This window comes from Paraburkholderia sp. CNPSo 3281 (assembly GCF_024206515.1).
GTDB classification, from domain to species: Bacteria; Pseudomonadota; Gammaproteobacteria; order Burkholderiales; family Burkholderiaceae; genus Paraburkholderia; species Paraburkholderia nodosa.
Genome location: NZ_JAMBPS010000053.1, coordinates 1 through 54,339, shown reverse-complemented (window position 1 = coordinate 54,339; position 54,339 = coordinate 1). Strand labels below are relative to the sequence as shown.

53 protein-coding genes and 1 tRNA gene are annotated in these 54,339 nt (G+C 63.8%); 37 read left to right on the top strand and 17 right to left on the bottom strand.

The genetic code is table 11. The annotated features are described in order from the left end of the window. Nucleotides 1-253: 253 nt before the first annotated feature. The 4 genes from M3I56_RS33090 to M3I56_RS33075 all read right to left on the bottom strand — a co-directional run bounded on the left by M3I56_RS33090 (nt 254) and on the right by M3I56_RS33075 (nt 2,771). Entirely contained in the window at nt 254-838 is a 585-nt protein-coding gene (locus M3I56_RS33090) for an RDD family protein (RefSeq protein ID WP_302057099.1), read from the bottom strand. Nucleotides 839-928: 90 nt separating this feature from the next. Further along, on the bottom strand, nt 929-1,756 hold the full coding sequence (locus M3I56_RS33085) for a DUF3106 domain-containing protein (RefSeq protein ID WP_254357580.1): 828 nt from the start codon (nt 1,754-1,756) through the stop codon (nt 929-931). A gap of 26 nt (nt 1,757-1,782) precedes the next feature. Beyond that, nucleotides 1,783-2,211, bottom strand: a complete 429-nt coding sequence (locus M3I56_RS33080; protein ID WP_254357579.1) for a DUF3619 family protein — start codon at nt 2,209-2,211, stop codon at nt 1,783-1,785. Continuing rightward, nucleotides 2,208-2,771 (bottom strand): RNA polymerase sigma factor, encoded by a 564-nt coding sequence (locus tag M3I56_RS33075; protein ID WP_254357578.1) that lies wholly within the window; start codon nt 2,769-2,771, stop codon nt 2,208-2,210. The genes M3I56_RS33080 and M3I56_RS33075 overlap by 4 nt, the downstream gene beginning before the upstream one ends. A gap of 398 nt (nt 2,772-3,169) precedes the next feature. Between M3I56_RS33075 and M3I56_RS33070 the strand changes: the two genes are divergently transcribed. The 6 genes from M3I56_RS33070 (at nt 3,170) to M3I56_RS33045 (ending at nt 10,243) form a co-directional block, all read left to right on the top strand. Beyond that, nucleotides 3,170-4,945, top strand: a complete 1,776-nt coding sequence (locus M3I56_RS33070; RefSeq protein ID WP_254357583.1) for an acetolactate synthase 3 catalytic subunit — start codon at nt 3,170-3,172, stop codon at nt 4,943-4,945. Between the two features lie 115 nt (nt 4,946-5,060). Continuing rightward, nucleotides 5,061-5,552: an acetolactate synthase small subunit gene (gene ilvN / locus M3I56_RS33065; RefSeq protein ID WP_028205690.1), complete on the top strand. Its 492-nt coding sequence runs from the start codon at nt 5,061-5,063 to the stop codon at nt 5,550-5,552. Between the two features lie 118 nt (nt 5,553-5,670). Next, nucleotides 5,671-6,687, top strand: a complete 1,017-nt coding sequence (ilvC, locus tag M3I56_RS33060) for a ketol-acid reductoisomerase (protein WP_028205689.1) — start codon at nt 5,671-5,673, stop codon at nt 6,685-6,687. Between the two features lie 148 nt (nt 6,688-6,835). Continuing rightward, a complete protein-coding gene (locus tag M3I56_RS33055; protein WP_028205688.1) occupies nt 6,836-7,489 on the top strand; it encodes a phosphatidylserine decarboxylase in 654 nt (217 codons plus the stop codon). A 12-nt stretch (nt 7,490-7,501) separates the two neighbouring features. Beyond that, entirely contained in the window at nt 7,502-8,377 is an 876-nt protein-coding gene (gene pssA, locus M3I56_RS33050) for a CDP-diacylglycerol--serine O-phosphatidyltransferase (RefSeq protein ID WP_028205687.1), read from the top strand. 312 nt (nt 8,378-8,689) lie between these two features. After that, the gene (locus M3I56_RS33045; protein WP_254343186.1) at nt 8,690-10,243 is read left to right on the top strand and encodes a 2-isopropylmalate synthase; all 1,554 of its coding nucleotides are present in this window, start codon (nt 8,690-8,692) and stop codon (nt 10,241-10,243) included. A gap of 111 nt (nt 10,244-10,354) precedes the next feature. On the opposite strand, the gene M3I56_RS33040 is transcribed toward M3I56_RS33045, so the two are convergent. Beyond that, a complete protein-coding gene (locus M3I56_RS33040) occupies nt 10,355-10,906 on the bottom strand; it encodes a hypothetical protein (RefSeq protein WP_254357577.1) in 552 nt (183 codons plus the stop codon). Nucleotides 10,907-11,101: 195 nt separating this feature from the next. On the opposite strand from M3I56_RS33040, the gene M3I56_RS33035 reads away from it, so the two are divergent. The 28 genes from M3I56_RS33035 to M3I56_RS32900 all read left to right on the top strand — a co-directional run bounded on the left by M3I56_RS33035 (nt 11,102) and on the right by M3I56_RS32900 (nt 38,426). After that, the gene (locus M3I56_RS33035) at nt 11,102-12,394 is read left to right on the top strand and encodes a branched-chain amino acid ABC transporter substrate-binding protein (RefSeq protein ID WP_254357576.1); all 1,293 of its coding nucleotides are present in this window, start codon (nt 11,102-11,104) and stop codon (nt 12,392-12,394) included. A gap of 154 nt (nt 12,395-12,548) precedes the next feature. Then, nucleotides 12,549-12,818, top strand: coding sequence for a 30S ribosomal protein S15 (gene rpsO, locus M3I56_RS33030; RefSeq protein ID WP_042271770.1), 270 nt, complete (start codon nt 12,549-12,551; stop codon nt 12,816-12,818). Nucleotides 12,819-13,183: 365 nt separating this feature from the next. Beyond that, entirely contained in the window at nt 13,184-15,331 is a 2,148-nt protein-coding gene (gene pnp / locus M3I56_RS33025) for a polyribonucleotide nucleotidyltransferase (RefSeq protein WP_254357575.1), read from the top strand. A 145-nt stretch (nt 15,332-15,476) separates the two neighbouring features. After that, nucleotides 15,477-16,493, top strand: a complete 1,017-nt coding sequence (locus M3I56_RS33020; RefSeq protein ID WP_254357574.1) for an NAD(P)H-quinone oxidoreductase — start codon at nt 15,477-15,479, stop codon at nt 16,491-16,493. Between the two features lie 152 nt (nt 16,494-16,645). After that, nucleotides 16,646-17,428, top strand: a complete 783-nt coding sequence (tpiA, locus tag M3I56_RS33015; RefSeq protein ID WP_254357573.1) for a triose-phosphate isomerase — start codon at nt 16,646-16,648, stop codon at nt 17,426-17,428. Nucleotides 17,429-17,529: 101 nt separating this feature from the next. Next, entirely contained in the window at nt 17,530-17,934 is a 405-nt protein-coding gene (secG, locus tag M3I56_RS33010) for a preprotein translocase subunit SecG (protein WP_028205679.1), read from the top strand. 110 nt (nt 17,935-18,044) lie between these two features. Continuing rightward, nucleotides 18,045-18,129 (top strand) — tRNA-Leu (locus M3I56_RS33005). A gap of 164 nt (nt 18,130-18,293) precedes the next feature. Then, nucleotides 18,294-18,653, top strand: a complete 360-nt coding sequence (locus M3I56_RS33000) for an NADH-quinone oxidoreductase subunit A (protein ID WP_028205678.1) — start codon at nt 18,294-18,296, stop codon at nt 18,651-18,653. A 72-nt stretch (nt 18,654-18,725) separates the two neighbouring features. Then, nucleotides 18,726-19,205 (top strand): NADH-quinone oxidoreductase subunit B family protein, encoded by a 480-nt coding sequence (locus M3I56_RS32995; RefSeq protein ID WP_027819582.1) that lies wholly within the window; start codon nt 18,726-18,728, stop codon nt 19,203-19,205. Between the two features lie 22 nt (nt 19,206-19,227). Further along, nucleotides 19,228-19,833 (top strand): NADH-quinone oxidoreductase subunit C, encoded by a 606-nt coding sequence (locus M3I56_RS32990; RefSeq protein ID WP_254357572.1) that lies wholly within the window; start codon nt 19,228-19,230, stop codon nt 19,831-19,833. A 9-nt stretch (nt 19,834-19,842) separates the two neighbouring features. Next, nucleotides 19,843-21,096, top strand: a complete 1,254-nt coding sequence (locus tag M3I56_RS32985) for an NADH-quinone oxidoreductase subunit D (protein WP_028205676.1) — start codon at nt 19,843-19,845, stop codon at nt 21,094-21,096. Between the two features lie 129 nt (nt 21,097-21,225). Continuing rightward, nucleotides 21,226-21,711, top strand: a complete 486-nt coding sequence (nuoE, locus tag M3I56_RS32980; protein WP_028205675.1) for an NADH-quinone oxidoreductase subunit NuoE — start codon at nt 21,226-21,228, stop codon at nt 21,709-21,711. Further along, nucleotides 21,708-23,036 (top strand): NADH-quinone oxidoreductase subunit NuoF, encoded by a 1,329-nt coding sequence (nuoF, locus tag M3I56_RS32975; RefSeq protein ID WP_254357571.1) that lies wholly within the window; start codon nt 21,708-21,710, stop codon nt 23,034-23,036. The genes nuoE and nuoF overlap by 4 nt, the downstream gene beginning before the upstream one ends. A gap of 128 nt (nt 23,037-23,164) precedes the next feature. Beyond that, nucleotides 23,165-25,498 (top strand): NADH-quinone oxidoreductase subunit NuoG, encoded by a 2,334-nt coding sequence (nuoG, locus tag M3I56_RS32970; protein WP_254357570.1) that lies wholly within the window; start codon nt 23,165-23,167, stop codon nt 25,496-25,498. Then, nucleotides 25,499-26,563 (top strand): NADH-quinone oxidoreductase subunit NuoH, encoded by a 1,065-nt coding sequence (gene nuoH / locus M3I56_RS32965; RefSeq protein ID WP_042271744.1) that lies wholly within the window; start codon nt 25,499-25,501, stop codon nt 26,561-26,563. It abuts the gene before it with no gap. A 15-nt stretch (nt 26,564-26,578) separates the two neighbouring features. Further along, on the top strand, nt 26,579-27,067 hold the full coding sequence (gene nuoI / locus M3I56_RS32960; RefSeq protein ID WP_254357569.1) for an NADH-quinone oxidoreductase subunit NuoI: 489 nt from the start codon (nt 26,579-26,581) through the stop codon (nt 27,065-27,067). 175 nt (nt 27,068-27,242) lie between these two features. Continuing rightward, on the top strand, nt 27,243-27,938 hold the full coding sequence (locus M3I56_RS32955) for an NADH-quinone oxidoreductase subunit J (protein ID WP_254357568.1): 696 nt from the start codon (nt 27,243-27,245) through the stop codon (nt 27,936-27,938). A 17-nt stretch (nt 27,939-27,955) separates the two neighbouring features. Then, complete coding sequence (nuoK, locus tag M3I56_RS32950; RefSeq protein WP_006052894.1) at nt 27,956-28,261, top strand: NADH-quinone oxidoreductase subunit NuoK; 306 nt, start codon at nt 27,956-27,958, stop codon at nt 28,259-28,261. A gap of 14 nt (nt 28,262-28,275) precedes the next feature. Further along, nucleotides 28,276-30,339, top strand: coding sequence for an NADH-quinone oxidoreductase subunit L (gene nuoL, locus M3I56_RS32945; protein ID WP_254357567.1), 2,064 nt, complete (start codon nt 28,276-28,278; stop codon nt 30,337-30,339). Nucleotides 30,340-30,362: 23 nt separating this feature from the next. After that, entirely contained in the window at nt 30,363-31,862 is a 1,500-nt protein-coding gene (locus M3I56_RS32940) for an NADH-quinone oxidoreductase subunit M (protein ID WP_254357566.1), read from the top strand. Between the two features lie 25 nt (nt 31,863-31,887). Continuing rightward, nucleotides 31,888-33,360 carry an NADH-quinone oxidoreductase subunit NuoN gene (gene nuoN, locus M3I56_RS32935; protein WP_254357565.1) on the top strand — a complete coding sequence of 491 codons (1,473 nt, stop codon included), beginning with the start codon at nt 31,888-31,890 and terminating at the stop codon, nt 33,358-33,360. After that, nucleotides 33,360-33,662 (top strand): DUF2818 family protein, encoded by a 303-nt coding sequence (locus M3I56_RS32930; protein WP_028205666.1) that lies wholly within the window; start codon nt 33,360-33,362, stop codon nt 33,660-33,662. The genes nuoN and M3I56_RS32930 overlap by 1 nt, the downstream gene beginning before the upstream one ends. 127 nt (nt 33,663-33,789) lie before the next feature. Beyond that, on the top strand, nt 33,790-34,380 hold the full coding sequence (locus M3I56_RS32925; protein ID WP_254357564.1) for an NUDIX domain-containing protein: 591 nt from the start codon (nt 33,790-33,792) through the stop codon (nt 34,378-34,380). 234 nt (nt 34,381-34,614) lie between these two features. Then, a complete protein-coding gene (locus M3I56_RS32920; RefSeq protein ID WP_028205664.1) occupies nt 34,615-35,049 on the top strand; it encodes a DUF1178 family protein in 435 nt (144 codons plus the stop codon). 68 nt (nt 35,050-35,117) lie between these two features. Further along, entirely contained in the window at nt 35,118-36,314 is a 1,197-nt protein-coding gene (locus M3I56_RS32915) for an acyl-CoA dehydrogenase family protein (protein WP_254357563.1), read from the top strand. Between the two features lie 11 nt (nt 36,315-36,325). Beyond that, nucleotides 36,326-37,462 (top strand): acyl-CoA dehydrogenase family protein, encoded by a 1,137-nt coding sequence (locus M3I56_RS32910; protein ID WP_254357562.1) that lies wholly within the window; start codon nt 36,326-36,328, stop codon nt 37,460-37,462. 38 nt (nt 37,463-37,500) lie between these two features. Then, nucleotides 37,501-37,959, top strand: a complete 459-nt coding sequence (locus M3I56_RS32905; protein ID WP_254357561.1) for a MaoC family dehydratase — start codon at nt 37,501-37,503, stop codon at nt 37,957-37,959. A gap of 14 nt (nt 37,960-37,973) precedes the next feature. After that, nucleotides 37,974-38,426: a MaoC family dehydratase gene (locus M3I56_RS32900; RefSeq protein WP_254357582.1), complete on the top strand. Its 453-nt coding sequence runs from the start codon at nt 37,974-37,976 to the stop codon at nt 38,424-38,426. 75 nt (nt 38,427-38,501) lie between these two features. Here the strand turns inward: M3I56_RS32900 and M3I56_RS32895 are convergent, their stop codons facing one another. The 6 genes from M3I56_RS32895 to M3I56_RS32870 all read right to left on the bottom strand — a co-directional run bounded on the left by M3I56_RS32895 (nt 38,502) and on the right by M3I56_RS32870 (nt 44,934). Then, entirely contained in the window at nt 38,502-39,203 is a 702-nt protein-coding gene (locus M3I56_RS32895) for a glutathione binding-like protein (protein WP_254357560.1), read from the bottom strand. Nucleotides 39,204-39,349: 146 nt separating this feature from the next. Continuing rightward, entirely contained in the window at nt 39,350-40,609 is a 1,260-nt protein-coding gene (locus M3I56_RS32890; protein WP_254343224.1) for an acyl-CoA dehydrogenase family protein, read from the bottom strand. Nucleotides 40,610-40,674: 65 nt separating this feature from the next. Beyond that, complete coding sequence (locus M3I56_RS32885) at nt 40,675-41,793, bottom strand: phosphotransferase (protein WP_254357559.1); 1,119 nt, start codon at nt 41,791-41,793, stop codon at nt 40,675-40,677. Between the two features lie 42 nt (nt 41,794-41,835). Continuing rightward, the gene (locus M3I56_RS32880; protein ID WP_254357558.1) at nt 41,836-42,555 is read right to left on the bottom strand and encodes a histidine phosphatase family protein; all 720 of its coding nucleotides are present in this window, start codon (nt 42,553-42,555) and stop codon (nt 41,836-41,838) included. Nucleotides 42,556-42,586: 31 nt separating this feature from the next. Further along, entirely contained in the window at nt 42,587-43,375 is a 789-nt protein-coding gene (locus tag M3I56_RS32875; RefSeq protein ID WP_254357557.1) for an oxepin-CoA hydrolase, alternative type, read from the bottom strand. Further along, nucleotides 43,372-44,934, bottom strand: a complete 1,563-nt coding sequence (locus M3I56_RS32870) for a 3-hydroxyacyl-CoA dehydrogenase (protein WP_254357556.1) — start codon at nt 44,932-44,934, stop codon at nt 43,372-43,374. The genes M3I56_RS32875 and M3I56_RS32870 overlap by 4 nt, the downstream gene beginning before the upstream one ends. A gap of 109 nt (nt 44,935-45,043) precedes the next feature. Here M3I56_RS32870 and M3I56_RS32865 point away from each other — a divergent pair, with 109 nt between their 5' ends. Further along, complete coding sequence (locus M3I56_RS32865) at nt 45,044-45,685, top strand: glutathione S-transferase (protein ID WP_254357555.1); 642 nt, start codon at nt 45,044-45,046, stop codon at nt 45,683-45,685. A gap of 81 nt (nt 45,686-45,766) precedes the next feature. Here M3I56_RS32865 and M3I56_RS32860 read toward each other — a convergent pair whose 3' ends face one another. Together M3I56_RS32860 and M3I56_RS32855 are read right to left on the bottom strand one after the other, a co-directional pair. Next, complete coding sequence (locus tag M3I56_RS32860) at nt 45,767-46,957, bottom strand: pyridoxal phosphate-dependent aminotransferase (protein WP_254357554.1); 1,191 nt, start codon at nt 46,955-46,957, stop codon at nt 45,767-45,769. A 115-nt stretch (nt 46,958-47,072) separates the two neighbouring features. Beyond that, the gene (locus M3I56_RS32855) at nt 47,073-47,588 is read right to left on the bottom strand and encodes a putative toxin-antitoxin system toxin component, PIN family (RefSeq protein ID WP_254357553.1); all 516 of its coding nucleotides are present in this window, start codon (nt 47,586-47,588) and stop codon (nt 47,073-47,075) included. Nucleotides 47,589-47,652: 64 nt separating this feature from the next. On the opposite strand from M3I56_RS32855, the gene yaaA reads away from it, so the two are divergent. Both yaaA and M3I56_RS32845 read left to right on the top strand, forming a co-directional pair. Beyond that, nucleotides 47,653-48,447, top strand: coding sequence for a peroxide stress protein YaaA (gene yaaA, locus M3I56_RS32850; RefSeq protein WP_028205650.1), 795 nt, complete (start codon nt 47,653-47,655; stop codon nt 48,445-48,447). Nucleotides 48,448-48,476: 29 nt separating this feature from the next. Beyond that, the gene (locus tag M3I56_RS32845; protein WP_254357552.1) at nt 48,477-49,640 is read left to right on the top strand and encodes a M14-type cytosolic carboxypeptidase; all 1,164 of its coding nucleotides are present in this window, start codon (nt 48,477-48,479) and stop codon (nt 49,638-49,640) included. Nucleotides 49,641-49,728: 88 nt separating this feature from the next. On the opposite strand, the gene M3I56_RS32840 is transcribed toward M3I56_RS32845, so the two are convergent. The 4 genes from M3I56_RS32840 to M3I56_RS32825 all read right to left on the bottom strand — a co-directional run bounded on the left by M3I56_RS32840 (nt 49,729) and on the right by M3I56_RS32825 (nt 53,638). Continuing rightward, nucleotides 49,729-50,400, bottom strand: coding sequence for a BspC domain-containing protein (locus tag M3I56_RS32840; RefSeq protein ID WP_254357551.1), 672 nt, complete (start codon nt 50,398-50,400; stop codon nt 49,729-49,731). Between the two features lie 206 nt (nt 50,401-50,606). Next, nucleotides 50,607-51,281, bottom strand: coding sequence for an energy-coupling factor ABC transporter permease (locus M3I56_RS32835; RefSeq protein WP_028205647.1), 675 nt, complete (start codon nt 51,279-51,281; stop codon nt 50,607-50,609). Between the two features lie 10 nt (nt 51,282-51,291). Further along, nucleotides 51,292-52,227, bottom strand: coding sequence for a response regulator transcription factor (locus M3I56_RS32830; protein ID WP_254357550.1), 936 nt, complete (start codon nt 52,225-52,227; stop codon nt 51,292-51,294). Between the two features lie 196 nt (nt 52,228-52,423). Beyond that, nucleotides 52,424-53,638 carry a DUF2863 family protein gene (locus M3I56_RS32825; RefSeq protein ID WP_254357549.1) on the bottom strand — a complete coding sequence of 405 codons (1,215 nt, stop codon included), beginning with the start codon at nt 53,636-53,638 and terminating at the stop codon, nt 52,424-52,426. Nucleotides 53,639-54,339 lie beyond the last annotated feature (701 nt).

Sequence of the window (54,339 nt, the reverse complement as noted above, 5' to 3'; positions counted from 1 at the left end):
GGGCGGGACGGGAAAGGTGGCTCCGCCGGGAGATGGGTGGAACGTGGCGGAGTCGGTGCCTCGTCCGGTGGTCTGCCGGAACAGGGTGGTCGCTGACGTCTTTTGGGCCATGGCGCGCGCGGCAGGTTGTAATACGCGCATTGCGCCATGCCGCCGTGACGGCAACATGACAGTCACGAGAAGGTCTCGTTACGCAGTCCCAGGTGGTACTGTGCAGCCGCTTTGCGGCCCGATGGGGGATGTCATGCGACTGCTACGCCTTCGCGCCCTGTCGCGCGATTGCGACGATGCGCGTGCCCGCAAGGCGGTCCTGAAGAAACTGGCGGTCGTGTGAGAGGCGGGCGCTCGCGGCCCAGATCACGAACCAGAAGGCAACGAGCGCAAGCGTGTGCGGAATCGAAAGATCGAGCAGCGGATGCAGCACGAGCGGCGGCAGGAACCAGAGCCACGCGGCGAGGTAGCGCAGCGTCGCTCGCGCGAGCGTGGGCGGCTCGCCGTCCGGGCCGACCACACGCAGGCGCCAGGTCTTCATCGGCAGCGTCTGTCCGCCCTTGTGCCAGAAGCCGACGAAGTACGCGCCGACCACGAAGATGATCCAGACCGCCATCGCGTTGTGATGCGTGTAGCCGTTGCGCTGCTGCAGGACGAGGCTGAACGCGAGCCCCGCGGCGAAGACTACGCCGAACAGCAGCACGCTTTCGTAGACGAACGCGGCGAGGCGGCGGCGAATCGAAACGGGCGCAGGTTCAACCGGGAAGACGACGGCGGACGGCAGGGCGGCGGCTTGGGCGCTTTCGGACACGATGGCGTCAGTTCGGGGACGGGACGTCCAGAGCATAACCTCGAACACGCGCGCGGCGATATGGCCGCAACGCCGCGGCGGGGTTAACGAGGGTGCGGAGGGCGCCGCGAGCGCCGGGTGGAGGCTTCAGGAGCCCTTGAACGCCGCGGGGGCTTCGGCGGGCGAGACCGGGATGGGCGTGGCCGGCACGAAGCTGCCGGCGGCAGGAATGCCCGCCGCAAACGACGAAGCCACTGCCGGCTCGCTCGGCGCGCCGGGCGCGGCGGGCGCGAGACCCGAGCCCGTGCTGCTCGCGCCAGCCGCGCCCGATGCCCCGGTGACGCCTGCGGGCGCATGCGCCAGCCCGCGGTGATCGCGCTCGTTGACGAGGCGCTGGATATCGCGAATTTCGCTCTTGTTGCCGCTGGGCGGGGCGCTCACGACGGTGGGCCGGCGCTTGTGCTCGCTCGCGGCAAGGCGTTCTTTTTGCTCTTCGGGGAGCTGCTGGTAAGCCTTCCAGGCGCGCTGGCGCGCCTGCGCCGGCAATTCCTTGGAAACCTGATAGTTTTCGCGCGCGACACGCCGTTGCTCCGGCGTCATGCCGACCCATTCCGCCATGCGCTCATGCAGGCGCTTCTGCGCTTCGGGCGACATTTTCGGGTAGCGTGCGGCGATCTTGAGCCATTTGCGCTTGCGCTCGTCGCCGAAACGGTCCCATTCGACGGCGAACGGCGCGAGCGCGGCGTGCTGCGCGTCGCTCAAATGTGCCCATGCGAGCGGATTGGACTGGCCGGGTAACGGCGCGAACGTGGTCGCGACCGAATTATCGACCGCGGGCGCTTTCGCCTGCGCGGGCGCGCCGGCGGTGTTTTCGCCGGTGGGCTCGGGATGAAAGCGCGGGTAGGTCGCCACATACGACACGACTGCCGCGACCACACATCCAATGACAACGGCCAGGCCGCGCTTGTAACTCACCCCGTCAGTCTCCTGCTCAGATTTCCTTAGTGCGCGCGCGTCAGATACGCGTTGAACCCGTGATCGAGGTAGGCCGTGAGCGGCAGGTCGTCGCTCAGCATGGCCGCGTCGATATCGGCGAGTTCAGCGGTGCGTTGCTGATCTTCGAAGTACGCGATGGCAAAGAGGCCCGCCACGAGTGCCGCGAGCGGCCAGGCGAGCGCGAAGCGCGCGAGCGCCGAACGGCGCCGCGCGGGCCGGTGCATGGGCGCGCCGGACAGACTGCCGACGCCGGCCGCGGCGAGTGCCGGGGCGCGCACGAGCACGACCTCGGCCTTTTTCTGGGCGAGTGCGCTCTTGCGTGCGGCGGCGAGTCGGGCGGTGGTAGCAGCGGGCAGGTTGGCGGCGCTCTCATCGAGCGCACGACGCATTTCCCGCACGAACGCCAGTTCTTTATTTTCGAGGGCGGAGCTCATAGGGTGATTCCTTTGGCCTTGAGCGCTTGAGCCAGCGTGTGGGTGGCCCGCGAGCAGTGCGTTTTCACGCTGCCTTCGGAGCAGCCCATTGCGGCGGCAGTCTCGGCGACATCCATATCCTCCCAGTAACGCATCAGAAACGCCTCCCGTTGACGTGCCGGTAATTTCTGGATCTCGTCGTCGATCATCTGGAGCACCTGGGCGCGCTCGATCTGCTGCTCGCTGCTCTCGGCGCCAGCCGTGCCCTGCTGCGCCTCGAAGGTTTCGAGGGGGTCGAACTCCTCGTCGTCGGCGTTGCCGAGCGACGAAAACAGGCTCACCCACGTATTGCGTACTTTCTGCCGACGAAAATAGTCGTGCATCGTATTTTGCAAAATACGCTGAAAGAGCAGGGGGAGTTCTGCGGCCGGGCGGTCTCCGTATTTTTCCGCGAGCTTGATCATCGCGTCCTGCACGATGTCGAGCGAGGCGTCGTCGTCCCTTACGGCGTAGACCGTCTGCTTGAACGCGCGTCTTTCGACGCCCGCCAGAAAGTCGGCGAGTTCCTTGTCTGATGCCATCCGGTGCAGGGCGCCGCCGCCAGCGTACGCGTAATCGTTCGAAGAATGTCGTAAAACTCGCGGATCCTAGCAAATTTTCGCGCCGACAGGGTAGCGGGAAGCCCGTGAGAATGTTTCGCATCATGGATGCGCCGGCCCTGGTGGCTTCCCGGCCGGCCCCTGGCCGGCGCCGCGAGGCGTGCGCGCTGCCGCAACGTTCGTGCCCGCCTTCTCAATAATTGCTTGACCGAAAGACATCGAGCCGCTATCTTCGACGGTTCGCAACATAAGTGACTTGTCTCAATTCGGATGTGGCCCAAGAAGCTCATCTGTCAACTGGACGCGCCGCTTGAACCCGAGCCACAAGCCCGGCAGAGAGCACCCGATCAATTTTTTGCCGAAAATTCGAAAGGTCAATGATGAACATGCCCAGCGCGGAATTCTCCACGTCGGTCCCCCCTTCGCAAGAATCTGACCCTCAAGCTCATACCTCCATCGGCGGAACCGTGCTGATGAAGGCGCTCGCGGACGAGCAGGTCGAATTCATCTGGGGCTATCCCGGCGGCTCGGTACTCTACATTTACGACGAGCTGTACAAGCAGGACAAGATTCAGCATGTTCTCGTGCGCCACGAACAGGCAGCCGTGCACGCGGCCGACGCCTATGCGCGTTCGACCGGCAACGTCGGCGTGTGTCTCGTGACCTCGGGGCCTGGCGTCACCAATGCGGTGACGGGCATCGCGACGGCCTACATGGATTCGATCCCGATGGTGATCATCAGCGGCCAGGTGCCTACCGCCGCGATTGGTCAAGACGCCTTCCAGGAGTGCGACACGGTCGGCATCACGCGTCCTTGCGTGAAGCACAACTTCCTCGTGAAGGACGTGCGCGACCTCGCCGCTACCGTCAAGAAAGCTTTTTTCATTGCGCGCACCGGCCGTCCCGGCCCCGTGCTGATCGACATTCCGAAGGACGTGTCGAAGACGCCGTGCACGTATGAACCGATCAAGAACGTTACGCTGCGTTCGTACAACCCGGTCACCAAGGGCCATTCGGGGCAGATCCGCAAGGCGGTGTCGCTGCTCCTCTCGGCCAGGCGTCCGTACATCTACACCGGCGGCGGCATCATCCTCGCGGATGCGTCGCGCGAGCTGAACCAGTTCGCGGATCTGCTCGGCTACCCGGTCACGAACACCCTGATGGGTCTGGGCGGCTACCGCGCGAGCGATCGCAAGTTCCTCGGCATGCTTGGCATGCACGGCACCTACGAAGCCAACATGGCGATGCAGCACTGCGACGTGCTGATCGCGATCGGTGCGCGCTTCGACGACCGTGTGATCGGCGACCCCGCGCACTTCGCCTCGCGTCCGCGCAAGATCATCCACATCGACATCGATCCGTCGTCGATCAGCAAGCGCGTGAAGGTCGATATCCCCATCGTCGGCGACGTGAAGGAAGTGCTCAAGGAGCTCATCGAGCAGCTTCAGCACGCCGAACACGGCCCGGATACGGCCGCGCTCGCCGACTGGTGGAAGGACATCGAAGGCTGGCGCGAGAAGAACTGCCTGAAGTTCGACCGTTCGAGCGAGATCATCAAGCCGCAGTACGTGGTGGAAAAGGCGTGGGAGCTCACGGGCGGCAACGCTTTCGTGTGCTCGGACGTGGGCCAGCACCAGATGTGGGCTGCGCAGTTCTACCGCTTCAACCAGCCGCGCCGCTGGATCAACTCCGGTGGCCTCGGCACCATGGGCTTCGGCCTGCCGGCGGCGATGGGCGTGAAGATGGCGCACCCCGACGACGACGTGCTGTGCATCACGGGCGAAGGCTCGATCCAGATGTGTATTCAGGAGCTGTCGACCTGCAAGCAGTACGACACGCCCGTGAAGATCATTTCGCTGAACAACCGCTACCTCGGCATGGTCCGCCAGTGGCAGCAGATCGAATACAGCAAGCGCTATTCGCATTCCTATATGGATGCGCTGCCCGACTTCGTGAAGCTCGCCGAAGCGTACGGCCACGTCGGCATGCGGATCGAAAAGACCGCGGACGTCGAGCCGGCGCTCAAGGAAGCGCTACGTTTGAAGGACCGCACGGTGTTCCTCGATTTCCAGACCGACCCTTCCGAAAACGTCTGGCCGATGGTACAGGCCGGCAAGGGCATCACCGAGATGCTGCTCGGCTCGGAAGACCTGTAACGGTATTTGCACGGCGCCGTTTCGACCTCGCGCGGCGCGCGTCCACACAACGGGCGCGCGGGTTCGCGGGGGAGGGCGGTAGCCTCGTCAAACTGGATAAATCGCGGATCACATCATGAGACACATTATTTCCGTTCTGCTGGAAAACGAGCCGGGCGCGCTCTCGCGCGTGGTCGGCCTCTTCTCGGCACGCGGCTACAACATTGAAACCTTGACGGTGGCGCCGACCGAAGACCGTTCGCTGTCGCGCATGACCATCGTTTCCATTGGCTCGGACGACGTGATCGAACAGATCACGAAGCATCTGAACCGCCTGATCGAGGTGGTGAAAGTGGTCGACCTTACCGAGGGCGCCCACATCGAGCGCGAGCTGATGCTGATCAAGGTAAGGGCGGTCGGCAAGGAACGTGAGGAGATGAAGCGGATGGCGGATATTTTCCGCGGCCGCATCATCGACGTCACCGAAAAGACCTACACGATCGAACTGACGGGCGCGAGCGAGAAGCTCGACGCGTTCATCGAAGCGATCGATGCGACCGCGATTCTCGAAACCGTCCGTACGGGCGGCTCGGGCATTGGGCGCGGAGAGCGCATTCTGAAGGTGTGACCCGACCACAGTCGATCTTGCACCGGAACCTGGCCGGATGCGCAAATAATGACGCATCCGGTGAAGCAAAAGCGAATAGCAGTACCGAAATTCACCAGACTCTCGCCAAGGAACCAACATGAAAGTTTTCTACGACAAGGACGCCGATCTCTCCCTCATCAAGGGCAAGCAGGTCACGATCATCGGTTACGGCTCGCAAGGCCACGCACACGCGTTGAACCTGAAGGACAGCGGCGTGAACGTCACGGTCGGTCTGCGCAAGAACGGCGCATCGTGGAGCAAGGCTGAGAACGCCGGCCTGCAGGTCAAGGAAGTGGCCGAAGCGGTGAAGAACGCCGACGTCGTCATGATGCTCCTGCCCGACGAGCAGATCGCCGATGTCTACGCGAAGGAAGTCCACGCGAACATCAAGAACGGCGCAGCGCTCGCGTTCGCGCACGGCTTCAACGTGCACTACGGCCAGGTGATCCCGCGCGCGGATCTGGACGTCATCATGATCGCCCCGAAGGCGCCGGGCCACACGGTTCGCGGCACCTACTCGCAAGGCGGCGGCGTGCCCCACCTGATCGCTGTCCACCAGGACAAGTCGGGCGCAGCGCGTGACATCGCCCTGTCGTACGCAGCGGCGAACGGCGGCGGCCGTGCCGGCATCATCGAAACGAACTTCCGCGAAGAAACCGAAACCGACCTGTTCGGCGAACAAGCCGTGCTGTGCGGCGGTACGGTCGACCTGATCAAGGCTGGCTTCGAAACGCTGGTCGAAGCCGGCTACGCGCCGGAAATGGCTTACTTCGAGTGCCTGCACGAACTGAAGCTGATCGTCGACCTGATCTATGAAGGCGGCATCGCCAACATGAACTACTCGATCTCGAACAACGCCGAGTACGGCGAGTACGTGACGGGCCCGCGCGTCATCACGGCCGAGACGAAGAAGGTCATGAAGGAAGTCCTGAAGGACATCCAGACCGGCGAATACGCCAAGAGCTTCATCCTGGAAAACAAGGCCGGCGCACCGACGCTGCAATCGCGCCGCCGTCTCGGCGCCGAGCACCAGATCGAAGTGGTCGGTGCGAAGCTGCGCGCGATGATGCCGTGGATCGCCGCAAACAAGCTCGTCGACCAGTCGAAGAACTAATCTGACGGTATCAATCTGATCGCGTGTACGGTTTTTTGCCGTCACTCATCAGTTTGACCTGAGCTAGACCTGAAAAAGCCGCCCAGGTGGGATGAACCCTGGGCGGCTTTTGCTATCCTACGGTTTTTAAAATAACAGCGAAGCCACCATGAATTACCCTCATCCGATCATCGCGCGCGAAGGCTGGCCGTTCATCGCCATTGCGGCCGTCGTGGCGCTCTTGATCCATGCGGTCGCAGGCTTCGGACTCGCATGGCCCTTCTGGCTGATCCTGATCTTCGTCGTCCAGTTTTTCCGCGATCCGCCGCGCCCGATCCCGAGCCAGGCCAACGCCGTGCTGTGCCCGGCGGACGGCCGCATCGTCGCCGTGGAAACCGCACACGACCCATATGCAAACCGTGAAGCGCTCAAGATCAGCGTGTTCATGAACGTCTTCAACGTCCACTCGCAACGTTCGCCCGTGGACGGCGCCGTCGCCAAGGTCGAGTACTTTCCGGGCGCGTACCTGAACGCCGCCATCGACAAGGCTTCGACCGAGAACGAGCGCAATGCCGTGGTCCTGACGATGGCCGACGGCACGACCGTCACCTCCGTGCAGATCGCGGGCCTTATCGCGCGCCGCATTCTCTGCTACGTGCGTGCCGGTGAGCCGCTGTCGCGCGGCCAGCGCTATGGCTTCATCCGCTTCGGCTCGCGCGTCGACGTCTACCTGCCCGTGGGCAGCCGCCCGCGTGTGTCGATTGGCGAGAAGGTGTCTGCCTCGTCGACGATCCTCGCCGAACTGCCGACCCAATCGGCATAAAGGAGGGCTGCGATGGCCGGATTCAAACAGCGTCGACCCCGTAACCCCGCCGGCGGCCCGCTGCCGCGGCCGTTCCGGCGCAACAAGGCCGTGCAGGAGCCCATGGGCGTCGCCGCGAACCGGCGCGCGGCGCGCCAGGAGTTCCTGAAGAAGCGCGGCATCTACCTGTTGCCGAACGCGTTCACCACGGCGGCGCTCTTCTGCGGGTTCTTCGCGGTCGTGCAGGCCATGAACGTGCGCTTCGAGGTGGCGGCTATCGCCATTTTCGTGGCGATGGTGCTCGACGGCATGGACGGGCGCGTGGCGCGCATGACGCACTCGCAAAGCGCGTTCGGCGAGCAGTTCGACAGCCTCTCGGACATGGTGTCGTTCGGCGTGGCGCCCGCGCTCGTAATGTACGAGTGGGTGCTCAAGGATCTCGGGCGCTGGGGCTGGCTCGCGGCATTCGTCTACTGTTCGGGCGCGGCGCTGCGTCTTGCGCGCTTCAACACGAACATCGGCGTGGTGGACAAGCGCTTCTTCCAGGGCCTGCCAAGCCCGGCTGCGGCCGCGCTCATTGCCGGCTTCGTCTGGCTCGCCACCGACAACCGTGTGCCCGTGAAGCTCTCGTGGCTGCCGTGGGTGGCCTTTGTGCTGACGATCTACGCGGGCGTGACGATGGTGTCCAACGCGCCGTTCTACAGTGGCAAGGCGCTCGACGTGCGCCATCGCGTGCCGTTCGCGGCCACGCTGCTCGTGGTGGTGGCGTTCGTGCTGGTGTCGTCCGATCCCCCGCTGATGCTGTTCGGCCTGTTCGTGCTCTACGGCCTTTCGGGCTATGTGTTCTGGGCGTACCAGGCCGTGCGCGGACGCTCGAATCCGGCGCGTTCGTCGCCGCGCGAGCGCTAGCCGCGGATGCAGGAATGCCGCAAAGAGGGCTGCGCGCGAGCGCGGCCCTTTTTCTTTTTGCGCGCGCCCGGGCTGGTCTCTTCCAATTGCGCTATCGGCGGAATCCGGCTATAGTCGGCGGCATGGACACCATCCAGTTCCCCCTCTTCTCCCTTCAAGCCGGCGCGCGACTAAGCACGCTAGCGCTAGCGCGCCTGCCGCGCTGATCTCGCTCGCCCTCCGTAAGCCTCGTTCATTGTCAGCGTCGCCATCGGTGGCGCGAACACTCAAAATCCGTTTTAGACACTGAACAAGTCCCCCTGGAGACCCGAAATGGCAGCAGACAAGCTCATCATCTTCGATACGACGTTGCGTGACGGCGAGCAGTCGCCCGGCGCGTCGATGACGAAGGAAGAGAAAATCCGCATCGCGAAGCAGCTCGAGCGCATGAAGGTGGACATCATCGAAGCGGGCTTCGCGGCCAGCTCGAACGGCGACTTCGACGCGATCCAGACGATCGCCGGCATGATCAAGGACAGCACGATCTGCTCGCTCGCCCGCGCGAACGACAAGGACATCCAGCGCGCCGCCGACGCGCTCAAGGTCGCCGACCACTTCCGCATCCACACGTTCATCGCCACCTCGGCGCTGCACATGGAGAAGAAGCTGCGCATGTCGCCCGAGCAGGTGCTCGAGCAGGCGAAGCTGGCGGTGCGCTTCGCGCGCAAGTTCACGAACGACGTGGAGTTCTCGCCCGAAGACGGCAGCCGCTCGGACATGGACTTCCTGTGCCGCGTGCTCGAAGCCGTCATCAACGAAGGCGCGACCACGATCAATATCGCCGATACGGTCGGCTACGGCATTCCCGAGCTGTACGGCAACCTCGTGAAGACGCTGCGCGAGCGCATTCCGAACTCGGACAAGGCCGTGTTCTCGGTGCACTGCCACAACGACCTCGGCATGGCCGTGGCGAACTCGCTGGCCGGCGTGCAGATCGGCGGCGCGCGCCAGGTGGAGTGCACGATCAACGGTCTCGGCGAGCGCGCGGGCAACACGTCGCTCGAAGAAATCGTGATGGCTGTGAAGACCCGCAAGGACTACTTCGGCCTCGATCTCGGCATCGACACCACGCAGATCGTGCCGGCTTCGAAGCTCGTTTCGCAGATCACCGGTTTCGTGGTGCAGCCGAACAAGGCCGTGGTCGGTGCCAACGCCTTCGCGCACGCCTCGGGCATTCACCAGGACGGCGTGCTCAAGGCGCGCGACACCTACGAAATCATGCGCGCGGAAGACGTGGGCTGGAGCGCGAACAAGATCGTGCTCGGCAAGCTCTCGGGCCGCAACGCGTTCAAGCAGCGCCTGCAGGAACTGGGCATTCAGCTCGACAGCGAAGCCGAACTGAACAACGCGTTCGCGCGCTTCAAGGAACTGGCGGATCGCAAGGCCGAAATCTTCGACGAAGACATCATCGCGATCGTCACGGAAGAGTCCGCGCAGGCGCAGGATCGGGAGCACTTCAAGTTCATCTCGCTCGCGCAGCACTCGGAGACGGGTGAGCGTCCGCACGCACGCGTCGTGTTCTCGGCCGACGGCAAGGAAGTGACCGGCGAAGCCGCGGGCAACGGCCCGGTCGACGCCACGCTCAACGCGATCGAAACCGAAGTGGGCAGCGGCTCGGAGCTTTTGCTGTACTCGGTGAACGCGATCACGACAGGCACCCAGGCGCAGGGCGAAGTGACCGTGCGCCTCTCGAAGGCCGGCCGTATCGTCAATGGCGTGGGCACGGATCCGGATATCGTTGCCGCATCGGCGAAGGCGTATATCTCCGCGCTCAACAAGCTCTACTCGGGCGACAAGGTCAATCCGCAGCGCTCCGAAGCGGTGTAAGCGGTGGCGAGGCGTCTTGCCTCGCTCACATCGCCAGGCAATCAGAAACCCCCGGCTCGCGAGAGCGCGGGGGTTTTGTTCGTTGCTGCGCCGGGGGCGCGATCAAAACAATCAGAACAGGCTGCGGCGATCCGGATCGTGCAGCGGATCGGGCGTCTTCTGCGTGAGCCGCAGAATGCCCTGGTCGTCGAAGTAGAAGCTGTAGAGCATGTACCAGACGTTGTCTTCGAGGTAACGGTAGGTCCACACTTCCTTCTTCATCAGCGGGAAGTAGGAGGTTTCGACCGGGCGGCCGAAGTTCACGAGCACGTCGGTGCGCGTCCATTTGCCGATTTCCGCGCGATAGAACTCGTTGGGCTGCAGCACCTGGCGCACGTTCACGACCCGGCCGCTGGCGTCGATGTCGGCGGCGGTGGTGGTTTCGCCCATCGGCTGGGTTGGCCACATCAGGCGCTTGCCGCCGTCGGGCAGGTCGTAGGTTTCAGCCGGCGGGCCGAAGCGGGCGATCACGGCCTGCGCGTCGTCGCCCGCATGGAATTGCTGCCACGGCTGTGCGCAGCCGGCGAGCGCGAGTGCGCCTACGCCCGCGAGGAGCCCGAGACGCAAGCGGCGCGAGGCGCGGCGCACAGGCGTTGCGAGCGAGGTTGATAGGCGCGTGAACATGATGTCCCCCGATGGCAAGGTTTCAATGACCGCCGTGAATGTGGAACCCTTATTTTGACACGGCGCGAGGCCCTCGCGGGGCAGGCCTGTCCGCGCACGCGGAGGATCGCGGCCTTGCCGTCGCCCCGCCTCGCGGCCTATGATCCGCGCTTCGAATGACAATCGGGCTGGCATCAAACAATGAGAAAAAAGCGCATGACGGCACGCATGGCGCGTGCGGCGGCGATCATGGTCGCCATGACGGCGCTGGCGGCAGGGCTCGCGTCCGCAACCGGCGCACGAGCGGATGAGGCGCCGACCGGCAAGCCGATCCAGCTCGCGCTCATCGAAGGCATGTCCGGCCCGTTCGCGGATGCGGGCGCGGCCGTCGAGCGCAACCTGCGCTTCGGCGTGGAGCGGGTCAATGCGAGCGGCGGCGTCGTGCTGCATGACGGGCGGCATGCGCTCGAACTTGTCACGCTCGACAGCAAGGGCAGCCCCGAGGCGGCGCTCGTGCAGCTGCGCATGGCGCAGGACCGCCACATCGGCTATGTGATGCAGGGCAACAGTTCGGCGGTGGCGGCGGCGCTCGAGTCGGCGGTCGATCGACAGGCCGCGCGCGATCCGGAGAACCGCGAAGTCTTCCTCAACTATTCCGCCGACGACCCCGCGCTCACCAACGCGAATTGCAGCTTCTGGCATTTCCGCTTCGACGCGCACGCGGGCATGCGCATGGACGCGCTCGCGGACGTGATCGCCGCGGACAAGTCGGTGGAGAAGGTATATCTGCTCAACCAGGACTACAGCTTCGGCCACGACGTGAGCACGCTCGCACGCGCGGCGCTGGCGAAGGACCGCCCGGACATCGCCATCGTCGGCGACGAGTTCCACCCCATTGGCCGCGTGAAGGACTTCGCGCCTTACGTCGCCAAGATTCGCGCCGCGGGCGCCGACGCCGTCATCACCGGAAACTGGGGCAACGACCTCACGCTGCTCGTGAAGGCCGCGCGTGAGCAGGGCCTCGACACCAAGTTCTACACCTTCTACGGCAACAGCCTGGGCGCACCGGCGGCGCTGGGCGACGCGGGCGTGAAGCGCGTGATCGCCGTGGCCGACTGGCACCCGAACGTAGGCGGCGCGGCCTCCGACGCGTGGTACAAGGCGTTCCGCGCCCGCTACCCGGCGGCTAAGGACGACTACCCGGTGCTGCGCATGTCGATGATGGTGGAGATGCTCGCGCAGGCCATGACGAAGGCGGGCACGGCCGACCCCGGCGCGGTCGCGAAGGCGCTCGAGGGCATGCGATTCGATAATGGCTTCCACGCCATGTGGATGCGCGCCGACGACCACCAGGTGATCCAGCCCCTTTACGTCATGGAGATGGACAAGCAGGGCACGCCCGGTGTGCGCTACGACAACGAGGGTTCCGGCTACGGCTTTCGCACCGTGCTGGCGCTGCCCGCGCAGCGCACCGTGCCCGCCACTGTCTGCCAGATGACACGGCCTTGACGGCGTCCCTTACAGGCGGTTTCGCGGCAAATCGGGGCTGTGCTACAATACGCCCCTTGTCGCGAACCTGCGGCAAGACAATTACGCAGTGAGAACCAAGCCACGGCACGGCCTTTCTTCCGTGACCGCTCGTTTGTTTTAAAGGAAAAGCAAAATGTCCGTAGCAGATATCAAGAAGTCCGACGTCGTCGCGCAATTCGCGCGCGGCACCAATGACACGGGTTCGCCCGAAGTTCAGGTTGCGCTCCTGACGTCGCGTATCAACGAACTGACCTCGCACTTCAAGTCGCACGCGAAGGATCACCACAGCCGCCGCGGTCTGCTGCGCATGGTGAGCCGCCGCCGCAAGCTGCTCGACTACCTGAAGGGCAAGGACGCTGACCGTTACCGCGCGCTGATCGAGAAGCTGGGTCTGCGTAAGTAATCGGAAGGTCTTCCGCAAAGATGCCTGTGTCAGTTCCACTGATGCAGGCATTTTGTTTTTGAACGGTGCGCTTCATGCTGCTTTTCAGGCCGCTTCGATGCGATGAACACCGGTCCGTAACACAAGGCAACACCACGTAGCACCAGCAGTACAAGCAGCAGGGCCGGGCCTCGGGGGCAGAGCTTTGTGTCATTCCAGCAGATCGTACGCGGCGATGCGTCACAGCCGCATTGCAACCGTTTTGCAACCTCGCGATCCGCTGGAATGGCATAACACTCCTCTTCCTGCGCGGTGTCGGAGCCTGTCTTGCCGCATCGTCCGCGTGTGCGGGCGGCGCATAACAAATGAGTAAGGAGTGAGTGACCATGACCATGTTCAATAAAGTCGTGAAGGAATTTAAATGGGGCCAGCACAACGTGCGCCTCGAAACGGGTGAGATCGCCCGTCAGGCGAGCGGTGCTGTCATTGTCGACGTCGAAGACACCGTCGTGCTCGCGACCGTCGTCGGCGCGAAGACCGCCAAGCCGGGTCAGGACTTCTTCCCGCTCACCGTCGACTACATCGAAAAGACCTATTCGGCCGGCAAGATCCCGGGCGGCTTCTTCCGCCGCGAAGGCCGTCCGTCGGAAGGCGAGACGCTCATCTCGCGCCTGATCGACCGTCCGCTGCGCCCGCTTTTCCCGGAAGGCTATTACAACGAAGTCCAGGTCGTGATCCACGTCCTGTCGATCAACCCGGAAGTCCCGGCTGACATCCCCGCGCTGATCGGCGCGTCGGCTGCGCTGGCGATCTCGGGTCTGCCGTTCAACGGCCCGGTGGGCGCCGCACGCGTCGCCTACATCAACAACGAGTACGTGCTCAACCCCACGCGCGCCCAGATCAAGGAATCGCGCCTCGACCTCGTCGTGGCCGGTACGGAGCGCGCCGTGCTGATGGTGGAGTCGGAAGCCGACCAGCTGCCGGAAGACGTGATGCTCGGCGCGGTCGTGTTCGGCCACGAGCAGATGCAAACGGCCATCGACGCGATCCACGAACTGGTGCGTGACGGCGGCAAGCCCGAATGGGACTGGACGCCGGCGCCGAAGGACGAAGCGCTCATCGCACGCGTCACGGCTATCGCCAACGACAACCTGCTCGCCGCGTATCAACTGCGCGACAAGCAGCAGCGTTCGACCAAGCTGAAGGAAGTCTACGCAGCGACGTCGGCCAAGCTCGAAGAAGAAGCGGCTGCGGCCGGCACGACGGCGGCCGACAAGGCCACGGTCGGCAACATCGTGTTCGACCTCGAAGCGAAGATCGTCCGTTCGCAGATCCTGAACGGCGAGCCGCGTATCGACGGCCGCGACACGCGCACGGTTCGCCCGATCGAGATCCGCACGGGCGTACTGCCGCGCACCCACGGTTCGGCGCTCTTCACGCGCGGCGAAACGCAGGCGCTGGTCGTCGCGACGCTCGGCACCAAGGGCGACGAGCAGATCATCGACGCGCTCGAAGGCGAGTACCGCGAACGCTTCATGCTCCACTACAACATGCCCCCGTTCGCGACCGGCGAAACGGGCCGTGTTGGCTCGCCCAAGCGCCGTGAAATCGGCCACGGCCGTCTCGCCAAGCGCGCGCTCGTCGCGTGCCTGCCGAGCGCCGAAGAATTCGGCTACTCGATCCGCGTGGTCTCGGAAATCACCGAGTCGAACGGTTCGTCGTCGATGGCATCGGTGTGCGGCGGCTGCCTCGCGCTGATGGACGCCGGCGTGCCGATGAAGGCGCACGTCGCCGGCATCGCGATGGGCCTGATCCTCGAAGGCAACAAGTTCGCGGTGCTGACCGACATCCTCGGCGACGAAGATCACCTCGGCGACATGGACTTCAAGGTGGCGGGTACGGAAGCTGGCGTGACCGCGCTGCAGATGGACATCAAGATCCAGGGCATCACCAAGGAAATCATGCAGGTCGCGCTCGCGCAAGCGAAGGAAGGCCGCATGCACATCCTCGGCAAGATGACCTCGGCTGTGTCGGGCGTGAACACCGAACTGTCGGCGTACGCTCCGCGCATGATCACCATCAAGATCAACCCGGAAAAGATCCGCGACGTGATCGGCAAGGGCGGTTCGGTGATCCGCGCGCTGACGGAAGAAACGGGCACGACCATCGACATTTCGGATGACGGCGTCGTGACCATCGCTTCGACGTCGAGCGAAGGCATGGCCGAAGCGAAGAAGCGCATCGAGAACATCACGGCCGAAATCGAAGTGGGCCAGGTGTACGAAGGCGCGGTCCTCAAGCTGCTGGACTTCGGCGCGATCGTAAACCTGCTGCCGGGCAAGGATGGTCTGCTGCACATCTCCGAGATCGCCAACGAGCGCATCAAGGACATCAACGACTATCTGAAGGAAGGCCAGGTTGTGAAGGTCAAGGTCATCCAGACGGACGAGAAGGGCCGGGTGCGCCTGTCCGCCAAGGCGCTGCTCAACGAGCAAGCCAATGGCGGCGCACCGCAAGGCGAGCCGCAGCAGTAAAGCGGTAAGCTCCAACGGCCGGCAGCGTGCAGAACGCGCCGGCCGTTTTTTATGACAATGAGGGTGAATGGCAGTGCGCATGCGTCAATCCTGTCGCGTGCGCAGCGCCATCCAGACGGGGCGCGAAGCGCTGAGGAGACGCGAGATGAAGGCAGTCGAGATTACGGAATTCGGTGCGCCGGACGTGCTCAAGCTGGCCGAACGGCCAACTCCCGAGCCGAAGGCTGGCGAAGTGCTGATCAAGGTGAGCGCCTCGGGCGTGAACCGTCCCGACGTGTTCCAGCGCAAGGGCTCGTATGCGCCGCCGCCGGGCATTTCCGATCTGCCGGGGCTCGAGGTGGCGGGCGAGATCGTCGGCGGCTCGATCGACGAGAAGAGCAATCCGTTCGGCCTGAAAATTGGCGATCGCGTGTGCGCGCTGATTGCGGGCGGTGGTTACGCCGAATACGCGGTCGCGCCGCTCGGGCAATGCCTGCCGGTGCCGAAGGGGCTCACGGATGTCGAGGCGGCCTCGCTGCCCGAAACGTTCTTCACGGTCTGGAGCAACGTCTTCCAGCGCGCCTACCTGGGCCAGGGCGAGGGCGGCGAGAACGAGACGCTGCTCGTGCAGGGCGGCTCGAGCGGCATCGGCGTGACGGCGATCCAGATCGCGCATGCCCTCGGCTTTCGCGTGTTCGCAACCGCGGGCTCGGACGACAAGTGCCGCGCCTGCGAGGCGCTCGGCGCCGACCGCGCCATCAACTACCGCACTAGCGATTTCGTGGAGGTCGTGAAGGCGCTCACGAACGACCGCGGCGTGGACGTGATTCTCGACATGGTGGCCGGCGGCTACGTGGCGCGCGAGCTTTCCGCACTGGCGACCGGTGGCCGCATCGTGCTTATCGCGACGCTCGGCGGCTCCAAGGCCGAACTCAACATGGGCGAGATCCTGCGCCGCCGGCTCACGGTGACCGGTTCGACGCTGCGTGCGCGTTCCGCGGAGTTCAAGGCCCAGATCGCGCAGGAACTCAAGGCGAAGGTCTGGCCCCTCATCGAAGAGGGCCGCATCAAACCCGTCGTGTTCCGCGTATTCCCTGCCGCGCAGGCCGCCGAGGCCCATGCGTTGATGGAAAGCAGCGAGCATATCGGCAAGATCATGCTCGACTGGAGTAGCGCGCCCTGACGGCGCATCGGCACAAGCGACCCGCTCGTGCTTGATTTTTCGGGATTTTTTTCGCGTATTTTTGTGCATCGCGGGCGGGCCGGTTTGACCCGTCTGGATTTCACGCAGTAAAATTATGTGTTTTGCGTCCGCTTTTAACAGCAACCGGAACAATGACGAAACAACGATCGAAGCTCGTAGTCGGTAACTGGAAGATGCATGGCCGCCTCGCGGCCAATGCGGCACTGCTAGAAGGCGTTGCGCGCGGCGCGCAGCCGCTGCCCCCGGACGTGCACGTTGGTGTGTGCGTGCCGTTCCCGTATCTCGCGCAGGCGCAGGCACTGCTCGGCGGCAGCCGGGTTCAGTGGGGCGCGCAGGACATTTCGGCGCACGAGCAGGGTGCCTATACGGGCGAAGTCGCGGCAGGCATGGTTGCCGACTTCGAAGCCACGTTTGCGATCGTTGGTCACTCGGAACGCCGCGCTTACCACGGCGAGAGTTCCGAATGCGTCGCTGTGAAGGCGCAGCGCGCGCTTGCGGCGGGCCTCACGCCTATCGTCTGCGTAGGCGAGACGCTCGAAGAACGCGAGTCGGGCGCGACCGAGCGCGTGGTCGGCGCACAGATCGATGCCGTGCTGGCCGTGCTGTCGGTCGAAGAGGCGGCGCGTATCGTCGTCGCTTACGAGCCGGTCTGGGCGATCGGCACGGGCAAGAGTGCGAGCTCGGAGCAGGCTCAGCAGGTGCATGCGTTCCTGCGCGCGCGCCTCGTGGCCAAGGGCGCGCAAGTGGCGGACGTGCCGCTGCTCTACGGCGGCAGCGTGAAGCCGGAAAATGCGGCGGAGCTCTTCCGTCAGGCCGACATCGACGGCGGCCTGATCGGCGGTGCGTCGCTGAAAGAGGGTGATTTCCTCGCGATCTGCGCGGCCGCTGCGGCGGGCGCCAGCGTCGCGAGCTAAAGGCTTGCGCACGAAGCATTCGAACCAAAACGCGTCGTGCGGGCTGCTTACGCGTCTGCTCCGATAGGGGCGGACGTTCAACCAGGACTCAGGTGAGTGTGATGCTGTATTTGAAAACGTTGATTATCGTCGTCCAGCTTCTGTCGGCGCTCGGGGTGATCGGCCTCGTCTTGCTGCAGCACGGCAAAGGCGCGGACATGGGCGCCGCATTCGGCAGCGGCGCGTCGGGCAGCCTGTTCGGCGCGAGCGGCTCCGCGAACTTCCTTTCGCGCACTACGGCAGTTCTCGCAACGGTGTTTTTCTGCTCCACCCTTGCGTTAACTTACCTGGGGTCGTATCATGCGAAGCCTTCGGCGGGCCTGCTTGGCGCTTCGGTTCCAGCCCCGGTCGTAGCCTCGGCGCCGGCTGCTTCGGCGCCGGTTGCATCTGCTCCTGGCGCATCCGCTCCGGCGGCGGCTTCGCCGGCTGCAGCAGCCTCGCAACCCGGCAGCGACGTTCCGAAATAAGTTTGAAAAACTTGTTTTGTGCGTTGAACAACGAACGGAAACAAGTTAGAATTTAAGTCTTGAAGCGATTCGCGGGTTGCAAGATTTTGTTGTCCCGGATTGCATGTAGTGCCGACGTGGTGAAATTGGTAGACACGCTATCTTGAGGGGGTAGTGGCGAAAGCTGTGCGAGTTCGAGTCTCGCCGTCGGCACCAATGTTATCTAAAAAATGCCAGCCGCTTGCTTCAGCTTCGGCTGGCATTTTTGCTTCTTACGTCGTGTTCGTCTTCTGTTCGCAGCGCGAAGTACGTGAAGTGATTCCCGCGGAGCGACGCAAGTTCCAGCGGAACCTCAGAACCAACCGATATAGAGGATAGCCTTGAACCTCGCTGCCTATTTCCCCGTCCTCCTGTTCCTCCTCGTGGGTGTTGGTCTGGGTATAGCGCTAGTGACAATCGGCAAGGTCCTCGGTCCCAACCGGCCGGACAGCGAAAAAAATTCGCCGTACGAGTGCGGCTTCGAAGCCTTCGAAGACGCCCGAATGAAGTTCGACGTACGCTACTACCTGGTCGCCATCCTTTTCATCATCTTCGACCTCGAAACGGCGTTCCTGTTTCCGTGGGGCGTGGCCCTGCGCGACATCGGCTGGCCGGGCTTCTTGTCGATGATGCTGTTCCTGCTCGAATTCCTGCTGGGCTTTGCCTACATCTGGAAGAAGGGTGGTCTCGACTGGGAATAATGGGTTAATCGCCGGATTGTATGGGCGGCACTGCGGGGAAACTGTGGGCTGTCCGTCTGGAGTGGAAAGCACATGAGTATCGAAGGGGTCTTGAAGGAAGGGTTTGTCACCACCACGGCTGACAAGCTGATCAACTGGACGCGCACTGGCTCGCTGTGGCCGATGACGTTCGGTCTGGCGTGTTGCGCGGTCGAGATGATGCACGCGGGCGCGGCCCGTTACGACCTTGACCGTTTCGGCGTGGTGTTCCGTCCGAGCCCGCGTCAGTCGGACGTCATGATCGTCGCCGGCACGCTCTGCAACAAGATGGCGCCCGCGCTGCGCAAGGTCTACGACCAGATGGCCGAGCCGCGCTGGGTCATTTCGATGGGGTCGTGCGCCAACGGTGGCGGCTACTACCACTATTCGTATTCGGTCGTGCGCGGTTGTGATCGCATCGTGCCGGTCGACGTCTATGTGCCGGGGTGCCCGCCGACAGCGGAAGCCCTGGTCTACGGGGTGATCCAGTTGCAGGCGAAGATTCGCCGCACCAGCACCATCGCCCGTCAATAAAGGCCGCGTGCCTCCCCACAATATGGCAAGCAAACTCGAGACCCTGAAAGCGAACCTCGAAGCGGCCCTCGGCGCGCGCATCGTCAGCCTTACCGAGGCGCTCGGCGAGCTGACGCTGGTCGTCAAGGCGGGCGAGTCCCTCGCGGTGGCCAAGGAGCTGCGCGACAATCCCTCGCTGCGCTTCGAGCAACTGGTCGACCTGTGCGGCGTCGACTATCAGACCTTCGGTGACGGCGCCTGGGAAGGCCCGCGCTTCGCCGCGGTGTCGCATCTGCTCTCGCTCGCGAACAACTGGCGCGTGCGTCTGCGCGTGTTCGCGCCGGACGACGAAGTGCCCATCGTGCCCTCGCTCGTCGAGATCTGGAATTCGGCCAACTGGTACGAGCGCGAGGCGTTCGACCTGTACGGCATCGTCTTCGAAGGCCACCCCGACCTGCGCCGCATCCTGACCGACTACGGTTTCATCGGCCATCCGTTCCGCAAGGATTTCCCGGTTTCGGGCTATGTCGAAATGCGTTACGACCCGGAGCAGAAGCGCGTGGTCTACCAGCCCGTCACGATCGAGCCGCGCGAGATCACGCCGCGTGTGATCCGCGAAGATCGCTACGGCGGTCTGAAGAAACACTAAGAGGGTCGCATGTCAGAGATCAAGAACTACACGCTCAACTTCGGCCCGCAGCACCCGGCAGCGCACGGTGTGCTGCGCCTCGTGCTCGAGCTCGACGGCGAAGTGATCCAGCGCGCCGATCCGCACATCGGCCTGCTGCATCGCGCGACAGAAAAGCTCGCCGAAAGCAAGACGTTCATCCAGTCGGTGCCGTACATGGATCGTCTCGACTACGTGTCGATGATGGTCAACGAGCACGGCTATGTGCTCGCCATCGAAAAGCTGCTCGGCATTGAAGTGCCGATCCGCGCGAAGTACATCCGCGTGCTGTTCGACGAAGTCACGCGCGTGCTGAACCACCTCATGTGGATCGGCTCGCACGCGCTCGACGTCGGCGCGATGGCGGTGTTCCTCTACGCGTTCCGCGAGCGCGAGGACCTGATGGACGTCTACGAGGCGGTCTCGGGTGCGCGCATGCACGCGGCTTACTACCGTCCGGGCGGCGTGTACCGCGATCTGCCTGACGCCATGCCGCAATACAAGGCGTCGAAGATCCACAACGAGAAGGCGCTCGCCCGCATGAACGAGGCGCGCCAGGGCTCGGTGCTGGACTTCATCGACGACTTCTTCACGCGCTTCCCCGGTTGCGTCGACGAGTACGAAACGCTCCTCACCGACAACCGTATCTGGAAGCAGCGTCTGGTCGGCATCGGCGTGGTGAGCCCCGAGCGCGCCATGCAGCTCGGCCTGACGGGCGCGATGCTGCGCGGTTCGGGCATCGAGTGGGACCTGCGCAAGAAGCAGCCGTACGAAGTCTACGACCAGATGGACTTCGACATTCCGGTGGGCGTGAACGGCGACTGCTACGACCGCTATCTCGTGCGCGTCGAAGAAATGCGTCAGTCCACCCGCATCGCGAAACAGTGCATTGAGTGGTTGCGCAAGAATCCCGGCCCTGTGATGGTCGACAATCACAAGGTTGCGCCGCCTTCGCGCGTGAACATGAAGTCGAACATGGAAGAGCTGATTCACCACTTCAAGCTCTTCACGGAAGGCTTCCACGTGCCCGAAGGCGAGGCATACGCTGCCGTCGAACATCCGAAGGGTGAATTCGGCATCTACCTGGTGTCAGATGGCGCGAACAAGCCGTATCGTCTGAAGATCCGTGCGCCGGGGTATGCCCACCTGTCCGCGCTCGATGAAATGGCGCGCGGCCACATGATTGCTGACGCGGTCACGATCATCGGCACGCAGGACATCGTGTTCGGTGAAATTGACCGCTAAGGCGGCGCGCAGTAAGGTGCGCCCGGTCCCGGGCGCGCGCAGCATGGAACGCCACGTCTGTCGCAGCGAATGTATGAGAACGCGCGGCAGGTTTTCGTTCGGTAGGAATTGAAAGAGTCGTGTCTGAAAATGATCTCAGCTGAAGGCCTGAAAGAAATCGATCGCGCGTTGACGAAGTACCCCGCCGATCAGCGACAGTCCGCCGTGATGGCGGCTTTGGCCGTTGCTCAGGAAGAGCATGGCTGGCTGTCTCCCGAAATCATGCAGTTCGTGGCCGACTACATCGGCATGCCGCCTGTCGCGGTCCAGGAAGTCGCCACCTTCTACACGATGTTCGAGACGAGGCCGGTCGGCAAGCACAAGATCACGCTCTGCACGAATCTGCCGTGCCAGCTCGGCCCGGAAGGCGGCTCGGAGAGCGCCGCCGAATACCTGAAGCAGAAGCTCGGTATCGACTTCGGCGAAACCACGCCCGACGGCAAGTTCACCTTGAAAGAAGGTGAGTGCATGGGCGCATGCGGCGATGCACCGGTGATGCTCGTGAACAATCACCGCATGTGCAGCTTCATGAGCCGCGAGAAGATCGACCAGCTGCTCGAGGAGCTTTCGAAATGACTTCGTTGCACGACCGTCACATCAAACCGCTGATTCTCGCGGGCCTCAACGGCGAGAACTGGCATCTCGAAGACTACGTCGCGCGCGGCGGCTACAAGCAGCTGCGCCGTATTCTCGAAGAAAAGATTCCGCCCGAGCAAGTGATCGCCGACGTGAAGGCGAGCGGTCTGCGCGGCCGCGGCGGCGCGGGCTTTCCGACCGGCCTGAAGTGGAGCTTCATGCCGCGTCAGTTCCCGGGGCAGAAGTATCTCGTCTGCAACTCGGATGAGGGGGAGCCTGGCACGTTCAAGGACCGCGACATCCTGCGCTGGAATCCGCATAGCGTGATCGAAGGCATGGCCATCGGCGCGTACGCGATGGGCATCACCGTGGGCTACAACTACATCCACGGCGAGATTTTCGAGGTGTATCGCCGCTTCGAGGCTGCGCTGGAAGAAGCGCGCCAGGCGGGCTATCTCGGCGACAACATTCTCGGCACGGACTTCTCGTTCCAGCTGCACGCGCACCATGGCTATGGCGCGTACATCTGCGGCGAGGAAACCGCGCTGCTCGAGTCGCTCGAAGGCAAGAAGGGCCAGCCGCGCTTCAAGCCGCCTTTCCCGGCGAGCTTCGGCGTGTACGGCAAGCCCACCACGATCAACAACACCGAGACGTTCGCAGCCGTCCCGTTCCTGCTGAGCGTGGGTCCGCAGACGTACATGGAACTCGGCAAGCCGAACAACGGCGGCACGAAGATCTTCTCGATCTCGGGCGACGTGGAGCGTCCGGGCAACTACGAGATCCCGCTCGGCACCCCGTTCGCGAAGCTCATGGAGCTGGCCGGCGGCATGCGCGGCGGCAAGAAGCTGAAGGCCGTGATTCCGGGCGGCTCGTCGGCGCCGGTCATTCCGGGCGACCTGATGATGCAGACGGACATGGACTATGACTCCATCGCCAAGCAGGGCTCGATGCTCGGCTCGGGCGCCGTCATCGTCATGGACGAAACGCGCTGCATGGTGCGCTCGCTGCTGCGTCTCTCGTACTTCTATTACGAAGAGTCGTGCGGCCAGTGCACGCCGTGCCGCGAAGGCACCGGCTGGCTGTATCGCGTGGTGAACCGCATCGAGCACGGCGAAGGCCGCCAGGAAGACCTGGACCTGCTGAACTCGGTGGCGGGCAACATCATGGGCCGCACGATCTGTGCGCTCGGTGACGCGGCGGCCATGCCGGTGCGCGGCATGCTCAAGCACTACTGGGACGAATTCGAATATCACGTGCACAACAAGCGTTGTCTCGTCGGCGGTCATGCCGGCTCGCACGCGGCCTCGCAGACTCTGGCTGCATAAGGGTGGCCGCCTGACGGCGAGTCAAGACAGCGCGTTGTGCCGGGTTGCGCACATCGCCGCGTAGCACGACGCAACAGGGAATGCCGCTGTGAAATTGAGCGGTAACAGGTTAGGGACGATTAACCATCATGGTTGAACTTGAAATAGACGGCAAGAAGGTGCAGGTGCCCGAGGGCAGCATGGTGATCCAGGCTGCTCAGCGCGTGGACACGTACATCCCGCACTTCTGCTATCACAAGAAGCTCTCCATCGCGGCCAACTGCCGGATGTGTCTCGTCGATGTCGAGAAGATGCCGAAGGCCGTGCCCGCGTGCGCGACGCCGGTGTCGCAAGGCATGGTCGTGCGCACCATGTCGGACAAGGCCGTGCAGGGTCAGCAAGCCGTGATGGAGTTCCTGCTGATCAACCACCCGCTCGACTGCCCGATCTGCGATCAGGGCGGCGAATGCCAGCTCCAGGATCTGGCCGTCGGTTACGGCAAGTCCGCGTCGCGCTACAGCGAAGAAAAGCGCGTGGTATTCCACAAGAACGTCGGTCCGCTCATCTCGATGGAAGAGATGTCGCGCTGCATCCACTGCACGCGCTGCGTGCGCTTCGGCGACGAAATCGCCGGCGTGATGGAGCTCGGCATGCTCGGCCGCGGCGAGCACTCGGAAATCACCTCGTTCGTCGGCAAGACGGTCGACTCGGAACTCTCGGGCAACATGATCGACCTGTGCCCGGTCGGCGCGCTCACGAGCAAGCCGTTCCGCTTCTCGGCGCGGACCTGGGAACTGTCGCGCCGCAAGTCGGTGAGCCCGCACGACGCAACGGGTGCGAACCTCGTCGTGCAGGTGAAGAACAATCGCGTGATGCGCGTGCTGCCGTTCGAGAACGAATCCATCAACGAATGCTGGATCTCGGACAAGGACCGTTTCTCCTACGAAGGACTGAACAGCGAAGACCGTCTCACGCGCCCGATGATCAAGCAGGGCGGCGAGTGGATCGAGACCGACTGGCAGACGGCGCTGGAATACGTCGTGAAGGGCATCAAGGGCATTTGCGACGAGCACGGCGAGAACCAGCTCGCGCTGCTCGCGAGCCCGCACGGCACGCTCGAAGAGCTCTATCTCGCGAAGCAGTTCGCGGACGCGATCGGCACGCCGAACGTCGACTTCCGCCTGCGCCAGAGCGACTTCTCGGCGCCGCTCGAAGGCGCGCCGTGGCTCGGCACGAAGATCGCGGAACTCTCGTATGCCGACTCGGCGTTCGTGATCGGTTCGTTCCTGCGCCGCGATCACGCGCTGTTCGCCGCGCGTCTGCGCCAGGCTGCGAAGGGCGGGGCACAGGTCAGTTTCCTGCAAGCCACCGCTGACGGCTCGCTGATCCCGAACGCGCAGCGCATCGTCGCCGCGCCCTCGGCATGGCTCGACGAACTCGCTTCGATCGCAGCGGCCGTTGCCGAGGCGAAGGGCGTTGCGATGCCGGAAGGCTTCGCGGGCGCACAGGTGACTGAAGCCGCGAAGCAGGTCGCCGCATCGCTTGCGAACGGCGAGCGACGCTACGTGCTGCTCGGCAACGCGGCGGTCCAGCATCCGGAATTCTCGCGCCTGCACGCAGCCGCGCAGTTCATCGCCGAAACGACGGGCGCGACGCTCGGCTTCCTCACGGAAGCGGCCAACACGGTCGGCGCGCATATCGCCGGCGCACTGCCGGGCCGCGACGGCCTGAACGCACGCGAAGCGTTCGAGCAGCCGCGCAAGGGCTATCTGCTCTTGAACGTCGAGCCGGAATTCGATACGGCCAACCCGGCCGCCGCGCGCGCTGCGCTCGCGCAGGCCGAAATGGTCGCCGTGTTCTCGCCGTACAAGACCGGCCTCGACTACGCGGACGTGCTGCTGCCCATCGCGCCGTACACGGAAACCTCGGGTACCTTCATCAACGCCGAAGGTACGGCTCAGACCTTCAACGGCGTCGTGCGCCCGCTCGGCGACGCGCGTCCGGCATGGAAGGTTCTGCGCGTGCTCGGCACGCTGCTGGGCGCCAAGGGCTTCGAATACGACACCGCCGAGGAAGTGCGCCGCAAGGCGCTCGGCGACGGCAGCTTCGAAGGCCGCCTGTCGAACAAGGTCGGCGCCACGGTGGCGCGCGGCAGTCTCGCGAAGGCGGCGGAAGGCCGCTTCGAGCGCATCGCCGACGTGCCGATCTACCACGCCGATCAAATCGTGCGCCGCGGCGAAGCGCTGCAGCTCACCATGGCTGCCCGCGTGGCGAACGCGATCGGCCTGCCGGCGGCATACTTCGACCAGCTCGGCCTGAAGGAAGGCGACGCCGTGCGCGTGCGCCAGGGCGATCTGTCGGTGACGGCGCCCGCAACGCGCGATGCGAATCTTGCGCCGACGGTGGTCCGCGTGTCGGCGGCGACGCCGGCCGGCGCGCAACTCGGCAGCCTGTTCGGTGAACTGCTGGTGGAGAAGGCGTAAATGAGCTTGTTCGATACGATCAATGCAGGCGGCAGCCAGCTGCTCGGCGTGGCATGGCCCACCGTCTGGGCGCTGGTGCGCATTCTCGTCGTCGCGGTGGTGATCCTGCTGTGCGTCGCGTACCTGATCCTCTGGGAGCGCAAGCTGATCGGCTGGATGCACGTGCGTCTCGGCCCGAACCGCGTGGGCCCGGCAGGTCTGTTGCAGCCGATCGCCGACGTGCTGAAGCTCCTGCTCAAGGAAGTGATTCAGCCCGCGCAGGCGAGCCGCTGGATCTACATGGTCGCGCCGATCATGGTGGTGGTGCCGGCCTTCGCGGTCTGGGCGGTGATTCCGTTCCAGGCGGGCGCGGTGCTCGGCGACATCAACGCGGGCCTGCTCTACGCGATGGCGATCTCGTCGATCGGCGTGTACGGCGTGATTCTGGCGGGCTGGGCGTCGAACTCGAAGTACGCGTTCCTCGGCGCCATGCGCGCCGCGGCGCAGATGGTTTCGTACGAAATTTCGATGGGCTTCGCGCTCGTCGTCGTGCTGATGGTGTCGGGCAGCCTGAATCTTTCGGTGATCGTCGAAGGCCAGATGCGCGGCATGTTCGCAAACTGGGGCATCACGTTCCTCTCGTGGAACTGGCTGCCGCTGCTGCCGATGTTCGTCGTCTACTTCATCTCGGGCATTGCCGAAACGAACCGTCACCCGTTCGACGTGGTGGAAGGGGAGTCGGAAATCGTCGCGGGTCACATGATCGATTACTCGGGTATGGCGTTCGCGCTGTTCTTCCTCGCCGAGTACATCAACATGATCGTGATCTCGGCGCTCGCCTCGGTGCTGTTCCTCGGCGGCTGGAGCGCCCCGTTCGCGTTCCTCGACTTCATCCCGGGCGTGTTCTGGCTGGTGCTGAAGGTCTTCTGCCTGCTGTCGGTCTTCATCTGGGCCCGCGCGACGTTCCCGCGTTATCGGTATGACCAGATCATGCGTCTCGGCTGGAAGGTGTTCATTCCGGTGTGCATCGTGTGGCTGATCGTGGTCGGCTTCTGGTACATGTCGCCGTTGAGCATCTGGAAATAAGGGGCGAACACAACCATGAACGCTATCCAAAACTTCTTCAAGACGTTTTTCCTGACCGAGCTGCTCAAGGGGCTCGCGCTGACGGGGCGTTACGCCTTCAAGCGCAAGTTCACCGTGCAGTTCCCGGAAGAAAAGACGCCTATGTCCCCGCGTTTTCGGGGTTTGCACGCGCTGCGCCGCTATGAAAATGGCGAAGAGCGCTGCATCGCGTGCAAGCTGTGCGAGGCCGTGTGCCCCGCGCTCGCGATCACGATCGAGTCGGAAGTGCGCGAGGACAACACGCGCCGCACGACGCGTTACGATATCGACCTGACCAAGTGCATCTTCTGCGGTTTCTGCGAAGAGAGCTGCCCGGTCGACTCCATCGTCGAAACGCACATTCTCGAGTATCACGGCGAGAAGCGCGGCGATCTGTATTTCACGAAGGATATGCTGCTGGCCGTTGGCGATCGCTATGAAGCGCAGATCGCGGCGAACAAGGCAGCGGATGCACCGTACCGTTGATCTTTCAGTTTGACGCTGCATCGGCCCGCGGTTCGGGCCGGCTGTGGGGAACGCGTGTGCCGAACGCCCGCGCGATACCGCAGCCTGACCGCCGCGGCGCGACGCTCCCTGGTTTGGCCGCCAGTCTGCGCCGCGCAATCCGCCTCACGAAGGCCTCAACGATGAACCAGTAATCATGGAATTCACGACCGTCCTGTTCTACATCTTCGCGCTGCTGCTCACGCTGTCAGGGCTGAAGGTGATCACTTCGCGCAATCCTGTCGCGTCTGCGCTCTTCCTCGTGCTCGCGTTCTTCAACGCGGCCGCGATCTGGATGCTGCTCGAGGCCGAATTCCTCGCGATCCTGCTGGTGCTCGTCTACGTGGGCGCGGTGATGGTGCTGTTCCTGTTCGTGGTGATGATGCTGGACATCAACATCGACGTGCTGAGCCGCGACTTCAAGCGCTTCATCCCGGTGGCGACCATCGTGGGCGCGATCATCGTGGTCGAAACCGCGCTGATCCTGTGGCACGGCTTCGGCGCGACGAGCACGCCGGTGCCCGACACCACGCCGGCCGCAGCCGCCGCGATCTCGAACGCGCACCTGATCGGCAAGATCATCTACACCGACTACATCTTCGCCTTCGAAGTCGCCGGCCTCGTGCTACTGGTGGCGATCGTCGCGGCCATCGCGCTCACGGTGCGCGAGCCGAAGGACTCGAAGCGCCAGGACGTGTCGAAGCAGGTCAAGGTGCGTCGCGAGGACCGCGTGCGCCTCGTGAAGATGCAGGCCGTCGTGGAAGTGCCGGAGCCGGCGGAACCGGCGCAAGCCGAGGCTGGGGCTGCGCCTGCGGCAGGTGCCGCGCCGGCCGCACCGGCAACGAAGAGCTAAGCGCGAAGGAGCGAACCATGCTGACACTGGCCCATTACCTCGTCCTCGGCGCGATCCTTTTTGCGATCTCGATCGTTGGCATTTTTCTCAATCGGCGCAACGTCATCATCATCCTGATGGCGATTGAGCTGATGTTGTTAGCGGTGAACACGAACTTTGTCGCGTTCTCGCATTACCTCGGTGACGTTCACGGACAGATTTTCGTGTTCTTCGTGCTTACAGTTGCGGCGGCGGAAGCTGCAATTGGTCTGGCTATTCTTGTGACCCTGTTCCGCAGCCTCGACACGATCAATGTCGAGGATCTCGATCAGCTCAAAGGCTAAGGCAGGCTGACTTTATGGCAACGACTCTCAACGAAACTCTTCTGCTGGCGATCCCGCTGGCTCCTCTCGCCGGTTCTCTGATTGCCGGTCTCTTTTGCAAAACGATCGGGCGCGCGGGCGCGCATACGGTGACCATTCTCGGCGTCGCGATTGCGTTCGTGCTTTCGCTCATCACGTTCTTTGACGTGATGGGCGGCGCGAGCTTCAACGCGACTGTCTACGAATGGATGTCGGTTGGCAGCCTGAAGTTCGAAGTTGGTTTCCTCATCGACTCGTTGACTGCGCTCATGATGGTCGTCGTGACCTTCGTGTCCCTGATGGTGCACATCTACACGATCGGCTACATGGCGGAAGAAGAGGGCTACGAGCGCTTCTTCTCGTACATCGCGCTCTTTACGTTCTCGATGCTGATGCTCGTGATGGCCAACAACTTCCTGCAGCTGTTCTTCGGCTGGGAAGCGGTGGGTCTCGTCTCGTACCTGCTGATCGGCTTCTACTTCAAGCGTGAAAGCGCCATCTACGCGAACATGAAGGCGTTCCTCGTGAACCGCGTCGGCGACTTCGGCTTCCTGCTCGGTATTGGCCTGTTGCTCGCGTTCGGCGGCTCGCTCAACTACAACGACATCTTCGCGAAGGGTCATGAAATCGCCGCGCTGACGTTCCCGGGCACCTCGTGGAACCTGCTCACCGTTGCGTGTATCTGCCTCTTCATCGGCGCAATGGGTAAGTCGGCGCAGTTCCCGCTGCACGTCTGGCTCCCGGACTCGATGGAAGGCCCGACGCCAATCTCCGCGCTGATTCACGCGGCAACCATGGTGACGGCCGGTATCTTCATGGTCGCGCGCATGTCGCCGCTGTTCGAACTTTCGGAAGCCGCGCTTTCGTTCATCGTCGTGATCGGCGCCATTACCGCGCTCTTCATGGGCTTCCTTGGCGTCGTGCAGAACGACATCAAGCGCGTGGTCGCGTACTCGACGCTTTCGCAACTCGGTTACATGACCGTGGCGCTCGGCGTCTCGGCTTACCCGGTCGCGATCTTCCATCTGATGACACACGCGTTCTTCAAGGCGCTGCTGTTCCTCGGCGCGGGTTCGGTCATCATCGGCATGCACCACGATCAGGACATGCGCAACATGGGCGGCCTGCGCAAGTACATGCCCATCACGTGGATCACCTCGCTCATCGGTTCGCTCGCGCTGATCGGCACGCCGTTCTTCTCGGGCTTCTACTCGAAGGATTCGATCATCGACGCCGTGAAGCTCTCGCACCTGCCGGGTTCGGGCTTCGCGTATTTCGCGGTGGTTGCGAGCGTGTTCGTCACGGCGCTGTACTCGTTCCGTATGTACTTCCTCGTGTTCCACGGTGAAGAGCGCTTCCGCGGTCCGAAGCACCCCGAGTCGCCGATGGCGATCGAAGCCGCGAATGCTGCCCACAGCGCTCACGGCGATCATGGCCACGGTCACGACGAACACCACGTGCACGTGCCGCACGAGTCGCCGTGGGTCATCTGGGTGCCGCTCGTTCTGCTCGCGATTCCCTCGGTGATCGCCGGTGCGTTCGCGATCCAGCCGCTGCTTTTCGGTGACTTCTTCTCGCATGGCGTGGCGTTCCAGAACGTCATCTTCGTTGGCGAGAACCACGAAGCGCTCGCGGAGATGGGCAAGGAATTCCAGGGCTGGGCCGCGATGGGCGCGCATGCGTTCTCGGGTCTGCCGGTGTGGCTCGCACTCGCGGGTGTGGTGGTGGCGTGGTTCTTCTACATGAAGCGCCCGGAACTGCCGGCCGTCGTGTCGCGCACTTTCTCGCCGGTCTACAAGCTGCTGGCAAACGCGTATTACCTCGACAAGATCAACGAAATCGTCTTCGCTCGCGGAGCAGTCGCGATCGGTCGCGGTCTGTGGAAGGAGGGCGATGTCGTCGTGATCGACGGCGTCGTAAACGGGAGCGCCAAGTTTATCGGCTGGTTTGCAAGTGTCATTCGTTTCCTGCAATCCGGCTATATCTACCACTACGCATTTGCCATGATCATTGGCATGCTTGGCCTCCTTACCCTGTTTGTAACGCTCGGCGGCAAATAAGGCAAAATAAGGCGAGGAAACGCATGCACGCAACTCCGATTCTCAGTATTGCGATATGGATGCCGATCGTATTCGGCGTCATCGTTCTTGTAGTGGGTTCCCGTCGGAACCCGAGTGCGGACCGCTGGCTCGCACTCATCGGTTCGGTGCTTAGTTTCCTCGTCACCCTTCCGCTCATCGCGGGCTTCGATACGACCACGGCTTCCCTGCAGTTCGAGGAGAAGGCGGTCTGGATCGAGCGGTTCAATATTGCGTATCACCTGGGCGTCGACGGCATCGCGATGTGGTTCGTCGTGCTGACGGCACTCATCACCGTGATCGTCGTGATCGCGGGCTGGCAGGTCATCACGAAGAACGTCGCGCAGTATTACGCGTCGTTCCTCATCCTGTCGGGCATCATGATCGGCGTTTTCTGCGCCGCCGACGGTCTGCTGTTCTACGTGTTCTTCGAAGCCACGCTCATTCCGATGTACATCATCATCGGTGTGTGGGGCGGCCCGAACCGCGTGTACGCAGCGTTCAAGTTCTTTCTCTACACGCTGGCCGGCTCGCTGCTCATGCTGGTCGCGTTGCTGTACCTGTACCGCATTACCGGGACCTTCGATCTCGCCTCCTGGCAGGCTGCGAAGATCGCCATGACGCCGCAAATCCTGCTGTTCATCGCGTTCTTCTTCGCGTTCGCGGTCAAGGTGCCGATGTGGCCGGTCCACACGTGGTTGCCGGACGCGCACGTCGAAGCGCCCACGGGCGGCTCGGTCGTGCTGGCCGCAATCATGCTCAAGCTTGGCGCGTACGGTTTCCTGCGTTTCTCGCTGCCGGTCACGCCGGACGCGAGTCACTACCTGGCGCCGGTCATCATCACGCTGTCCTTGATCGCCGTGATCTACATCGGCCTCGTGGCGATGGTGCAGGCGGACATGAAGAAGCTGGTCGCGTACTCGTCGATTGCCCACATGGGCTTCGTCACGCTCGGCTTCTTTATGTTCGGCGAATCGAGCCAGCTCGCGATGGAAGGCGGGATCATCCAGATGATCTCGCACGGTTTCGTCTCGGGCGCCATGTTCCTGTGCATCGGCGTGCTGTATGACCGCATGCACACACGCGATATCGCGGATTACGGCGGTGTGGTCAACACCATGCCTAAGTTCGCGGCGCTGGTCATGCTGTTCGCGATGGCCAACTGCGGTCTGCCGGGCACCTCGGGATTCGTCGGCGAATTCATGGTGATTCTGGCGGCTGTGAAGTACAACTTCTGGATCGCTTTCGGAGCGGCGTTCACGCTGATCCTGGGCGCGGCCTATACGTTGTGGATGTACAAGCGGGTGTACTTCGGCGCGATCGCGAACGACCACGTTCGCGAGTTGAAGGACATCGACGGTCGCGAATACTTCATTCTTGGGGTGCTCGCACTGTTTACGCTTTTCATGGGCGTCTACCCGAAGCCCTTTACCGATGTGATGCACGTTTCCGTGGAAAACCTCCTCTCCCACGTCGCAGTGTCGAAACTGCCGCTGTCACAGTAATACCCGAGCGGAGGAACAAAAGATCATGCCAAACGCCCCTATGTACGCTCTGCTGCCCGACGGCCTGGTGATGACCGGCCTCGTCGTCGCGTGGCTCAACGATACGTTCACCGGTCCTGAAAACCGGCGCACGACCTACTTCATCGCGCTGCTGACCACGGTCATAGCCGGTATCTGGTTCGCGGTGAACGCGTTCGATCCGCACGTGTACTACTACTTCACGCGCATGTACGTGGTCGATCCGTTCGCGAGCGCCATGAAGGCGGTGGTCACGCTCGGCTACGCCGTGTCGATCGTGTACTCGCGCAAGTATCTCGAAGACCGCGACATGTTCCGGGGCGAGTTCTTCCTGCTTGGCCTGTTCTCGCTGCTCGGCCAGCTCACGATGATCTCGGGCAACAACTTCCTCACGCTGTACCTCGGCCTCGAGCTGATGTCGCTCTCGCTCTACGCGGTCATCGCACTGCGTCGTGACGCGACGCAGTCGAACGAAGCGGCCATGAAGTACTACGTGCTGGGTGCGCTCGCTTCGGGCTTCCTGCTCTATGGCATCTCGATGCTGTACGGCGCGACCGGCTCGCTCGAGCTGAACGAAGTGTTCAAGGCCGTGGCTTCGGGCCACATCAACGATATCGTCCTGCTGTTCGGCGTGGTGTTCATCGTCGCCGGCGTGGCGTTCAAGATGGGGGCGGTGCCGTTCCACATGTGGGTGCCCGACGTCTATCAAGGCGCGCCTACGGCGATGACGCTGCTCACCGGCGGCGGCCCGAAGGTCGCGGCATTCGCGTGGGCCGTGCGCTTCCTCGTGATGGGCCTGCTGCCGCTGGCGGTGGACTGGCAGGAGATGCTGATCATCCTCGCGGCACTCTCGATGATCGTCGGCAACATTACGGGTATCGTCCAGCGCAACATCAAGCGCATGCTCGCGTACTCGGCCATTTCGAACATGGGCTTCGTGCTGCTCGGCCTGCTCGCCGGCATCGTCGACAACAAGGCGACGGGCGCGGCCAGCGCATACAGCTCGGCCATGTTCTACAGTATCGTCTACCTGATCACGACACTCGGCGCGTTTGGCGTGGTCATGCTGCTCTCCCGCCGCGATTTCGAAGCGGAAACGATCGACGACTTCAAGGGCTTGAACCAGCGCAACCCGGTGTTCGCGTTCGTCATGATGCTCATGATGTTCTCGCTCGCCGGCATTCCGCCGACGGTCGGCTTCTACGCGAAGCTCGCCGTGCTCGAAGCGACCATGAACGCGGGCCTCACGTGGCTTGCCGTGCTCGCCGTGATCACGTCGCTGTTCGGCGCGTTCTACTACCTGCGTATCGTCAAGCTGATGTACTTCGACGCACCGCAGGACGAAGCTCCGATCGAGAGCCACGCATGCAACCGCGCGCTGCTCACGCTCAACGGCGTGGCGGTGCTCGTGCTGGGCATCATTCCTGGCCCGCTGATGTCGATCTGCCTGCAGGCTGTCACGCATACGCTGCCGCTCTAATGTCGGCTGCGGGCTGGTTCATCGTGTTGTTGGCGCTCGCGGGCGCCAACCTGCCGTTCCTCAACCAGCGATTGTTCGGCGTCGTGCCGCTTCGCGCACCGAAGAAGAGTGCGTGGATTCGCATCGCTGAAATGATCGTGCTGTATTTTGTGGTCGGTACGTTCGGCTTCCTGCTGGAGGCGCGCGCCGGCAATCGTTTTGACCAGGGCTGGCAGTTCTACGCGATCACCTTCAGTCTTTTTGTCGTGTTCGCGTTCCCCGGCTTCACCTGGCAATATCTCGTCAAACGCCGCCCGGCGTGACGCGCGTGGCCGGCCCGCGGCCGGCACGCGCGGTGCGACCCGCAGTCCGGCCCGCAGTCCGGCCGATTTCAATGCATGCGGCGCGCCCGCGGCTTCCCGATTTTTCTGAGCACCCACGAGGCTGACTATGGCTGAACATCATCAACACGACCCGGCGCTCGCCGAGACGTGCGTGGAAAGCGCGACGCTCTACGCAGGCAATTTCCTTACCCTGAAGCGCGACACCGTTGCGTTGCCGGACGGCAAGCACGCCACGCGCGAGTTCGTTCAGCATCCTGGCGCGGTGATGGTCATCCCGCTGTTCGACGACGGCCGCGTGCTGATGGAGCGCCAGTACCGCTATCCGCTCTCGCGCGTGATGACCGAATTCCCGGCAGGCAAGCTCGATCCGCAGGAGGGCGCGCTCGCCTGCGCGATCCGCGAACTGAAGGAGGAGACGGGCTATACGGCGCGCGAGTATGTGTATCTCGCGCAGATCCATCCCGTGATCTCGTACTCGACCGAGTTCATCGACATTTACCTCGCACGCGGCTTGACCGCAGGCGCGGCGCAACTCGACGACGGCGAGTTTCTCGAAACCTTCACGGCGACGGTTCCCGAACTGCTCGAATGGGTGCGAACGGGCAAGATCACCGACGTGAAGACGATCGTCGGTACGTTCTGGCTCGAAAAGGCGCTGTCGGGCGCGTGGCCGCTCGCGAAGGCGGAGCAGGGCTGACACGCTACGCGGCGCAGCCAATTCCCGATCGACGGCGGCCCTTGTGGCCGCCGTTGTCGCTTCTACGCGCACCGCAAGCAGAATACGCCTCGAAGCACCTCCAGCGCGCCCGCCCGAGCGGCGCTACAATCGAACCCCCGGGAAAATCCCCGGTGGCTGGCCGCAGGAATTTTTTCGAACGGTCGTTCACAAATTTACGATTTGCGCTAAACTCATCGCAAGCCTCGATTCCCCATGAAGGTCCTCGATTTACAGTGTCCAGACGGCCATCGGTTTGAAGGCTGGTTCGCATCGGTTGACGACTTCGAGTCGCAACTGTCCCGCAAGCTGGTCGAATGTCCGATGTGCGGCGCCACCCACGTGACCCGCTTGCCGTCCGCGCCCCGGCTGAACCTGTCCGGCGCGAGCGAAACGCCGAAAGCGTCGCCGCACGAGCAGGCAGCGCAATGGCAGGCGCATGCGATGCGTGTAATCCGCGAGGTCCTCGAGAAGACGGAGAACGTAGGCGACCGTTTCGCCGAGGAGGCGCGGCGCATTCACTACAACGAAGCGCCGTCGCGCAACATCCGTGGAGTCGCTTCCGCGGACGATGCGCAAGCTCTCGTCGAAGAAGGCATCGATGTGATGCCGCTGCCGGTTCCGGCCGCGTTGAAGGGTCCGCTGCAATAACGCCATGCGGGTCTTCGCCGCGGCGCGGGGGAACGCTCCGCACCGGCCGCGGCCAGGAGACATTGCGCATGGATCTGGACTACACCCCGACTGACGACGCATTTCGCGCCGAAATCCGCGCCTGGCTCGAGGCCAATCTGCCTCAAGCGATGCGCGACAAGGTACTCAACCACAAACGCCTCTCGCGCGACGACATCGCCAACTGGCACACGCTGCTAGGCAAGCAGGGCTGGTCCGCGCCTGCGTGGCCGGCGGAGTGGGGCGGTCCAGGCTGGACCGAAACGCAACGCCACATCTGGGACGCCGAGTGCGGCCGCATCGGCGCGCCGCCGGTACTGCCGTTCGGCGTGTCGATGGTCGCGCCCGTGCTCATGAAGTACGGCAACGAGGCCCAGAAGCGCCGCTATCTCCCGCGCATCCTTTCCGGTGAAGACTGGTGGTGCCAGGGCTACTCCGAGCCGGGCTCGGGATCCGACCTCGCATCGTTGCGCACGCGCGCCGTGCGTGAAGGCGATCACTACGTCGTGAACGGCCAGAAGACCTGGACCACGCTCGGCCAGCACGCCGACATGATGTTCTGCCTCGTGCGCACCGATCCTGCGGCCAAGAAACAGGAAGGCATCTCGTTTCTCCTCATCGACATGAAAACGCCCGGCATCACGGTGCGTCCGATCATCACGCTCGATGAAGACCATGAGGTTAACGAAGTATTTTTCGAAGACGTGAAGGTGCCCGTCGAAAACCTCGTTGGGGACGAGAACCGCGGCTGGACCTACGCGAAGTATCTGCTCGGCCACGAGCGCACGGGCATCGCGCGCGTGGGCGCGTCGAACCGCGAACTCGCGTTCCTCAAGGGCGTCGCGCTCAGGCAGAAGAAGCATGGCAAGCCGCTGCTCGAAGATCCCGTGTTCGCGGCGCGCGTGGCCGCCGTCGAAATCGAGCTGATGGCGCTCGAAGTCACTGCCGAGCGCGTGATCGCGAGCGCGTCCAACGGGCGCGGCCCCGGTCCCGAAGCGTCGATGCTCAAGATCAAGGGCACGGAGATCCAGCAGGCGCTGACCGAGCTGATGGTCGACGCGGTCGGCCCGCTTGCGGCGCCGTTCGATCCGGCCTTCCTCGAAGGCGAGCACGAACACGCGGCCGGCGGTGACGACGACGCGGCCCCGCTCGCGGCGTACTACTTCAACTATCGCAAGACGTCGATTTACGGCGGGTCGAACGAAATTCAGAAGAACATCATCTCGCAGATGATTCTGGGGATTTGAGGAGCGGCGCAATGAACTTCAATTTCACCGAAGAACAACAGCAACTCGCCGACGCGCTGCGTCGCTATCTCGACAAGAACTACGGCTTCGAAGCGCGTCAGGCGATCGTGAAGACACCCGCTGGAGTCTCGGCTCAGCACTGGAACGCCTTCGTCGAACTCGGACTGACCGCGCTGCCAGTGCCGGCGGAGCAGGGCGGCTTCGACGGCGCGCCGTTCGACATGCTCGTCGTCATGCAGGAGCTGGGCCGCGCGCTCGTGGTCGAGCCGTACTGGGCAACCGCGGTGGGCGTCGAGGCGCTCAAGCTCGCGGGCGGTGCGGCTGAACCGGAAAACGCGGAAAACGCGGCGCTGCTCGAACGCGTCGCCTCGGGCGAGATCAAGCTTGCTGCCGCGTTCCACGAGCCGCAGTCGCGCTACGACCTGTTCTCGCTGGAAACGCAGGCGAAGGAAACGGGCGACGGCTTCGCGCTCACCGGCACGAAATCGGTCGTGCAGCACGGCGCCCAGGCCAGCTACTGGATCGTGCCGGCGCGCTTCGCGGGCGAGGTTGCGCTCTTCGTCGTCGCGCGCGATGCGCAGGGTGTCGAGGTGAGCGATTACCGTACGATCGACGGCCAGCGCGCCGCAACGCTGACCTTCAAGGAAGCGCACGCGCGCCGTCTGGGCGACGCGCACGCCGGTGCGGCGACGTGGGAGAAGATTGCCGACTACGCCACGTTCCTGCTCTGTGCGGAAGCCGTGGGTGCAATGGACGCGCTCAATCACGCAACGGTCGAATACACGAAGACGCGTCAACAATTCGGCGTGCCGATCGCGCGCTTCCAGGCGTTGCAGCACCGCATGGCGGAGATGCTGATCCACGCCGAGCAGGCCCGCTCGCTGACTTACCTCGCCGCCGCGCGTTACAGTAGCGAATCGGCCGAAGAGCGGCGCCGTGCGATCTCGGCAGCGAAGGTGCGCGTGGGGCAGGCGGCGCGTTTCATCGGCCAGCAGGCCGTGCAACTGCACGGCGGCATGGGCGTCACCAATGAAGTGGCGGCCGCGCATCTGTTCAAGCGTCTCGCGATCATCGAAACGACGCTCGGTGATGTCGATCATCATCTCGAACGCTTCGCTTCGCTGCCCGGTTTCGCGCAGGCAGCGTAACGCGTGGCGGCAGCAGGCAACATCAGCGGAGAATATGGATGGGCGTGAGTTACGAAGATCTCGAAGTGGGGAAGCGCTATGTGATCGGTTCCCACACGTTTAAGCGCGACGAGGTGGTCCAATTCGCGGAGCAGTTCGATCCGCAGCCGTTCCACACGAGCGAGGCGGGCGGCGAAGCGTCGATGTTCGGCGGCCTCGTCGCGAGTGGCTGGCATACCTGCTCGGTCATGATGGGCATGCTGGTGCGCAACTTTCTCAAGGACTCGACCTCGATGGGCTCGCCCGGCGTCGACGAGATCCGCTGGCACAAGCCCACGCGCGTGGGCGATACGCTGACGATGACGAACGCGATCCTGAGCAAGCGCGTTTCGGCGAGCAAGCCCGATCGCGGCATCGTCGAAACGCAGTGGGAAGGACACAACCAGCACGGCGAACTGATCGTGACCGTGCGTTCGAAGGCGCTGTTCGGCCTTCGCCATCCGGGGCGCGCAACGTGAGCGAAAGCGATGTCATGCAGATTGCCGACGCGGCGGCGTTGCGCGCGCTGATCGGCGCGGGGCCGCTCGTGAGCGGCTGGCGCGAGGTGAGCGAGGCGGACGTGCACGGTTTTGCCGATGCCACCGGTGACCACCAGTGGATCCATATCGACGCCGAACGTGCGCGCCGCGAGTCGCCGTTTGGCGGCCCGATTGCGCACGGCTTTCTTACGCTTTCGCTGATTCCTGTGCTGCTCGGCGCAACGCTGCACATGCGTCAGCGCATGGGCGTGAACTACGGGCTCAACCGCGTGCGCTTCACGCAGCCGGTCCCCGTGGGCGCGAAGGTGCGTGCACGTATCGCGGTGAAAGAAGTGAGCGACGTGGAGGGCGGCGGCGTGCAGGTCGCGTGGGATGTGAGCATCGAGCGCGAGGGCAGCGAGCGGCCCGCGTGCGTGGCCGAGTTCATCACGCGGCACTACTTCTAGTCTGGTTGCGTGATCAACGAAAAGGGGCGCTCCGCTGCAAGGCGGGCGCCCCTTTTTGCGCGAGGTTCAGCGCAATCAGTGCTTCGCGTACTGCGTCGCGCCAAACAGCATCTCCTTCGCTTTCTCGTCCATGAGCGGCTTGCGCGCATTGGCGAGCACTTCCACGCCGCGCTTGACCGCCGGCCGCGCCGCGATCGTTTCGTGCCAGCGCTTCACGTTGGGCAGCGAATCGAGATCGATGCCCTGGTTTTGCCAGGAGCGCGTCCACGGGAAAGCGGCGATATCCGCGATGGTGTACTCGTCGCCGGCCAGATACTCGGTCTTTTCCAGCTGCGTTTCCATCACGTTGTAGAGCCGCGTCGCTTCGTTCGTGTAGCGATTGACCGCATACTCGATCTTCTCGGGCGCATAGATGCGGAAGTGGTGCGCCTGGCCGAGCATGGGGCCGAGGCCGCCCATCTGGAACATCACCCATTGCAGCACGTCGTAGCGCGCGGCGAGGTCCTCAGGCATGAAGCGGCCGGTTTTCGCGGCGAGGTAGATCAGGATCGCGCCCGACTCGAACAGCGAGAACGGCTGGCCGTCGGCGCGGCGCGGGCCTTCGGAGTCGGTAATGGCGGGAATCTTGTTGTTCGGGCTGATGGCGAGGAATTCGGGCTTGAACTGGTCGCCCGCACCGATATCGACCGGATGCACCCGGTATTCGAGGCCGGTTTCCTCGAGCATGATATGGACTTTGTGACCGTTCGGCGTGGCCCAGCTGTAGACGTCGATCATCGTGGCTCCTTGGCACCATGAAAGAAGGCGCCGCGAAAGTCTGGCTAGTCTTCCGCGACGCCCGATCTGGCGCAAATTAGCATAGATCGGCGTCGCTCGCAGAGGGCGCAAGAGCGCCCCTGCTGCGCTTGTGGATTTGCGCGGACCTACGAACGCGTGACCGGCATCTCTACGCGCGACGCCGCTCCCGCGTCCATATGGCGCGCGAGTTCGAGCTTGGCGATGGCGTTGCGGTGCACTTCGTCGGGGCCGTCGGCGAAGCGCAGCGTGCGCGCCGAAGCGTACGAGTACGCCAGCGGGAAGTCGCCGCTCACGCCCGCCGCGCCGTGCACCTGCATGGCCCAGTCGATCACCTGGCAGGCCATGTTCGGCGCCACCACCTTGATCATGGCGATCTCGCCGCGCGCGCCCTTGTTGCCGACGGTATCCATCATGTACGCGGTCTTGAGCGTGAGCAGCCGGGCCTGTTCGATCATGCAGCGCGCTTCGGCAATGCGCTCCTGCGTGACGGTCTGCTGGGCGACTGCCTTGCCGAATGCCACACGTGAAAGGGCGCGCTTCGCCATGAATTCGAGTGCGCGTTCCGCGAGGCCGATGAGACGCATGCAGTGGTGAATGCGGCCCGGTCCCAGTCGCCCTTGCGCGATCTCGAACCCGCGGCCTTCGCCGAGCAAAATGTTCGCAGCGGGCACGCGCACGTTTTCGAGCGTGATCTCCATATGGCCGTGCGGCGCGTCGTCGTAGCCGAACACGGTGAGCGGGCGGCGCACGGTGATGCCGGCCGAGTCCGAGGGCACAAGGATCATCGACTGTTGAGCATGGCGCGGCGCATCGGGATCGGTCTTGCCCATCAGGATGTAGATCGCGCAGCGCGGGTCCCCCGCACCCGACGACCACCACTTCGTGCCGTTGATCACGTAGTCATCGCCGTCGCGCTCGATGCGCGTCTGGATGTTCGTCGCGTCCGACGAGGCCACGTCGGGCTCGGTCATCAGGAAGGCGGAGCGGATCTGGCCTGCCAGCAGCGGCGCGAGCCATTGCTGCTTGTGCGCCTCGCTGCCGTAGCGCTCGATGGTTTCCATGTTGCCGGTGTCGGGCGCGCTGCAGTTGAACACTTCAGGTGCCCAGTGCACGCGGCCCATGATTTCGCACAGTGGCGCATATTCGAGGTTCGTGAGGCCCGCGCCGCGTTCGGAGGCAGGCAGGAACAGGTTCCACAGCCCGGCCGCGCGCGCCTTTTCCTTCAACTGCTCGACGATCTCCGTGGGCACCCACGCGTTGCCATTCGCGCGATTGCGCTCGACTTCCTCGTGGAAAACGGCTTCGTTTGGATAGATGTGTTCGTCGAAGAACGCGAGCAGTTTCTCGCGCAGCGCCTGCACTTTCGGGGAGTAATCGAAATTCATCGGTAACCTCGCAATGCGATGCAGTGACAGTGACAATGAAAAGTAAGTCGTTTCTCGAACGCGTTTCAGCGAACCTTCTGCGCGTAGCGCCAGGCGAGCTCCGCCATCGGCCTCGCGCGGCGCCCTGCGTCGATTGCCTGCGCGCTCGCGGCTGTGCCGTCCACCACGCGTTTCATGATGCCCTGCAGGATCGCCGCGATCCGGAACATGTTGTACGCAAGATAGAAGTTCCAGTCGCCGCGAATCTCGAGGCCGGTGCGCTCGCAATAGCGCGCGACGTACTGCGCCTCGTCGGGAATGCCGAGCGCCTGCCAGTCCAGCCCGGCAATGCCGCGGAACTGCGCGGGATCGACGTGCCAGGCCATGCAGTGATAGGAGAAGTCGGCGAGCGGGTCGCCGAGTGTGGAGAGCTCCCAGTCGAGCACGGCCAGCACGCATGGCTCGTGCGGGTGAAAGATCAGGTTGTCGAGGCGGTAGTCGCCATGCACGACCGATATGCGCGAGCCCGCATCGTCGGGCATGTGCTGCGGTAGCCATTCGATCAGGTGATGCATGGCGTCGATGCGCTCCGTTTCCGAAGCCTGATACTGGCGGCTCCAGCGATCGATCTGGCGTGCGAAATAATTGCCTGGCTTGCCGTAGTCGGCGAGGCCCACGGCGTCGGGTTTCACGTTGTGGAGCGCGGCGATCACACGGTTCATCTCGTCGTAGATCGCGCCGCGTTGCTCGCGCGTCATGCCGGGCAGCGACTGGTCCCAGAGTACGCGCCCCTCGACGAACTCCATCACGTAGAATGCGCGGCCGATTACCGCTTCGTCGTCGCAGAGCGCGAGCATGTTTGCGACCGGTACGCCGGTTGCGGCGAGCGCGTCCATCACGCGGTATTCGCGTTCGATCGCGTGCGCGGACGGCAGCAGCTTCGCCTTGGGCCCCGGCTTCGCGCGCATCACGTAGGTGCGCCCGGGCGTGACGAGCTTGAACGTCGGGTTCGACTGGCCGCCGGCGAACTGCTCGATCGTGAGGGGGCCTTTGAAGCCTTCCACGTGAGCGGCGAGCCAGGTGCCCAGCGCCTCGGTGTCGAAGCGCTGGCGCTCGGCAACCGGGCGCGTACCTTCGAACGCCGAGTAGTCGGGGCGCGGTTGCGCGTTGTTTTGCGTGTCTCCATCCGGGGTGGCTTGCGCCATATTCGTCTCCCTTCTCCTGATTCTCCTGTGGGTCGCCGCGCGTCAGCCGCGCGGTTTATAGCGCAGGTACTGCGCGTACAGCATCTCCATCGTCGTGTTGCGGGTGTCGCGGTGCAGCGGCGAGGGCGGCGCGTGGTTGAGCATGCGCACGACCCAGTCTCGCGGCGCTGCGCCGACATCGAGTGCGTTGATGCAGCCCGTGGCCTGCGCGAGATGGCCGAAGAATGCGCGTCCGCCCGCCGTGATCGCATGCGAAAGAATCGCGCGGTTCACGCCGCCGTGCAGCACGAGCAGTGCCGAGTCCCACGAACGGTCGGCGCGCAGTGCATCGAGCGGCGGCAGCACGCGGTCGAGCAGCTCGCCGATGGTCTCACCGCCGAGAAAGCGCGTGTCTTCCGGCACGATGCCGTCGAACACGCGCAGAAAGGCGGCTTCGACTTCAGCGGGGGGAATGGCGGCGAGACGGCCGCCGCGAATCTCTTCCCACGCGCCCTGCACTTCGAGTTCAATCGACTGACCGGTTGCCGCGAGCACGCGCTGCGCAGTCTCGACCGTGCGGCGCAGTCCGCTCACGATCACGCGATCGAAACGCACCCCCTGCAAGGCGAACGCTTCGCCGGCGGCGGTGGCCTGGGCGCGGCCGTTCTCGTTGAGCGGTACGGTGTCCGGGTCGATTGCGCGACCCGTCTCGTCGAAGTAGGTGACGTCGCCGTGACGCATCACGTAGAGGCGCCGGCGCGCGGGCAACTGATATTCGGTCATGGGTATGCCGCTCGTGCGGATTGAAGCGGATTTACTTGTAGACAGGGGCGCGCTTTTCGAGGAACGCGGTAATGCCTTCGAGGCCGTCGCGGTGATGCAGCGACGCGACGAAACTTTCGCGCTCCGCAGCGAGCTGCGATTCGAGCGGTTGCGTGTCCGCGACGTTCGTCAAACCCTTGATGCGCGCCACCGAATTCGGCGAGATCTTCGCGAGTTCGTCGGCCCACGCAAGCGCCGTATCGAGCGCCGTGTGCGGCTTCGCGAGCCGGTTCACGACGCCCAGTTCCGCGAGACGCGCCGCGCCGATCGGCTTGCCTTCCACCATCAGCTCGAACGCGATCGAGCGCGGCAGCGAGCGCGCAAGGAACCACGAGCCGCCGCCGTCGGGCGTCAGACCCACGCGCGAATAGGCCATGACGAACTTCGCATCGTCGGCGGCGACGAGCAGGTCGGCGGCGAGCGCGAGCGAGAAGCCCGCGCCGGCGGCCGCGCCTTCCACGGCGGCGATGATCGGCTTGCTCGACTGGCGCATCGCGGTGACCCACGCAGCGAGCATGTCGATGCTGGCGGCCTGCACCGAAGGGTCCTTCGCGCGGTTTTCGAGCAGGCGGTTGAGGTTGCCGCCCGCGCAGAAGAAGTTGTCGGCGCCCGTGACGACGATCGCGCGCAGCGACGGGTCGCGCTCGGCGGCGTCGAAGGCTTCGACGGCGGCGGCGTACATGTCGGGATGCAGCGCGTTGCGTGCGCCGGGGTTCGACAGCGTGAGGACGAGTGTCGATTCGTGGCCTTGCGGGCGGGTGCTGCGGAGTTCGGCGCTCATTGCGGTGCCTCGTTCGATGCGTTGATGTCTGCTGCGTCTGCTTGCGTCAGCGAAAGGCCGAGCTGTGCGCGGCGCGCGAGCCACGGCGACGGGCGATAGCGCGGATCGCCGAGCACGGTGTGGATATTGCGCAGGATCGTGAGGATCGTGCGCGCGCCCAGCGCGTCGCCGAGCGCGAGCGGGCCGCGCGGGTAGCCCAGGCCCAGCGTGACCGCGAGGTCGATGTCGCGGGGCGTGGCAATCTGCTTTTGCGCGATGTCGCAACCGATGTTGACGATCGTCGCGACGATACGCTGCGCGACGAAGCCCGTCGAATCGCGGATCACGGTGACCGGCATACCGTCGGCGGCGAAGAGCGCGTGGCCCGCGTCGCGTGCTTCGCGCGTGGTGGCGGGCGTCGTCATGAGCGTGCGGCGCTTCGCCGTATCGAGCGGGAACAGCGTGTCGATGGCGACGACGCGGCTCGCGTCGAGCTGCTCGTCGAGCGCGGCGGTCGTGGCGTCGAGGCCGAGCGGCGCGACGACGATCAGCGCGTCGGCTGTCGGCGTATCGCCTTCGTCGACGGACACACCCGCTTTCGCCGCGAGCGCGAGCACGGCGTCACGCGCGGCGGCGTTCCGGCGGCTCACCCAGACGCGCGCGGGCAGCGCCGTGGGCGCTGCGGGCTCGTCGGGCACCTGCTGCTTGCCATCGACATAGCGATAGAACCCTTCGCCCGCCTTGCGGCCAACGAGCCCGCCCGCGAGCCGCACGCCCGTAATGGGCGAGGGCGTGAAGCGCGGCTCTTCATAGAACTGGTGATAGATCGACTCCATCACCGGATGCGAGACATCGAGCGCGGTGAGGTCGAGCAGCTCGAACGGTCCGAGGCGAAAGCCCGCCTGTTCGCGCATGATGCGATCGATCTCGACGAAGCTCGCTACGCCTTCGCCCGCCACGCGCAGGCCTTCGGTATTCATGCCGCGGCCCGCGTGATTGACGATGAAGCCGGGCATGTCTTTCGCGCGCACGGGCGTGTGGCCCATGCGGCGCGCGAGCGTCATCAGCGCGTCGCCGGCGGCGGGATCGCTGCGCAGGCCGTCGATCACCTCGACCACCTTCATCAGCGGCACGGGGTTGAAGAAATGATAGCCCGCCACGCGCGAGGGATCGCTGCATGCGGCGGCGATGGCGGTAATGGCGAGCGAAGAGGTGTTCGAAACGAGCAGGCAACGCTCGCTCACCACGGTTTCGAGCTCGCGGAAGAGGGTACGCTTGGCCTCGAGATTCTCGACGATCGCCTCGATCACGAGATCACAGACCGCGAGTTCATCGAGCGTGTGCGCGCCGCTCACGCGTTCGAGCGCGGCGTTGGCGGCGGTCTCGTCGAGCTTGCCTTTTGCGGCGAGTTTCGCGAAGGTGTCGGCGAGATAGTCGCGCGCGGCGGCGACCGCCTGCGGGTTCGTGTCGTAGAGGCGCACCGCGAGGCCCGCCTGCGCGGCGATCTGGGCGATGCCGCGGCCCATCGCGCCGGTGCCGACTATGCCGATTGTCTCAATGTTGAAATGATGTGAAGTCATTGGAAGCCTGGCTCCATGATTGGCCTAGAATAGCACGGTCGTTCAATTGTATGAAAACGGTTCGGCAGTTTCGATAAGGGAACTGCCCCCTCTCAAGGAGGCAACGAGGATGATCAAGCTGCACGGTTTCGCGCTTTCGAATTACTACAACAAGGTCAAGCTTCTGCTGCTCGAGCACGGCATCGAGTTCGAGGAGGTGCCGAACAAGCTGCCGCTCGAAGAGGCGGTGCTCGCGCAGTCGCCGGGCGGCAAGGTGCCATTTATCGAAACGGAACAGGGCTTCTTGTGCGAGTCGGAAGTGATCGTCGAGTATCTGGCGGCGCGCTTTCCAGAGAAGCACATTTTCGAGGCGGATCCGTGGCAGGCGGCGAAGGAGCGCGAACTCATCGTCTTCATCGAGACGCATCTGGAGTTGAACGCGCGCGAGCTTTACGGCGAAGCGTTCTTCGGCGGCAAGGCGACCGACGAGGTCAAGGCGACCATGGAAAAGCGCCTGCGCCGCTACGTGGCGGCCTTCAGGCGGATTGCGAAGTTCGCGCCTTACGTGGCGGGCGAGCAGTTCGGCGTGGCCGATGCGGCGGCGTTCGTGAGCCTGCCGCTCGTGGGCCGCGCGACGCAGGCGGTGTACGGCAGCGATTTCCTCGCCGACGTGGGCATCGACTGGAAGTCGTATATCAAGCTGATCGGTGAACGCCCGACGGCGCAGCGCGTCAACGCCGACCGCAAGGCGTATATCGAGGCGAACTCGTAAGCATTGCGGGGTTTTACACGTGGTTGTGCGCGATGATCGGGAACGCACTGCCGATCGCGGATTCATCGCGCGCGCACGACGTCAGAGCCGCGCGAGCCGCTCGAGAGCGGTCGCGAGCGTGCTTTCCTGCTTGGCAAAGCAAAAGCGCACGACGCCCGATTCGTGCGCCTCGTGATAGAACGCCGACACCGGAATGGCGGCCACACCGATCTCCGCGGTGAGCCATTTCGAGAATTCCGCTTCGGGCAGATCGCTGATCGCCGAATAGTCCACGCACTGGAAGTAGGTGCCTTCGCACGGCAGCAGCTTGAAGCGCGTGTTGGCGAGGCCGGCGCGGAAGAAGTCGCGCTTCTTCTGGTAGAACGCGGGCAGTTCGAGATACGGCTTCGGATCGCGCAGATATTGCGCGAGGCCGAACTGCATCGGCGTGTTCACGGTGAACACGTTGAACTGGTGCACCTTGCGGAACTCGGCCGTGAGCGGCGCGGGCGCGGCGACGTAGCCCACCTTCCAGCCCGTCACGTGATAGGTCTTGCCGAAGCTCGACACGATGAAGCTGCGCGCGGCCAGTTCCGGATAGCGCGCCACGCTCTCGTGCGGCTGGCCGTCGTAGACCATGTGCTCGTAGACCTCGTCGGAGAGGATCAACACGTTGGTGCCCTGCACGATCTCCTCGAGCTTCTGCATGTCCTCCGCGCGCCACACCGTGCCCGTGGGGTTGTGCGGCGTGTTGATGAGGATGAGGCGCGTCTTCGGCGTGATGGCCGCGGCGAGGCGGTCGAACGGAATCGCGTAATCGGGCGCTTCGAGCGTCACGAACACGGGCTTGCCGCCTGCCAGTTCGATCGACGGCAAATAGCTGTCGTAAGTCGGCTCGACCACGATCACTTCGTCGCCCGCGTGCACGGTTGCGAGAATCGTCGTGAGGAGGGCTTGCGTGGCGCCGGCCGTCACCGTGATCTCGCTATTGGCGTCGTAGCGGCGGCCGTACACGTGCTCGATCTTGTCCGCGATCGCCTCGCGCAGCGCGGCGATGCCTGTCATCGGCGGGTACTGGTTGTGGCCCTCGCGCATGGCTTGCGCGACGGCGTCTACGATGCGCGCGTCGCAATCGAAGTCGGGAAAGCCCTGACCCAGGTTGACCGCGCCCTTTTCGGCGGCGAGCGCGCTCATCACGGTGAAGATCGTCGTGCCGACGTTCGGCAGACGCGACGGAAAAGAGGGCGTGAGCAGGGTGTCCTGCGAATTCTGCGTGGGATGCGGTGCGTTCATGTCGCGGGCGGGAGTCGGACGTTGGGACGGGAAAGGTTGGGTCAAAGTCCGATTGTAGGCAAATCGGCGCGGCTGCGGTGGTCAGGCCGGGCGCACGCGCCGTGACGCAGGGGCATCAGGCCTGGGCGGCTTGTGCAGCGTTTTGCACGCATTCGGCGACGAAGGCGTCAGGCGTCGCAATGCGAAAGCCAAAGTCGCGCGCCACGCGCCTGGCGAGCTTGAGCACCGCGCGGTCCTTCGAGACGAGCCACTGTGCGCCGCTTGCGCGCGCCAGTTCCAGAAACTTCTGGTCGTCGCGGTCGCGGCATTGGGGCAGGGGCCGCGCGTCGGCGGGAAGCTCGGGCAGTTCGACCCGTTCGACGAGGCCGCCCAGCGCCGCGAGCGCGTCCGCTTTCGCGACGCCGCGGCCAGCGAACTGCGGATAGTCGAGCACGTGGGCCAACTCGGCCTGGCAGCGCGCGTCGATCAGCGCCTGGATCGCGCCGCGCTCGAGCGCCGCGCGAATGGGGCGCGTGTGCGGGTCGTCGAACACGAGGATATCGAGCCAGACGTTCGAGTCGAGTACCACGGGAAGCGCGCGAGCGGCGGCGGGCGAGGGGGATGCTGCGGTTGGGGGCGTGAGGCCGGTCATTCGTGAATTCGCTACAATCGGGCTTTCGCCTTTGAACATCGGCACATCGTGCCTGCAAGCCTCTATGATAATCGTTCTGTCGCCGGCCAAATCGCTCGACTATGACACGCCGGCGCACATCGAAGCGCACACCATCCCCGATTTCGTCGACGACGCAGCGGAACTGATCGCGGGCCTGCGCCGTCTCTCGCCGCAGCAGATCGGTTCGCTCATGAGTATTTCCGACCCGCTCGCGCGCCTGAATTTCCAGCGCTATGCCGACTGGTCGAAGCAGTTCAGCCAGATCAACGCCAAGCAGGCCGTGCTCGCATTTAACGGCGACGTCTACGAAGGCTTCGACGCGAAGTCGCTCTCGTCGGCGGATCTCGACTATGCGCAACAGCACGTGCGTGTGCTCTCCGGGCTCTACGGCCTGCTGCGTCCGCTCGACCTGCTGCAGCCTTATCGCCTGGAAATGGGCACGCGTTTCGAAAATGCGCGCGGCAAGGATCTCTACGCGTTTTGGGGCGAGCGCATCACGCACGCGATCAATGCGCAGATCGAGCACAACCACGCGAAAGCGGCGAAGGGCGCGCGCGTGGTGGTGAACTGCGCGTCGAACGAGTACTTCAAGGCCGTGAAGCCGAAGAAGCTCGCCGCGCCTGTCATCACGCCGGTATTCGAAGACTGGAAGGGCGGCCGCTACAAGATCATCAGCTTCCACGCGAAGCGCGCGCGCGGGTTGATGGCGCGTTATGCCGTCGAGAACCGCGTTACCGAGCCCGAAGGGCTCAAGGCGTTCGACGTGGAAGGCTACGCGTTCGATGCGGATGCATCGAACGATTCGACCTATGTATTTCGTCGGCGCATCGCCGAGTAAGTGAACAAGCAAGCGGGAAGGAAAACACCATGACGATTGCCATCTCCAACCAGTTCGATGCGGGCGCGATCGAGGTTCTGTCGTGCGAGCGCGCCGACGACATCCGTTTGCGCGTGCGAGCGGACAACCAGTCCGAGTTCGCGCAATGGTTCTACTTCCGCCTCTCGGGCGCGCGCGGCGAGCGTTGCGTGATGACGTTCGAGAACGCGTCGGCCTGCGCATTTCCCGAGGGCTGGCGCGACTACCAGGCCGCGGCGAGCTACGACCGCGTGAACTGGTTCCGCGTGCCGACCTCGTATGACGGGAAGGAACTCGTCATCGACCACACGCCCGACTTCGACAGCATCTACTACGCGTACTTCGAGCCGTATAGCGAAGAGCGTCACTCGGAGTTCCTTGGCGCGCTTCAGCAACTGCCGCACGCTGCGCTCACGGAACTCGGCCAAAGCGTGGAAGGCCGGCCCATGTCGCTGCTCTCGCTCGGCATGCCGGGCGACACCGCGCCTGATGGCAAGCCCAAGAAGACGATCTGGATCATCGCGCGCCAGCATCCGGGCGAGAGCATGGCCGAGTGGTTCGTCGAAGGGTTGGTCAAGCGGCTCGCCGGTTGGGGCGACTGGGCGGGCGATCCGGTCGCGCGCAAGCTGTACGACCGCGCTGTGTTCCATATCGTGCCGAACATGAATCCGGACGGCAGCGTGCACGGGAATTTGCGCACCAACGCCGTGGGCGCGAACCTGAACCGCGAGTGGATGGCGCCGGACGCGCAGCGCAGCCCCGAAGTGCTGGTCGTGCGCGATGCGATCGAGGCCACGGGCGTCGATCTCTTCTTCGACATCCACGGTGACGAGACGCTCCCGTATGTGTTCGTGGCGGGCTCGGAAATGCTGCCGGGCTTTACCGATCAGCAACGCACGGAGCAGAAGGCGTTCATCGAGGCGTTCAAGGTGGCGAGCCCCGACTTCCAGGATCAGCACGGCTACGAGGCGAGCCGCTACCGCGAAGATGCGCTCAAGCTCGCGTCGAAGTACATCGGCCATCGCTATGGCTGCCTGTCGCTGACGCTCGAGATGCCGTTCAAGGACAACGCCAATCTGCCCGACGAACGCGTAGGCTGGAACGGCGAGCGTAGCGCAGCGCTTGGCGCTGCGATGCTCCAGGCTATCCTGCATCACGTGGAGGCGTTTGCGTAACACGCGCCTTCGCCACGCAGACATGAAGAAAAGGGGGAAGCGGCCAGGCCGCATCCCCCTTTTTTTCGCTTCGCGAACATCGACGGGTTCAGTGCGCCGTCGTCTTCTTCTTTGAAGTCGTTTTCTTCGCTGTGGATTTCGTCGTCGTCGATTTGCTGGACGACTTCGTGCTGCTCGTCGACGACTTGTGGTCCGACTTGCTCGCGGGTGCTTTCTTCGAGCCCTTGCCAGTGGCCTTCTTGGTCGAATGCTTGCCCTTTCCATGTGCGCCGCTCGAGGCCGTGCCGCGCTCGCTGCGTGCGTGCGCCGGCGGGATCGGATCGTTCCAGCTGAACGCGAGCATCTGCTGCCCGACATAGCCGCAGCGAAACTTCAGGTCATAGGGCGAATTGCCGCGTTCTTTGGGAATGCCGATGCCGTCGACTGTCACGATCGTATCGACCTTCACGCGCTGCTTGCCTTCGTCGAACGAGTCGTTCCACGGCGTCACGCTCGCGTGTGCGCTGTCGAACGAACTGGGTGGAAACTCGACGTGATCGAGCGCCGTCGACGTGCTGGCTACGAAATCGCCATGCGCCGCGCAGTCCGCGACTAGCGGGTCCGCGTGCATCTGGGTGACGAACTGATTGACGAGATCGTTGTGTTGATCGAGTTGATCGGCCTGCGCGGCTGGCGCGGCGATGAGCATGAGGCTCGCGGCGCACGCCGCCAGTTGACCGGCTACGAACAACAGCCGGCGGGATGCATGGTTGCAGTCCATCTGCTTGCTAGGGATGAGGGGTGAGACGTCAGGCACCGTAAGATGCTGCACAGCCGGGTCGAGTTCAATCCGGAAACAATTATTTTCTTCTGCCTGAGCGATGGAATCGGCGCAAGCGCTGCTGTGTGTGGGCCGAAGGCCGATCGCGACGTGTCGTCGCGCCCGTCGTCACGTTGCTGGCGGTGGGGCGTGGCTTGAGGCAGCGCTCAGGTTCGCGGGCCGCCCAGGCGATAGCGCCGCACGTCGTAGGTAGTGACCCAGGTCGGCCGGTAGACGGCGATCAGCGCCGTTGCCATGCCTGTGAACCAGGCTTCGCCCGAAGCGAGCAGAAATACGCTGAATGCATAGCCTGCGGGCACGGTGATCGCCGATCCGCCGTTGAGCGCGACATGGGTGCCGAGCGCGAGATAGGCCGCAGCCGAAACGGCGATGGCCGGCGACACGAAACCCTGGCCGACGATGAACATGAAGAGGTTGCGCGGCAGCCACGCGGTGCAGGCGCGCTGCAGCAGCGCGGAAATTGCGACAGGGAAGGCGCCGAATATCAGGAAGGTGAGGGCGATGCCTTCCCAGGGGGCATCGAAGACAAGCGCGGCGAGCCCGACGACGACGCCCATGGCGACGAGCGCGAGTCCCCAGTCGAATAGCGTGACCACGAGCGTGGCGCCGAGCAGGTGCAGCACGGTGCCGTCTTCGAGCCACGCATTGCTTGCCCACAGCACGGAGATCGCGACGACGATCGCAAGCCACACGTGCTGGAGCGTTGCGTCCTGAAGACGCTTGAAGGGGTTCTTCCATAGCGCGAGCGCGAGCAGCCCCACGGTGACAACCCAGGCACCGATAGCAACCCAGAGCGGAAGCGGTGTAAATAGGAACCCCATGTGCTTCATATTACTCGTTGGAAGGCAAGCCGTGTGCGCGGGCGAGCAGCAGGGCTTCCTCGTCCGCGCTCTCACTGGCCTCGCCGACCTCGACGGGGCGCATCTGCTGCGCCGCGACGGGGTCGCCATAAGGGGTCACCGGCTCCGCGGCGATGGGCAGCGCCTCCCCACTGTCGCCTGACAGCAACGGATAGCGATGCGCCCGACCGTCGCGTGTGCGCAATGGCACCGGACCGTGCTCGCCGTGCCTGGGCTTCGCCGCCCGCTCGCATCGCGCGCGCAGCACCTGCAGCTGGTTCGCGAGCAATCCGTTGTAGATCGCGACGGCCGCCGCGCGATTGGGCGCGCCGAGCTGCTGAAAGATGCTTGTTAGATGGACTTTCACCGTGCCCTCGCTGATGCCGAGCGCTCTCGCGATCATCTTGTTGGTATTGCCCATATGGACGCAGCGCAGGATTTGCTCCTGTCGTGGTGACAGGTCGACTTTCGGACGCACCTTGCGGGCCTGTGCGGCGGCCTTGGCATTGCGCCGGGGTGGCAGGGGCCATGGCGTGCATGGACCGAGCACGTCGGCCGGCAGATGATCGCCGCCAAGCATGATGAGCTCCAGAAATTTCACGATCAGGATGAAGTCCGTTGTGCGCCGGATGACGCCGCGGGCGCCTTCGTTGATGAGCGCGCGCACGGTCGTTGGCGTCTCGGTGCTGTCAACCAGTATGGCGACGGGCAAGCTGCGGTGCCGCATGACAAAGTGGCGCAGTTCGCCGGCGCGGATGCCGTCGTGCCAGTCGATCACGATGAGGTTGGGGGTAAACCGTTGCAAGGCGCGCTCAGCGCTGCGCCAGTCCGGCGCATCATTGAAGCGTGCGCGACGGTCGATTTGTCTTAACAGCGCCTTGAGCCCTTCGCGCCTTTCGGCGTCCGGATTGAGTACAACGAACCGCATGGATATGCCCTCCTCTCGTTGACGGCCTCTCGCAATGTTGTGAAACGCGCACCGCTTCTAAGCGGCGGTGAACCAGACCAACAGCACCATGATGACAAAAAGGTTGCGCGCTGGCGGCCTGTCCAAAAGGCATAAGACATAGGGCAAAAAAAAGTCCCGCACTCAGGCGGGACCGGGTAGGAATTTGGGCGTTGTCCTAGTGGAAGTGTGGCTGTACGGGCTCAGCATCTTCTGGCATCTCGGCGTGGACGATCTCGCCGAGCGGATCCGCATAGAGCGGCACGCCGCAGTCATCGCAATATTCCGGTTCGAAGCGGCCAGCGTGACGACGGATGTCGGTGATGCCCGATTCCTTCAGCAGCGCAACGATCTCTTCTAGCGGACCGCTACTGACATTCTCTTCGGTCGGTTCTTCGTCGATCTCGGCGTCGCCGTTCTCGCGGCCATAGAGCGGCCAGACCACGCCATACAGCACATCGTTGCTGCCGCGCTTCGTGAAAGCGATGCGGTATTCGTCGATACGGCGCTCACCGAAGCCGGCGACGACGGCGCGCAAGTCCTGAGCGCCTGCGCCGATCGTGTCGAGCAGATAGCGCACGGCGGTGCGGATCGTGTGCGGGCGCACGCGCTCGTCCGCGTCGCGGCAGGCGGAGTAGTAGGCGTCCGGCAGCAGGCACTCAAACTCGCAGCCCGGCATGACGACGGCAAGGTTGGCGCCGCCTTGGGTGGCCCATTGTTCCAGGCATTGACCGCGCTCGATGCGTGAGCCGTGCTCCTCTTCCTGCCAGCGGAAGAGCGGGGCGCCAACAGGTGCGGCGACGACGGCGAGCAGGAAACGCGGATCGGCGAGGATCGGCGACGTTTCCGGCAGTTCGCCTGAGCTGATTTTCGCCGGCGCGCCGCTCAGTGCCGCTTGCGTAAGCTGTTGTGCGAGTCGCCAGGTTTCGACATGGTGGCGCGGCAACTGGTCGATGCTGTAGAGATAGGGGGCCATCGCCACGCGCGTGCCGTTCGCGAGCACGTGGGCCTGAAGATGGGTGCGCAGGGCGTCTGCTCCCTCGGCCTTCAGCGGGCCCGAAGGGATGACATAGCGCGTCCAGGCCAGCACTGGCGCGGCGACGAGCAGCGCCTCGTATTGCGCGCCGTCGTGTTCGATGTTGAACGACTCGCTGTGCGTCTCCGCCATGTCGGCGAGCGCGCCGTAGGCGTCCGGATGATTCTGCTGCAGATGATCGAGCGCGGCGTCGAGCGTAGTCTGATTGCCGTTGCGCACGACCTTCGCTAGCAGCGTGTCGAGCTTTGCCTCCCAGAAGCGGTCTTCGGTGCGGCTGCCCGAGGCGAACAGGGCGAGCGAGAGGCCGACGAGCTTGTCGGCGTCAGGAGGAAGGCGTTTGGCGATTCGCGAGCGCATAAATCTGTGAGTTGGGGTGCAGAGAACCCCATATTCTAGTCGGTTCCGTGCGCGCCATCGAATTGGGCAGCAGGAGCGCGCCAGATGGGCCGGGGCGCGATGCGGGATCGTCGTTGCTGCGCAGCCAGAATGCATCGGCCGGAAGCACTATGGTGACTGCAATATGGAGCAGGCGAGCCGTGTTTAGCCCGATTTTGCTAGCCCATCAAAAAACCGCTTGCAAGATGTCACCTGCGTGACTAGAATTCCGGTCTTTCGCGCTTTCGATGAAGGCGCGGGGAGACGGGAAGCCCAGGCGAAAGCCTTGTGGCGACTGGGTCTGCGGGTGATTCGAAGTTGAGCGGCAGGTTGAACGAAGTTAAAAAACCTGTTGACAGATCGCCAGACAGTCTTCATAATCTCGTTTCTCTGCTGCTGACGCAGCAACGCAGAAAGAAGCCGGTAGTCAAGCAGTTGTCTGAACGAAACTGCGCGGCACTTTCGCGATCGATCTTTAAAAATTTACAGCCGATAAGTGTGGGCGCTTGATGCGGTGGCGGCCTGATGTGGTTCTTCGGAGCGATATCGGGAGCAGCAAAAGTATCAAGAGTCTCACACTAAAGTAAGTCAGGTTTTTGAAGCAATTCAAATTCCTGTCAGCTTTGAGTGAGCGACCGGTCTCGAGAGAGACCGAAAACAGTAACAGGTATTGAACTGAAGAG

Coding starts and splice junctions, on each gene's coding strand:
- M3I56_RS33090 (WP_302057099.1), bottom strand. CDS start 838: ATGCTCTGGACGTCCCGTCCCCGAACTGACGCCATCGTGTCCGAAAGC.
- M3I56_RS33080 (WP_254357579.1), bottom strand. CDS start 2,211: ATGAGCTCCGCCCTCGAAAATAAAGAACTGGCGTTCGTGCGGGAAATG.
- M3I56_RS33075 (WP_254357578.1), bottom strand. CDS start 2,771: ATGGCATCAGACAAGGAACTCGCCGACTTTCTGGCGGGCGTCGAAAGA.
- M3I56_RS33070 (WP_254357583.1), top strand. CDS start 3,170: ATGAACATGCCCAGCGCGGAATTCTCCACGTCGGTCCCCCCTTCGCAA.
- ilvN (WP_028205690.1), top strand. CDS start 5,061: ATGAGACACATTATTTCCGTTCTGCTGGAAAACGAGCCGGGCGCGCTC.
- ilvC (WP_028205689.1), top strand. CDS start 5,671: ATGAAAGTTTTCTACGACAAGGACGCCGATCTCTCCCTCATCAAGGGC.
- M3I56_RS33055 (WP_028205688.1), top strand. CDS start 6,836: ATGAATTACCCTCATCCGATCATCGCGCGCGAAGGCTGGCCGTTCATC.
- pssA (WP_028205687.1), top strand. CDS start 7,502: ATGGCCGGATTCAAACAGCGTCGACCCCGTAACCCCGCCGGCGGCCCG.
- M3I56_RS33045 (WP_254343186.1), top strand. CDS start 8,690: ATGGCAGCAGACAAGCTCATCATCTTCGATACGACGTTGCGTGACGGC.
- M3I56_RS33040 (WP_254357577.1), bottom strand. CDS start 10,906: ATGTTCACGCGCCTATCAACCTCGCTCGCAACGCCTGTGCGCCGCGCC.
- M3I56_RS33035 (WP_254357576.1), top strand. CDS start 11,102: ATGACGGCACGCATGGCGCGTGCGGCGGCGATCATGGTCGCCATGACG.
- rpsO (WP_042271770.1), top strand. CDS start 12,549: ATGTCCGTAGCAGATATCAAGAAGTCCGACGTCGTCGCGCAATTCGCG.
- pnp (WP_254357575.1), top strand. CDS start 13,184: ATGACCATGTTCAATAAAGTCGTGAAGGAATTTAAATGGGGCCAGCAC.
- M3I56_RS33020 (WP_254357574.1), top strand. CDS start 15,477: ATGAAGGCAGTCGAGATTACGGAATTCGGTGCGCCGGACGTGCTCAAG.
- tpiA (WP_254357573.1), top strand. CDS start 16,646: ATGACGAAACAACGATCGAAGCTCGTAGTCGGTAACTGGAAGATGCAT.
- secG (WP_028205679.1), top strand. CDS start 17,530: ATGCTGTATTTGAAAACGTTGATTATCGTCGTCCAGCTTCTGTCGGCG.
- M3I56_RS32995 (WP_027819582.1), top strand. CDS start 18,726: ATGAGTATCGAAGGGGTCTTGAAGGAAGGGTTTGTCACCACCACGGCT.
- M3I56_RS32990 (WP_254357572.1), top strand. CDS start 19,228: ATGGCAAGCAAACTCGAGACCCTGAAAGCGAACCTCGAAGCGGCCCTC.
- M3I56_RS32985 (WP_028205676.1), top strand. CDS start 19,843: ATGTCAGAGATCAAGAACTACACGCTCAACTTCGGCCCGCAGCACCCG.
- nuoE (WP_028205675.1), top strand. CDS start 21,226: ATGATCTCAGCTGAAGGCCTGAAAGAAATCGATCGCGCGTTGACGAAG.
- nuoF (WP_254357571.1), top strand. CDS start 21,708: ATGACTTCGTTGCACGACCGTCACATCAAACCGCTGATTCTCGCGGGC.
- nuoG (WP_254357570.1), top strand. CDS start 23,165: ATGGTTGAACTTGAAATAGACGGCAAGAAGGTGCAGGTGCCCGAGGGC.
- nuoH (WP_042271744.1), top strand. CDS start 25,499: ATGAGCTTGTTCGATACGATCAATGCAGGCGGCAGCCAGCTGCTCGGC.
- nuoI (WP_254357569.1), top strand. CDS start 26,579: ATGAACGCTATCCAAAACTTCTTCAAGACGTTTTTCCTGACCGAGCTG.
- M3I56_RS32955 (WP_254357568.1), top strand. CDS start 27,243: ATGGAATTCACGACCGTCCTGTTCTACATCTTCGCGCTGCTGCTCACG.
- nuoK (WP_006052894.1), top strand. CDS start 27,956: ATGCTGACACTGGCCCATTACCTCGTCCTCGGCGCGATCCTTTTTGCG.
- nuoL (WP_254357567.1), top strand. CDS start 28,276: ATGGCAACGACTCTCAACGAAACTCTTCTGCTGGCGATCCCGCTGGCT.
- M3I56_RS32940 (WP_254357566.1), top strand. CDS start 30,363: ATGCACGCAACTCCGATTCTCAGTATTGCGATATGGATGCCGATCGTA.
- nuoN (WP_254357565.1), top strand. CDS start 31,888: ATGCCAAACGCCCCTATGTACGCTCTGCTGCCCGACGGCCTGGTGATG.
- M3I56_RS32930 (WP_028205666.1), top strand. CDS start 33,360: ATGTCGGCTGCGGGCTGGTTCATCGTGTTGTTGGCGCTCGCGGGCGCC.
- M3I56_RS32925 (WP_254357564.1), top strand. CDS start 33,790: ATGGCTGAACATCATCAACACGACCCGGCGCTCGCCGAGACGTGCGTG.
- M3I56_RS32920 (WP_028205664.1), top strand. CDS start 34,615: ATGAAGGTCCTCGATTTACAGTGTCCAGACGGCCATCGGTTTGAAGGC.
- M3I56_RS32915 (WP_254357563.1), top strand. CDS start 35,118: ATGGATCTGGACTACACCCCGACTGACGACGCATTTCGCGCCGAAATC.
- M3I56_RS32910 (WP_254357562.1), top strand. CDS start 36,326: ATGAACTTCAATTTCACCGAAGAACAACAGCAACTCGCCGACGCGCTG.
- M3I56_RS32905 (WP_254357561.1), top strand. CDS start 37,501: ATGGGCGTGAGTTACGAAGATCTCGAAGTGGGGAAGCGCTATGTGATC.
- M3I56_RS32900 (WP_254357582.1), top strand. CDS start 37,974: ATGCAGATTGCCGACGCGGCGGCGTTGCGCGCGCTGATCGGCGCGGGG.
- M3I56_RS32895 (WP_254357560.1), bottom strand. CDS start 39,203: ATGATCGACGTCTACAGCTGGGCCACGCCGAACGGTCACAAAGTCCAT.
- M3I56_RS32890 (WP_254343224.1), bottom strand. CDS start 40,609: ATGAATTTCGATTACTCCCCGAAAGTGCAGGCGCTGCGCGAGAAACTG.
- M3I56_RS32885 (WP_254357559.1), bottom strand. CDS start 41,793: ATGGCGCAAGCCACCCCGGATGGAGACACGCAAAACAACGCGCAACCG.
- M3I56_RS32880 (WP_254357558.1), bottom strand. CDS start 42,555: ATGACCGAATATCAGTTGCCCGCGCGCCGGCGCCTCTACGTGATGCGT.
- M3I56_RS32875 (WP_254357557.1), bottom strand. CDS start 43,375: ATGAGCGCCGAACTCCGCAGCACCCGCCCGCAAGGCCACGAATCGACA.
- M3I56_RS32870 (WP_254357556.1), bottom strand. CDS start 44,934: ATGACTTCACATCATTTCAACATTGAGACAATCGGCATAGTCGGCACC.
- M3I56_RS32865 (WP_254357555.1), top strand. CDS start 45,044: ATGATCAAGCTGCACGGTTTCGCGCTTTCGAATTACTACAACAAGGTC.
- M3I56_RS32860 (WP_254357554.1), bottom strand. CDS start 46,957: ATGAACGCACCGCATCCCACGCAGAATTCGCAGGACACCCTGCTCACG.
- M3I56_RS32855 (WP_254357553.1), bottom strand. CDS start 47,588: ATGACCGGCCTCACGCCCCCAACCGCAGCATCCCCCTCGCCCGCCGCC.
- yaaA (WP_028205650.1), top strand. CDS start 47,653: ATGATAATCGTTCTGTCGCCGGCCAAATCGCTCGACTATGACACGCCG.
- M3I56_RS32845 (WP_254357552.1), top strand. CDS start 48,477: ATGACGATTGCCATCTCCAACCAGTTCGATGCGGGCGCGATCGAGGTT.
- M3I56_RS32840 (WP_254357551.1), bottom strand. CDS start 50,400: ATGGACTGCAACCATGCATCCCGCCGGCTGTTGTTCGTAGCCGGTCAA.
- M3I56_RS32835 (WP_028205647.1), bottom strand. CDS start 51,281: ATGGGGTTCCTATTTACACCGCTTCCGCTCTGGGTTGCTATCGGTGCC.
- M3I56_RS32830 (WP_254357550.1), bottom strand. CDS start 52,227: ATGCGGTTCGTTGTACTCAATCCGGACGCCGAAAGGCGCGAAGGGCTC.
- M3I56_RS32825 (WP_254357549.1), bottom strand. CDS start 53,638: ATGCGCTCGCGAATCGCCAAACGCCTTCCTCCTGACGCCGACAAGCTC.